The sequence below is a fragment of the Mycetocola sp. TRD_SC_2 genome (assembly GCF_055361225.1).
In genome coordinates this window covers 2,732,347-2,787,616 of sequence record NZ_CM143954.1, presented here as the reverse complement: position 1 = coordinate 2,787,616, position 55,270 = coordinate 2,732,347, and the positions used below count along the sequence as shown (strand labels likewise).

Below are 55,270 nucleotides of genomic sequence, written 5' to 3'. Positions count from 1 at the left end.
CCGGATCGCGACGACGGTTATGACATCACCGACTTCTACGGCGTCGACCCCCGGCTCGGGCATCACGGCGACCTGGTGGAGATTCTCCGCACCGCGAACGACCGCGGCATGCGGGTTATCGTCGACCTCGTCGTCAACCACACCTCCGACAAGCACCCATGGTTCAAGTCCGCGCGCTCGAGTGTCGACTCGCCCTACCGCGACTTCTACGTGTGGGTGGACGAACCTCCCGCGAACGAAGCCGAGACGGTGTTCCCCGGTGTTGAGGACAGCGTGTGGGAGCTCGACGAGAAGACCGGGCAGTACTTCCTGCACCGGTTCTATAAGCACCAGCCGGACCTGAACGTTGAGAACCCCCTCGTTCGCGACGAGATCGCCAAGGTGATGGGCTTCTGGCTCGAACTGGGGATCCATGGCTTCCGGGTGGATGCCGTCCCGTTCCTGCTTGAGCCGACGGAGGCGACGGGCGACGGGGAATACGGGGACCCGCACGACTATCTGAAGACGCTGAGGTCCTTCCTCGGTCGACGCACCGGTGACGGCATCCTTCTCGGCGAGGTCAATCTGCCGCGCGCGGAGCAAGTGGAATACTTCGGCGGCGACAACGCCGACGAACTGAGTATGCAGTTCGACTTCGTCGCGATGCAGAAGTTCTACCTGTCGCTCGCCCGTTCGGATGCTCGACCATTCGCCGATGCCCTCTCTGCACGGCCGGCTATCGCCCGGCAGTCACAGTGGGCGAACTTCGTGAGGAACCACGACGAACTGACCCTCGACAAGCTGACCGAGTCCGAACGCCAGGAAGTCTTCGACGCCTTCGCACCGGAAGAACACATGCGGGTGTTCGACCGCGGAATCGTCCGCCGCCTGCCGACCATGCTCGACGGCGATCCCCGTCGCATCCGCATGGTGTACAGCATGCTCTTCTCATCGCCAGGCACACCCGTGCTGTTTTACGGCGAGGAGATCGGGATGGGGGAGAACCTCGCCATCCCCGGTCGGCAATCGGTGCGAACGCCAATGCAGTGGACCAGCGATGTGAACGGCGGATTCTCCCGCGCACGAGCGTCGAGGCTTGCGGCACCCGTTGTGGACGACGGGTTTTCACCGGAGCATGTGAACGTTGCCGACCAGCGCCACGATCCCGATTCGTTGCTGCAGTTCATTCGCCTGCTCATTCGGACCTACCGCAATTCGGTCGAGATCGGATGGGGCGACTTCTCGGTGCTCGAGCAGCCCAACGACGCTGTGCTGGTGCACTCCGTCTCGGGTGCACAGGGGCGGATGATCGCCGTACACAACTTCAGTTCAGAGCCAGCGATCGTGACGATCGCTGTGCCCGATGCCGGCCCGACCACCCGGCTGGTCGAGTTGCTGGAAAGCGGCGAGGTGACCCTCTCCGAGAAGGGTGAGGCGGAGTTGTCCCTCGGTGCCTATGGCTACCGCTGGCTGCGCGTCGCTGATGAATCGACGCAGCGTTTGTACTGATCGTGTAACAGTCCGTGACATCCCGGCCGCCACAGGCTGAGTGCAGGAAGGCTCGGCTAGACTCCCCTTCTGTAGGGCCATCAGGGGGATGGATTGAGAACGAACATGGCACGAGGTAGAAGCGCAGGCTTGCTGACGGTTGCCGCTGCCGTGGTGCTGGGCCTCTCGGCGTGTGCCGGTGCGACAGCATCCGTCGTCGCCCTGCCGGAACAACCCACTGGTGACCTCCCTTCGGCGTCTGCTGAAGCGCTCGACGCAGCGCTCACCGAAGCGATGGCGTTGGCGGCTGCCCCCGGCGCGATCGTCGGCGTCTGGGCGCCCTGGTCAGGGCAATGGGTGTCGGCTTCGGGTGTCACTGCACCGGGCGGTAGCGAGAAGATGTCGACCGACATGCGTTTCCGGGTCGGCGACAACACCCAGCCGATGACGTGTGACGTGTTGTACGGTCTGGTCGGCGATGGCACGGTCGAGCTTGACGACGCCGTTTCTGATTACCTGCCGTCGATCCGCGGTCTCGACGGCATCACGCTCGGCCAGCTCTGTCACGGCACCGCTGGTCTCGGCGATTTCAGCAAGACGATTGGGCCGCTCTTTCCCGCCAACCCGACTCGCCAATGGTCAACCGTTGAACTCGTCTCAGACGGAATCGCGAGCAAGCGCACCGGCGAGCCGGGAGCCGCGTACGCGCCGTCTGACACAAACTATGCCGTGCTCGGTCTGGCACTGGAAGAAGCGTCGGGCAGCACTGCCAAAGAGCTTTACGGCCGGTATGTATTCGACCGGCTGGGCATGAACGACTCCCTGTTTCCCGAGGCGTCGACCCTCGAGATCGCTCAGCCCTTCGCACCAGGGTGGCATGCGCTCGAGGCCGCTGACGGCACGCTCGCGTGTGAAACACCGAAGGACCAGACGCTGCTGTCATCGTCGCTCGCGTTCACCGCGGGGGGAGTCGTTTCGACGCTCGACGATCTGAACGCGTACGCCCGCTCATTCGCGACGGGCGCATTGCTCGACGAGGATCTGAAAGACGACGCCTGGAAAACCGTCTCCCTCAGTGCGGATGCTCCCAACTGGCAGCAGTTCGGACCGGGCGGGTTGCAGATGGGGCCGCTGCGCGGCCAGGCCGGCTACATCCCCGGTCACATCTCGGCGATGCTCTCGGATCCTGCGACCGGCCTTACCGTCGTTGTCATGCTGAACAACTCGACCGCTGGGCCCGGTTTCGCACAGAATCTGGCCATGAAGCTCGCGTCGATCGCGGCGAAAGCGCCGCCCGCCAAGGGCGAGAAGCTGCCGGTCGTCGGACTGCCCTGGTCTGAGGCGCAGATGACCGAGAAGCTCGTCGCCGGAGCCGTCTGTCAGCCCGAAGACTAGGGCGAAAACGTTTCCTGCCCTAGCGTGGGGCGCATGGCAATCGAACCAGACACCAAGAACTGGACCTGGGTCCTAGACCGGCCGTGCCCGGACTGCGGTTTCGACCCCGCGACGGTGAGCGCCGCCACTCTGCCTGAGCAGTTGCGCGACAACGCGGCATCCTGGGCGGCCGTCCTCACAAGGCCGGACGTTCGCACCCGTCCGGATGACTCGACCTGGTCGCCGCTCGAGTACGCGGCCCACGTTCGCGACGTCTTTCTGGTCTTCCAGACGCGGCTCGATGTCATGCTCACGAAAACGGACCCGGAGTTCGAGAACTGGGACCAGGACGCCGCGGCCGTCGCCGCACGCTACGGAGAACAGGACCCTGCACGGGTCAGCGGGGAACTCGTCACCGCCGGTAACGCCCTCGCCGACGCATTCGAGCGGGTGCCGACGGAGGCGATCTCGCGCACCGGTCGCCGGAGCAACGGATCCCGGTTCACGGTGGAAACGCTCGGCCGGTATCTCCTGCACGATGTCGTCCACCATCGGTGGGACGTGTCGGGCTGACGTACTGTCAGCGTCGCTCGGCGGGTAGTCCGACGAGCTTCGCACTGAGATCCCAGAGTTGCGCAGCAAGCTCCGGGTCGTACGCCTTCGGATTGGCCCGCGAAATAACTCGCTTGTCGTAGTACGCGCCCGAGACCCAGTCGACCCCCGGCACAGTCGTGGCCAGCCAGACCAGGGTATCCGCGCCCTGCTCGGGGGAGATCAGCAGCACATTGAAGATCGAGCGATACACGTGGCGCATCAGGCTCGTCGATCCGGTGGCAAAAGCGGTGCGGACCACGCCGGGATGGAACGCGGCCGTCGCGATCCCGCGCTCGGCGAACCTGTTGTGCAGTTCGCTGGTGAACAGAATGTTGGCGAGCTTCGCGTTGCCGTAGGCGCGGTTCTCGGAGTACCCGTTCTCAGCGTTCACATCGTTGATGTCGAAGCGGCTGAAGCGGGAGTTGGCGACGCTCGACGTATTGATCACGCTTGCCGTGCTGTCGACCAGCCGATCCATCAACAGGTTCGTGAGCAGGAACGGAGCAAGGTGGTTCACCTGGAACGTTTTCTCGTGTCCGTCCTCCGTTATCTCGCGTGAACCGAGGATGCCACCGGCATTGTTGGCGAGAACGTCGATCCGCGGGTAGCGCTCCAGGATATCTGCGGCAAGCAGGCGGACATCCGTGAGCCGGGCGAAGTCGGAGAGCAGGTACTCCGCTCCGATTGACTCAGCGACGGAACGGGTCTTCTCCGGCGACCGACCGACGACGACCACCCGATCACCGCGCTGATGGAGCGCGCGGGCAGCCGCGGCTCCGATTCCGTCGCTTGCGCCGGTGATGAGGACTGTTCGCTGGGTCATTCGGGCCTTCCTGTCGGCTCCTGATCGTATCCGTCCCGGCTGTACAGACCTGGGGCATGAACGATCCCGAGGGCGTTGTCAAGTACTAAAAATCGCCCATTAGCAGGCATTATCGTTGCTGCTGCTGGGGGGCTGCATCGTGTTCCCCAAGGTTGGTTCTCGAATTGAGCAAGGAGCACACCATGACATCACCCGCAAACACATCAAACACCCGCGCCGGCCGCGCCCCCGTACAGCTGGCGGCGCTCGTCTTCGGAATCGTCTTTCTCCTCGTCGGCATTCTCGGATTCATTCCGGGGGTGACAACCAATTACGAAGATCTCCTGTTCGCCGGCAGTGGGTCAGGAGCACTATTGCTTGGCATCTTCCAGGTGTCGATCCTGCACAACATCGTCCACCTCCTCTTCGGTATCGCCGGTATTGCGCTCGCGCGATCCGCTTCCGGTGCACGGAACTTCCTCATCTGGGGTGGAGTGGTCTATTTCGTTCTGTGGATCTACGGCCTGTTCGTCGCCGGTATGGACACAGCAGCGAACTTCGTCCCGCTCAACAACGCGGACAACTGGCTGCACCTCGTGCTCGCGATCGCGATGGTCGCACTCGGCCTGCTGCTTGGCCGGAATACGGCCGCGACCACGCGTCGCTAAGTGGCTCGCAACACCGATTCCGGGCGGAACCTCCTCTCGGGGGTTCTGCTCGGAGTCGGCATCGCCGCCTTCGTGGATGAGGTGGTCTTTCACCAACTCCTCCACTGGCACCACTTCTACGACAGGTCGACCCCCACAGCAGGGCTTGTCTCCGACGGGATCTTCCACGCCTTCAGTTGGTTCGCGACGGTCGCCGCCCTTTTCCTCTTCGCCGACATCCGCCGCAGGCGAACCTTCGAGCCAGCCCGGTGGTGGGGTGGCATCCTGCTCGGAGCTGGTGCGTTCCAGCTTTACGACGGCACGATCCAGCACAAGTTGCTCGGCATTCACCAGATCCGTTACGACGTGGACCTGTTGCCGTACGACCTGGGCTGGAACATTTCTGCCGTCGCGCTCATCGCGGGGGGAGCGGTTCTGCTCGTCCGGTCGAAACGCCCCAGAAAAGTACCGGCCGATGCATAACCACGGCGGCGGTATCTCCGCGATGGAACTTGTGAGCTTCGCACCCCTCGCGGCCATCGCTGTGTATCTCATCGGAGCACTCCGCCCGGGGGATCGACCAGCCTGGCCGCGGCACAGGATCGCCCTGTGGATCGCCGGATGCCTCGTCACGGCGCTGAGTGTGCAGGCCACGGTCGCGGACCATGACGACTTCGCCAGGCACGCCGCGGCCCACGTTGGTCTTGGCATGCTCGCCCCACTGCTCCTCATGCTTGCCGCGCCGGTGACCCTCGCGCTTCGGTCACTCAGTGCGGTCCCGGCCAGGCGGCTGGCGCGAATGCTGCGAAGCAGGCCGATCCGTTTCCTCACCTACCCGGTCACGACAGCCGTGCTGAACCTTGGCGGCTTGTGGTTGCTCTACGCCGGTGGGCTCTACCCGAGCATCCACACCAACGGCCTTCTGTTCGTTGTCGTCCACGTGCATGTTTTCGTCTCCGGTTATCTCTTCTCAGCTTCGATCGCCGGCGTCGACCCCTCCCCGCATGGAGCAGGCTTCGTCACCCGCGCCATCGTTCTGTGCGCTGTCATGGCGGGCCACAGCATCCTGTCGAAGCAGCTGTACGGCAACCCGCCCGCCGGTGTGTCTGCCGCCGAAGCAGAAGTCGGCAGCATGATCATGTATTACGGCGGTGACGCGGTCTCGGTCGGGCTCGCCGTGCTGCTTTTCGCCGGTTGGTACCGCGAAGCCGGTCGAGCGCAGCGCCGTCTCGACGCGCGACCGCAAGAGACTCCGGTTTGAGCCTTCAGCCCCGGCGTGGGTCGCCGTCGGTGTCGCGGGGAAGTAACGCCGGGAGGTCGACTTCGAGGAGTTGCCGAAGCCGTTCCGGCCGCCTCATCTCGTACTCGGGCTCATCGGCGAATGACGACATCCGCTGGTCGAGTTGGGAGACGACGTTGTTGCCGATGTCATTCCACGCTTCGGTGCGGGCGCGATCCACGAAGTTCGCGATGTCGTCCGGGTCTTCCCGGTAGGCCTCGAGGGCGTCGGCGAGGGCCGAGTAGAGCCGCTCCCGCCGCGCGAGGGAGTCAGTGTCGATTCGGTGGTAGTCGTGCGCGTGGTCAGCGATTCCTCCGGAGCGCCCAGCTACTTCCAGGAGCCGTCGCGCGCCCGCGGCATATTCTCGCTGTTCCGCGGCCGCCAGCGACAGCTCTTCGTCGACCACTCGCGCGGCCTGCTCCTCGTCGAACGCTTCCCCTTCCCGGAGGGCACGCACGATCAAACGGTTCCGCACCGCCAGAAAGACGCCGTGTCGAGCGATGAGTAGGCCCTCCTCGAGAGCCTGCTCGAACGGGGCGAGCGGCTGAGGGTCCGGCCGATACGGGGCCGCGGCCGGGGTGTGCCGAAACAGGTGCGCGAGCCGCTTGAACAGTCGCGAAAGCCGTGACCTGCCAGGGCTTCCATTGCTCTCCACCCTGCCAGCGTATGGCATCGGCAGAGCCCCGGGTTCAGTGCGCTGTGGTGCTCTGCTCGGCGTCCGCCGTATGCTGATTCTCGTTGTGTACGACGAGCACGGGGCACTGGGCGTGAGCCACGCACGCCGAGCTCACCGAACCGACCAGCAGGCCCATGAATCCGCCGTGTCCTCGCGAGCCAAGCACGAGCATGTCGGCGCCCGCGCTGTGCCGGATGAGCGCTTTGGCAGGTACGCCTTCGAGCATCGACATTGTGAATCGTTCGGGCTGATCCGAACCGAATGCCGACTCCGCGGCATCCCGAAGCAGCCTCTCGATCTCCTTCTCCGGCGTCCAGTCGGATTCCGACTGGTAGATGTCGTACGACGAGTGAGCTCGTTGCCACACAGCGACGGCTTCGAGCGAGGTGCCGAGGGCATCAGCGAGCCGGCGGGCTTCGCGCAGAGCCTTCACCGAGGAGCGAGACCCGTCGACACCGACAACAATCCGGTTCTGGGCACCGGGCGTTGCAGGGTGAGCTGAACTGGTCTCCGTCATTCTCACAGTATCCTCGGTGCAGCCTGAGAACCCAACGGCGGCCAGGAGGTGCCGTAGAGTCAACCCCAAGGTTTCGCCCGCTACTCACTTTTCGGGGGTTCTTCTGAACGCATACGACACCGCTCCGGCCAGCCTGGACGGCTACTCCGCAGTGCTCTTCGACCTCGACGGAGTCCTCACTCCCACAGCTGATCTCCATCGTTATGCCTGGCAGTCCATGTTCACCGAGGTGTTCGCCGAGAAGGGCGTGACCCAGCCGTACACCGACGACGATTACTTCGAACATCTCGACGGCAAACGCCGGTACGACGGCGTGGCAAGCATGCTGGCATCCCGCGGCATCCTTCTGCCGCTGGGTTCTCCGGACGATCCGCCGACGGCCGACACGGTGACAGGAATCGGTAACCGCAAGAACGACTACTTCTCACGGGCTCTCGAGGAGCGTGGCATCCTGGCCTATCCGGGTTCACTGGAACTCGTGGATTTCCTCGAGAAGAGACGGATGCCGATGGGCGTCGTCTCGAGCTCGAAGAACGCGAGGTGGGTGCTCACCGCGGCAGGCCTGATCGACCGGTTCCCGGTCATCGTCGATGGTCTCGTTGCTGCGGAGCAGTCCCTCGCGAGTAAGCCTGCTCCCGACATGTTCCTCCATGCGGCCCACGCCATGAACCTCGACCCGGCGAACATCGTCGTCTTTGAAGACGCCATCTCGGGTGTCGCCGCTGCCAGTGCGGGCGACTTCGGCCTGGTGATCGGCGTCGACCGCGGGGCCGGTGCCGAGGCGCTCCTCGAAGCCGGAGCGCACACGGTCGTCGACGACCTCGCCGTATTCGTCAACCGTTGACCGAAATTTCACCAGAGGACCCGAGATGAACCGAGACCGTTTTCCTGTTGACCCGTGGCGGTTGATCGAGACACACTTCGACGCAGAGACCCTCGGCCTCACCGAGTCGCTGTTCGCAGTCGGCAATGGCTTCCTCGGGATGAGGGGGAACGCCGTCGAAGGTCGAACAGCGCATGAACACGGGACCTACGTGAACGGCCTGCACGAGACCTGGAAGATCCGGCACGCAGAGGAGGCGTACGGATTCGCCGAGGTCGGTCAGACCATGGTGAACGCGCCAGACAGCAAGGTGATGCGGCTCTACGTCGACGATGAACCGCTTCTTCTCGATGACGCCGACCTGCTCAGCTACGAACGCAGCCTCGACTTTCGGGAGGGCGTACTGACGCGTGACCTGCTCTGGCTGACACCATCCGGCAAGCGCGTTCAAGTGACAGCGACGCGCATGATCTCATTCCCGGAACGCCATCTCGCCGTGTTGACCCTCGACGTGACCGTGCTCGATGCCGACGCACCATTGACCATCTCCTGCCAGATTCTCAATCGGCAGGACGGCGAGGACGACTATGACGGCGCGGGGGACTCGGGCGAAGAGCTCAACGACCCGCGCACGGCGGGGCGGGTCTCCGAGAGGGTCTTCCTCCCTCAGGAGCACTGGCAGGACGGAGAGCGCAGCGTGCTCAGCTTCGAGGTCGCGAACTCGAAGATGACCCTCGCGGTCGCCGCGGACCACCTGATCGAAACCTCCAACGACTACTCGGTGGAACACCACATCGACGGGAACATGGCGAAAAACGTCTTCGCCATCGATGCCCGCAAGGGCGAGCCGGTGCGCGTCACCAAGGTCGTCAGCTATCACAGCTCACGTCGTGCCCCCGCCCGCGAACTCATCGACCGTTGCCGACGCACTCTCGACCGCATCCGCTCGGTGGGAGTCGCAGAGCAATACACGAAGCAACGCGACTGGCTCTCGGAATTCTGGGAACGTTCGGACGTCGAGATTCCCGGGCACGACGACGTCCAGCAGGCGGTGCGCTGGAACCTGTTCCAGCTCGCGCAGGCCTCCGCCCGGGCGGACGGTCTTGGTGTCCCGGCGAAGGGTGTCACCGGCAACGGATACAGCGGGCACTACTTCTGGGACACCGAAATCTACGTCGTCCCCTTCCTCTCGTATACGAGCCCGCTCTGGGCGAGAAACGCTTTGCGGCTCCGGGAGCAGATGCTGCCCGCTGCCCGTGACCGCGCCCGCAAGCTCAACGAAGCCGGCGCTCTCTTCCCCTGGCGGACGATCAACGGGGAGGAAGCATCCGCCCACTACGCGGCCGGTACAGCGCAGTACCACATCAACGCTGACGTGACCTATGCGCTGGCGAAGTTCATCGACGCGACGGGCGACCTGGACTTCCTCTGCAATGGCGCTGTCGACATCGCCGTCGAGACCGCCCGCATGTGGACGACGCTCGGATTCTGGCGCAGCAACGGCGACGACCGGTTCGAGATTCACGGTGTGACGGGCCCGGACGAGTACACCACCGTCGTCAACAACAACCTCTTCACCAACGTCATGGCACGCTTCAACCTTCGGTACGCGGCCCAGACGGTGCGGATGATCCAGGAAGAGCGACCAGATTCATACGCCAGGATGGCCGAGCGGCTGGGATTCAACGAGACGGAACTCCTCGACTGGGATCGGGCTGCGGATGCCATGACGATTCCCTATTCGGAATCGCTGCAGATCCACCCGCAGGACTCGGCCTTCCTCGAAAGAGAGGTGTGGGACCTGGCGGCGACGCCGGACGACCGGAAGCCGCTCATGCTGCACTTCCACCCCCTGGTGATCTACCGGTTCCAGGTACTCAAACAGGCGGATGTCGTTCTCGCGCTGTTCCTGCAGGGTGACGAGTTCACCCTCGAGCAGAAACTCGCCGATTTCGACTACTACGACCCGCTGACCACCAGCGATTCGAGCCTGTCGAAGATCGTGCAGTCGATCATCGCCGCGGAGGTCGGCTACCAGGACCTCGCGCTCAAGTACTTTCTCGATACCGTCTTTGTCGACCTGGAAGACCGGCACGGCAACACCGCGGACGGTGTGCATGTCGCAGCGTCTGGAGGGGTGTGGAACTCCGTCGTATCCGGGTTCGGTGGGATGCGTGACTACGACGGCCTCCTCACTTTCGATCCGCGACTGCCTGTTTCCTGGCCGGAGCTTCGCTACCGACTGACCTGGCGAGGAACCCGGATGCTCATCAGTCTGACGGCTCCGGCCATGAAAGTGACGATCATCGACGGCGACGGCCCGGTCAGCTTCGAGGTGCGGGGCCAGCAATTCGAGGCGCAGGCCGGCACAGAACTGGTGATTCCTCTCGACGATCAGGGGCCGGTTCGGGCAGGAGCCCCCGTGCAGAAGCGGCGGAACCGCCGTGACGACGGCAGCATCATGGAGCCGGCAGCGTCCGTATTCGCGGAGGAGTGATCCGCAACGGGCGGCTTGTCAACGCCGGGCGAGAATCGCGCTGCTCCCTTAGCGTGGAATGGTCGGCGTCGGAGCACCACCTCATGAGATTGGGACCAAAGCAATGGGAAAACTGTACGCACTGATCCTCGGAATCGTTCTTGGCGGCCATGGTCTGGTCGGCCTGTTCATCGAGGGAGATCGGTTGATGGGACTTCTCAACGTCGACACCCTCGTCGATGTGATCTATCTCGTCAGCGCCTTCCTGCTCTTCCTCGTGGCATTCACCAAGAGCTCGCCGTTGATGATCCGCGGCGTCCTGTTCTCGGTCGGTGGCGTCCTGCTTCTCCTCGGGATCCTCGGACTCCTCGACAATCAGGTCTTCGGACTGCTGCCGACGGGCCTCACTCTCGTTGACTTCTTCCTGCTGTTCGGTGCCGGCGGGCTGACGCTCATCTTCTCGGTCCTGCCGCGGACGCCGGAGCCCCTGACCACCGCTGGCGAGCCGCTCAACTAGCACTCGACAGGCCTGAGCTCCCGAAACTGTTGCTCAGCCTCTGGAGCGGAACGTTCGTGCTCGACCGGACCAAGTTCGGCCGGAACCGCAGCGGGGCGCGATCTCGTTCTCAGCGGCTTCTCTCACTGGAGCGGATGACGGGAATCGAACCCGCGCTATCAGCTTGGGAAGCTGAAGTTCTGCCATTGAACTACATCCGCACGTGTCGCCCGGAGCGACCGTCGCCATACTATCAAGCCCGGCCCTTATAAGCTGACCTCGTGCTTCTCTCCGATCGCGACATCAAAGCTGAACTGGCCTCCGGACGCATCGGCCTCGAGCCGTCGCATACCGGGATGGTCCAGCCATCGAGCGTCGACGTGCGCCTCGACCGCTACTTCCGTCTGTTCGACAATCACAAATATCCGTACATCGACCCGGCCGAAGACCAGCCTGAGCTGACGCGCCTGATCGAGGCGAAGCCGGACGAGCCGTTCATCCTCCACCCGGGCGAGTTCGTGCTGGGCTCCACGTACGAGCAGGTGACCCTACCGGACGACGTCGCTGCCCGCCTCGAAGGAAAGAGTTCGCTCGGCCGGCTTGGCCTGCTCACCCACTCCACCGCCGGGTTCATCGACCCTGGTTTCAGCGGGCACGTCACCCTCGAGCTCAGCAACGTCGCGACGCTGCCGATCAAACTGTGGCCGGGAATGAAAATCGGCCAGCTCTGCTTCTTCCAGTTGAGCTCGGCCGCCGAAAAACCGTACGGCTCAGCCGAATACAGTTCCCGCTACCAGGGTCAGCGCGGCCCGACGGCATCGCGCTCGTTCCAGAACTTCCACCGCACCGATGTCGGTGTCCTCGACGCCGGACGCGCCGGCAGTTAGCGCCACATGATCGAAATCCTGAACCCCGCCGAACTGACCCAGGCGAAGCACACGGGCAGTGTCGTCGCGCACATCCTCCAGACGATCAAGGACCGCACGAAGGTCGGGACGAACCTCCTCGACATCGACCGCTGGGCACAGGAGATGATCGCCGAGGCGGGGGCTGAGTCCTGCTACGTCGACTACGCGCCGTCGTTCGGACGCGGTCCGTTCGGCCACTACATCTGCACCGCCGTCAACGACGCCGTTCTTCACGGGCTGCCCCACGACTACTCGCTCGCTGACGGAGATCTTCTGACGCTCGACCTCGCCGTGCTCACCGGAGGAGTCGCCGCGGACTCGGCGGTCAGCTTCCTCGTCGGCGACTCGAAACCCGCCGCGAGCGTCGCGATGATCGAGGCGACCGAGCGCGCGCTGGAGGCGGGCATCGCCGCAGCCAGGCCGGGAGCGCGCATCGGTGACATCTCCCACGCCATCGGCTCGGTCCTGAGCGAGGCCGGGTACCCGATCAACATGGAGTTCGGCGGCCACGGCATCGGATCGACGATGCACCAGGACCCGCACGTCGCCAATGACGGGCGGCCAGGGCGCGGCTACAAGCTGCGCCCCGGACTTCTCCTCGCTCTCGAACCGTGGGTGATGGAAGACACGTCGGTCCTCGTGACGGATGCCGACGGCTGGACGTTGCGAAGCGCGACCGGTGCTCGCACCGCACACAGTGAGCACACGGTCGCGATCACCGACGATGGTGCAGAAATCCTCACCCTGCGACAGGGTTCCTGAGAACTACAGTTCGAATCTGAAGCTCAGGTCGTCGGGATAGTCGCCCAGGGCGGTGAGGGTGGTCGCCGCCCGCTGCAGCGCAGCGAGGGCGAGCCCCATTGTTTGCGGGCCGAAGCTGACTCGCGAGATGCCCAGCTCGGCGAGCTTCTTCAACGGAACTCCGCCACCGGCACCGATGGTCGAGAGCCGGCCGTTCACCTCGTCGAGCGCCCGCTTCACGGTGTCCTCGTTGATCAGCCCGAGGAAGAAGATGACGTCGGCCCCGGCATCCAGGTACGCGTTGGCGCGAGTGACCGCGTCTTCCCACGTGCCTCCGCCCGCGAGCGTGTCCACTCGCGCGTTGATGACGAGCGGGATGCCGGTGGCGTCGCCGGCAGCGCGGGCGGCAGCCACACGGGCGGCCGCGTCATCGATGCTGCGCTGACCACCTGTCGCTGCTTCGAGCGAGTCCTCGATGTTGATGCCGACGGCACCGGACTCCTCGATGAGGCGACGGACGTTGGCGCCGACACCGGCGGCATCCGTCGCGTAGCCTTTCTCGAAGTCCACGGACAGCGGCAGATCGGTGGCTCGGGCGATGACCGTGGCGGCGCGGATCGCTTCGTCGACACTGAGGCCCTCGTTGTCGGGCACACCGTGGGCGAATGAGATGGAGTGCGAGGCGCTCGCGAGCGCCTGGACGCCGGGCGCTTCGGAGACGATCTTGGCACTGATCGCGTCCCACACGTTGGTGACGATGAGGGGGTTCCCCGGGGCGTGGAGCCGGTTGAGGAGTTCAGCCTTCTGCAGTTGTGATGTCATCGCCCCAGTCTGGCGCGCACCCGGGCGCGCTGGCCAGACCGTGCGATGGAGAGCGATTGCTGCTACGAGCGCCGTTCACTCCGGGCGGAGCCGGAGCTCGTGCATCCCGCCATCGACGGCTATCGAGGTGCCGGTCGTTGATCCCGAGCGAGGGCTGGCGAGGTAAGCGACAGCATCCGCAACCTCATGGGGGGAGACGAGGCGGCCATGCGGTTGACGGGCGTTGAGAGCAGAACGCTCGGCCTCGGGATCCTCCGCGCTCTCGAGGAGGCGCGACACCCAGGGCGTATCGGCTGTTCCCGGATTGACGGCATTCACGCGGATGCCTTCTCGCAAGTGGTCGGCGGCCATCGCGCGGGTGAGGGAGAGCACAGCGCCTTTGGACGCGCTGTAGAGGGCACGCGCCGGGATGCCTGCTGTGGCGGCGATGGACGACGTATTGACGATCGCAGCGGACGGGGATTTGCGCAGCCAGGGAAGCGCGGCGCTCGAGACGCGGGCGATCCCGGTGACGTTGATGTTGAACACCCGGGCCCACTCGTCGTCATCGTTGTCGGAGATGGTGCCCTGTGCGCCGATGCCCGCATTGTTGACGACAATGTCGATACGGCCAAACTTTTCGGCGATGGCCCCGATCGCGGCATCGACTGACTCGCGGTCGGCGACGTTCGCTTCGAGCGCGAAATGAGCGGGGTCGGCGTCGGCGGGGTTGAGGTCGAGTACGGCAACGCGTGCTCCGCCCTCCGCCAGACGGTCGGCGATTGCGGCGCCGATCCCGGATGCGCCGCCGGTGACGACGGCGACGAGGTTGTCGAACTCTGGCATGGGTTTACTCCTTTGTCGCATTGCGGTCGTCGGGGTGCGCCGTGAAGATCTGACGCTGGCGCCCGAGTCCTTCGATCTCGATCTCGACCACGTCGCCGTCGGCCAAATACGGGAATCGGCCCGACAGCGCGACACCTTCCGGGGTTCCAGTGAGCACGAGGTCGCCGGGCTCGAGGGCGAGGTACTGGCTGAGATGCCAGATGACGTATTCGACACCGAAGATCAGATCTGCGGTCGAAGAGTCCTGTCGGGGTTCGCCGTTCACGAAGCTCGTGAGGCGAACGTCGGCGGCGTTCACCTCGTCGGGGGTGACGAGCCAGGGCCCGGTCGGGTTGAACCCGGGCGCACACTTGCCTTTCGACCACTGACCGCCAGAAACCTCGAGCTGGAACGTGCGCTCCGAGACATCGTTGGCGGTGACGAACCCGGCGATGTGGGCGGCGGCGTCATCGGGGGAGTCGAGGTAGGAGGCACGCTTTCCGATGACGACGCCAAGCTCGACCTCCCAGTCGGTCTTCGTGCTGCCCCGCGGGATCTCCACCGAATCGTTCGGGCCGACAACGGTGTTCGGCGTTTTCATGAACATGATGGGAATCTCGGGTGGGGCAGAGCCAGACTCGGCGGCGTGCGCGGCGTAGTTCATCCCGATGCAGATGACCGCGCTCGGGCGGCCGATGGGGGAGCCGATCCGCAGTTCATTTGCGCCGTCGAGGGGTGTCAGTGTGCCGGCCTCGAGCGCTGCCCGCACGCCGGCGATGCCGGACGATGACAGGAATGCGCCGTCGATGTCTGGCGTGATCGACGAGATGTCGAACCAGGTGCCGTCGAATTCGACGACGGGGGATTCGGAGCCGACCGGCCCCAGTCTGGCGAACTTCATGCGGCAATTTCCTGTCTCTGGGCGGGTGTGCTGGCATCAGCGCCACCGGGAACATCTGAACTATCGGGTCGCTGCGTCCTCCCAGTCGCGAAAAGATCGGCAGGGCCCGGCCTGATTGACATTCTATACATCGGATGTTTAGTGTGAGCTATTCCAACCTAGGAGATTTGCCCCGTGAGCATCATTCGCGCACTCGAAACCAGCGACATCCGTTTTCCGACATCGACGTCGCTCGACGGTTCTGACGCGATGAACCTTGACCCCGACTATTCGGCCGCATACGTGCGCGTCTTGACCGATGCCGACGATGGCCTCGAGGGCCATGGCTTCGTTTTCACCATCGGTCGCGGTAACGACGTGCAGGTCGCGGCGATCGAAGCGCTCTCCGCTCACCTCATCGGACGCAACGCCGAGGACCTCCTGGCGCACATGGGTGCCACATGGCGGGAGCTCGTCTGGGATTCGCAATTGCGCTGGCTGGGACCGGAGAAGGGCGTGATGCACATGGCCATCGGCGCCGTCGTCAACGCCCTCTGGGACCTCAAAGCCAAGCGAGCGGGGCTTCCGCTCTGGCAGTTGCTCAGCCGGATGAGTCCCGAGGAGATCGTCGAACTGGTGGACTTCCGCTATCTGACGGACGCCCTCACTCCCGACGAGGCGCTCGACATTCTGCGCGCCGCCGTTCCCGGCCGTGCCGAACGTGAGGCAGAGTTGCTCGCCACGGGCTACCCCGCATACACGACGACACCCGGATGGCTCGGATACAGCGACGAGAAACTTGTCCGCCTCGCGAAAGAAGCCGTGGCCGAGGGTTACGGCATGATCAAACTCAAAGTTGGCGGGAGCGTCGACGACGACATCCGGCGGATGCGACTGGCTCGCGAGGCGGTCGGACCCGACATCCGGATCGGAACAGACGCGAACCAGCGCTGGGGCGTCGACGAGGCAATCGAATGGATGTCACGACTCGCCGAATTCGACGTCGCCTGGATCGAGGAGCCCACGAGCCCGGACGACCTGCTCGCCCACGCCGCCATTGCCCGCGGTGTTGCTCCGATCCCCGTCGCGACGGGTGAGCACATGGCCAACCGGATCATGTTCAAGCAGTTCCTGCAGGCCGATGCCCTCCAGGTGCTGCAGATCGACGCCTCGCGCGTCGCCGGCGTGAACGAGAACGTCGCCATCCTTCTCCTCGCCGCGAAGTTCGGAGTTCCGGTGTGCCCGCACGCCGGTGGCGTCGGCCTGTGTGAGGCGGTGCAACACCTGTCGATGTTCGACTACGTCGCCGTCACAGCGACGCACGAAGGCCGGGTCATCGAGTTCGTCGACCACCTGCACGAGCACTTCGTCACCCCCGTCGAGATGCGGAACGGTAGCTACATCGCCCCGACCGCGCCCGGAAACGGCATGGAGATGTACGCCGCCAGCCGGGCCGAGTACGCTTTCGGCACATGAGCGAACTGACCCTCCCCAACCTTGGATACGGTGCCGCCAACGTCGGCAATCTGTTCCGCGCGCTCACCGACGATGAAGCCTGGGAGATTCTCCAGACCGCGTGGGATGTCGGGGTACGGTACTTCGACACGGCGCCGCACTACGGCCTCGGTCTGTCTGAGCGCCGGCTCGGCGCATTCCTCGCTACCAAGCCGCGCGACCAGTTCGTGGTGTCGACCAAGGTCGGACGCCTGCTCGAAGACAATCCCGAGGGGGCGAATCACCTCGACACCGAGAACGACTTCGCCGTTCCCGCCTCGCTCAAGCGGGTCTGGGACTTCTCCGCCGGCGGCATCCGGGCCAGTGTCGAGGATTCACTCGAGCGAACAGGGCTCGACCGGTTCGACGTTCTCTACCTGCACGACCCTGAGCGCAACGACCTCAGCGAGGGGCTCGACGTCGCGATCCCGGCGCTCGCCTCCTTCCGCGACCAGGGGATGACCCGGGCAATCGGTGTCGGTTCGATGGACACCGACGCGTTGCTCGCCTCGGCCAACACAGGTGCCCTCGACCTTCTCATGGTGGCTGGCCGGTACACGCTCGCGGAGCAGCCGGCGCTCGCCGAGGTCGTGCCCGCCTGCAGGGAGCACGGCGTGCGCATCGTGAACGCCTCGGTGTTCAATTCCGGGCTCCTCGCGACCGACAATCCCGGGGCCGACGCGAGGTACGAGTACGGTGGAGTTCCCGCTGAGTTGCTTGAGCGAGTGCAGGCGATCGCCGCCGTTTGCCGCGAGTTCAGCGTCTCGCTCCCCGCCGCGGCGCTCCAGTACACGCTCCGCGACGACACCGTGGCATCCATCGTCGTTGGCGGAAGCAAACCGGATCAGCTCCGGCAGAACGCCGCCCGGATCGCCGAGCCGATCCCGGCCGAACTCTGGCAGACCCTCACCGAGAAGGGCCTGATCCCGGCATGACCGCCCCGCGGCGTATTGACGCGCACCTGCACCTCTGGGACCTCGACGTCTCCGAATATGCCTGGCTCGGTCCACAATTCGGCCCGCTTTACGCCAGCTGGTCAGCCCAGCAGGCTGAGCCGGAACTCCGCAGCGCGGGGATGGACGGGGCGATCCTGGTTCAGGCCGAGGACTCCCACGTCGACACACAATTCATGCTCGACAATGCCGATGCCCACGACTGGGTGCTCGGCGTCGTCGGCTGGGTTGAGCTCGATTCGGCGGATGCCGCCCGGCGGGATCTCGACGCGTGGTCGCGGCATCCGAAATTCCGTGGCATCCGGCACCTGCTCAACGACGATCCGCGAGACGAATTCCTCGACCTGCCCGAGGTTCGCGCGTCACTCGCCGAGGTTGCGCGGCGCGGACTGGCCTTCGATGTGCACGACGCCTGGCCGAGGCACCTCGACCGCGCCACGAGGCTCGCTGCCGACCTCCCGGAACTCACCCTCGTGCTCGACCATCTCGCCAAGCCGCCGCGGGGACGCGACGACTTCGGTGCGTGGCGCGACAGCATGACGGCGTTTGCCGCGCAGCCGAACACCGTCGGCAAGCTGTCGTCGCTCCGCCGGCCGGACGCGCCCTATACCGTCGACGCTGTGCGTGAGGTTTTCGACCTGGCGCTGTCCGCCTTCGGCCCCGACCGGCTGATGTACGGCGGCGACTGGCCGATGTCCATCCCCGACGGCGGCTATGCGCCGACGTGGCACGTGCTTTCCGAGCTCGTCGGCGAACTCAGTGAACCCGAACAGGAAGCCATCCTCGGCGGCACCGCCAGCCGGGTGTACGGCATCCACTGATAACAACCAACGAGAGGAACCCGCAATGCTGCAGGGCATCAATCCACTACTCACCGGCGAACTGCTGATGCACCTCGACGAGATGGGGCACTCGGATGCCGTCATCATCGTCGACGCACACTTCCCGGCATCCCGCCTCGCTGAGCGCCTCATCACGCTGCCGGGTACGACGTCGCCCGATGTTCTCGCCGCCGTGTGCAGCGTGCTGCCGCTCGATGACAGCCCTGCCGTCGACCTGATGACGTCGGCCGATGGCGAAGTGCTCGATGTGCAAAAGGAACTGATGTCGTCTGCGGGAGTGGCCGAGGACGGTGTTCGGTTCGTCGACCGGTTCGATTTCTACGATGACGCAGAAGACGCCTACGTGATCATCCGCACCGGTGAGACCCGCAAATACGGCTGCGTCATCGTGCGGAAAGGCCTTGTCGGACACGCCTCAGCCTGAGTTTTCGCGGAAATTGGGCCCCCGAAGGCCCCTCACGCAATACTGGTACTCGGAAACTGGTCGTTTCGGTGCCGCAAAGGTGCTGGTCGGCCTCGGAAAAGAGACGGTGACCGGACATGTCAGACCCGACGAATGAGCCACAGATCACTGCCGTTGTTCGTGCCGATGGCACCGGTGAGGTCACCGTAGACGGAGAACGAACCGACGTGCACGCCGAGGACGTCGCCGGTGCGCGCGCCGCCGTGATCGCTCGCGTCGCCGAGGTTGCCGCCGCCAATGACCACCCGGTGCGAGTGACGATCACCGACCTCGACGGCCTCTACCCACTCATCGTCCACCCCAACGGTGTTGTGGATTCCGAGGGTCCTGTCTCCAACGGGACACATGCGCGCGGCGCCCTTCGAACCGAGGAGGCCCAGCAGGCCGCGGCCGCACCGGTTGTGAGCCAGCCTGAGTCCGGGGTGATTCCACCGCCACCGCTGGGGATCGAGGACCTCATCAATTTCGACGACGATGACGAGCCGGAACCCGAGAGGTCGCCCGCCAAGCGCTTTGAACCAGCTCCGACCCGGCGCTCCACCTTTCGCGCTTACGAGGATGACGAAGCAACCGTCGGCAGCGATTCCCCCGGGGAGAGCGATCCCAGTGCCGACCACACGAATGGCCCAGACAACAGCACGAACGGTGCACGCCGGGCCAGCGGAATCCCCACCGCCGATGCGGCGGGCGCGGCCGACGTGACCGCTTCGTGGCAGGCACCGGCGGCATCTGCTGTTCCCGATGAGACGATGCTCGTGCCCAACCCGGCCATCGCTCCGGCCGGCGTGCCCACGTTCTCACCACCCGCCGAGGAGGTTGCGCCGACCCTCGACGACTTCCTCCAGTCCCGCCCCGCCGCCCCCGAAGGCCCGGCGAAGCAAGGCTGGCAGGGCTTCGTACGCAAGATCACCGGCGGTCTCATTTCGCCGCAGCCCGGCAAAGCCGAGCGCGCGCATCGCGACGCGATCCGGCGTGTTCAGCGCAGCCTCAAGGGCCCGCGCACGATCGTGGTGCTGAACCCCAAGGGCGGCGCACACAAAACCACGGCAACCCTCCTGCTCGCGGCCACCTTTGGTACCCACCGCGGCGGTTCGACCCTCGCCTGGGACAACAACGAAACCCGCGGCACGCTTGGCTGGCGAGCCCAGCCAAGCCGGCACTCGAACACCGCCGTCGACCTGCTCCGTGACCTCGCCCGGTTCTCCGACGTCGAATCGGCACGGGTCGGCTACCTCGACAACTATGTCCGCGCGCAGGGCGACGCCCAGTTCGACGTGCTCGCCTCCGACGAGGATGCCGCCGCGTCGTCGACCATCGACGCCGACGCCTTCCACAGCCTGCACTCCACGCTCAGCCGGTTCTACCGCGTGCTCGTCATCGACACCGGGAACAACATGCGCGCATCGAACTGGGAGGCCGCCGTCGAAGCCGCTGACCAGCTCGTCGTCGTCACGACCGTGAACGAGGAGACGGCGGCAAGTGCGGCCTGGCTCATCGATGGTCTGCGCCAGAAGGGGCACCAGGACAAGGTCAGCCAGGCGGTGACCATCCTCTCGTCACCGGGTGATGCCGTGCAGTCCGAGCTCTCGCAGCGTCTCCACGCTCACTTCTCGGCGCTCACCCGCGTTGTGCTCGAGGTGCCATACGACCCGGGATTCCAGAGCGGCGGCCCGCTCAACGTCGACGTGCTCTCCCCGCAGACCCGCGAGGCCTGGCTGCAGGTGACGGCGGCGGTCGCCGACGGACTGTAGTCCGGCGTCGCACGCAAAACAGGAGATCGCACGATTAGCAGGAAGCAAAGCCCACAAGCCTCCTGCTAACCGTACGATCTCCGGTACCGGTGTTGCGGCCGCCCACCGTCAGTGCAGCGAGATCGTCTCCACCGCGCGCACCGAATCGCGGATGAAGCGGTTGGCGTGACCCGCGAGGTCGTCGGAGTCGTCCCACAGATTGCGCCAGATGCCGAGCATACGGCTGAGATCTTCGTTCACGACGGCGGACGAGAACGACTCGAACACGACGGGACCGTCGTAGCCCAGCCTTCCCAGACCCCGGAAGAACGACCCGAAGTCGACGGTGCCGGATCCGAGGTAGCCACGGTGGCTCTCGCCGATGTGCACGTATCCCAGCCGCTTCCCGACATCGAGCACGGGGGTGTAGAGATCCGACTCCTCGATGTTCATGTGGTACGTGTCGAGGTGCACAGAAACGTTGGGGGACCCGATCTCGTCGAGGAACGCGAGTGCCTGCCTGCCGGTGTTCATCACGTTGGTCTCGTAGCGGTTCACCACTTCGAGCGACAGATGGATGCCGAGACCCTCTGCCCGCGACGCCAGCCGGCCAAGCGCTGCTGCGCTCGACGCGCGACCCGATGCCGTCGCCGGAACCATGTACTTCTTCATGGCGCTGTAGATGGCGCCGCAGAGGTTCCGTCCGCCCATCGCGTGCACGATATCGAGGCACTCTTCGAGCAGCCGCTCACCGGCGGCGACGACGCCCGGGTCGTCGCTGGTGAGGTCCGTGCTCTCATTCAGTCCGAGCGACGCGCTCACCGCGAGGCCATTGTCCTCGAGCAGGCGAGCCGCAAGCATCCGATCAAAGTTGTACGGGTCCATCAGGGGAATTTCGATGAGGTCGAAGCCCGCCTGCCTGGTCTTCTCGATGGCCCGAGTGAGTCCCTCTTGCTCGAATGAGCCGGAGAAGACGAGAGCGTGTGCGCCTATGAGCACGTTCGTGTCCTTTCACCAGATGCAGACCGCCGATGCTGATCCGCGTTCGGGTTCCACACTATTCGGGACGTGCGAATTTAGATACATTAAGGTACAACTGATAGTCCGAGCGGTCCGATTTCACGGATTGATCGGATCTTTGGCAATTCCGTGTCACAATTCTCTAGTGAACGGGAGCCACAGGTTCCACCCTCCGACGAAGTAGGTGAAGAGTGTCGACGCAACTGTTGAAGGTCAGCGGGATCAGTAAGAGTTTCCCCGGTGTCCAGGCGCTGCAGGACGTGCAGTTCGAGTTGGATCGCGGCGAGGTTCTGACCCTTGTCGGTGAGAACGGTGCCGGCAAGTCGAGCCTGATGAAGATTCTCTCCGGGATCTACGCCAAGGATGCCGGTTCGATCGTTTTCGAGGGCACCGAAGTTGAGATCGACAGCCCGAAGACGGCGCAGGAGCTCGGTATCAGCATCATCCACCAGGAGATGAACCTGATGCCGCACCTCTCGGTTGCGCAAAACATCTACATCGGCCGCGAGCCGCGCACGGCGGGATTCGTCAACGAGCGCCGACTCAATCGTCAAACCACTGAGTTGCTCACGCGACTCGGCATCTCGCTCAATCCGCGACAGGCCGTCGGCGAGCTGACCGTCGCAAAGCAGCAGATGGTCGAGATCGCCAAGGCGTTGTCTTTCGACGCCAAGGTCCTCATCATGGATGAGCCCACATCGGCGCTCACCGACTCCGAGACCGAGACGCTGTTCGCACTCATCGCGGGGCTCAAGCAGCACGGAACAGGCATCATCTACATCTCGCACCGGATGGAGGAGCTGCGTCGCATCGCGGACCGCGTCACTGTTCTCCGCGACGGGCGCTACATCGGAAGCCTCGATAAGGGTGAGATCGACATCCCGACCGTCATCGAGATGATGGTCGGCCGCCACATCGAAGAAGGCGCACGGCCAGAGGCGCGCGAGCACGCCGACGACGACGTCGTGCTCAAGGTCGAGGGACTCGGAACGCGCTACCTGCTCCGCGACATCAACTTCGAACTCAAGCGGGGCGAGATTCTCGGCTTCGCGGGACTCATGGGCGCGGGGCGCACCGAAGTCGCCAGAGCGATCATCGGGGCAGACCCCTCCGAGGGCGGAACGATCCACGTGCAGGGCAAGAAGGTGCGGATCACCCAGCCGGCGGATGCTGTCGCTCACGGGATCGGGTACCTCTCGGAGGACCGCAAGCAGTTGGGCCTGCTGCTCGAGCGCGATGTGAACACGAACATCCTGCTCGCCTCGCTCAAGGACTACACCGGGCCGCTCGGTTTCATGCGAACGGGCAAAGGCAAGCAGAAGTCGAAGGGATACGTCGAATCCCTGCGCATCAAGACTCCCTCGATCAACTCGGTCACGAAAAACCTGTCCGGGGGAAACCAGCAGAAGGTCGTCATCGCCAAGTGGCTGGCGAGGGATTGCGACATCCTCATCTTCGATGAGCCCACCCGTGGAATCGACGTGGGCGCGAAAGAGGAGATCTACCGACTCCTCAACGAACTCGTGGCCCAGGGCAAATCGATCATCATGATTTCGTCCGAGCTGCCGGAGGTGCTGCGGCTCTCGCATCGGATCGTCGTGATGGCGGGCGGCCGGATCACCGGCATCCTCGACAACGAGGATGCGAGCCAGGCAAAAATCATGGACTACGCGACCAACGTGGCCGACGAGAAAGAGTGAACACAGCAATGAACGCAACTCCTGTCACCGAACAGTCCACACGCCCGGGGGTGACCCCGCCCGAGAAGCAGGGAACGGCGCTGTCGTTCCTTCGTGCGAAGCTCCAGCAGTCGCTCGCGTTCGGCACGCTCATCGTGCTCGTGATCTTCTTCTCGATCGCGAGCAACAACTTCTTCAGCTGGTCGAACATCTCGAGCATCCTGCTCGCGACGGCGGTCATCGGCATCCTTGCCCTCGGAACAACCTTCGTGATCATCACCGGCGGCATCGACCTGTCCATCGGAACAGGAATGACGCTCGCCGCGGTGATGACGGGAATCTTCCTCGTCAATATGCAATTGCCACTCGTCGTCGGCGTGATCGGTGGACTCGCCACGGGGGCGTTGATGGGCTTCATCAACGGATTCAACATCGCGATCCTCAAGTTGCCGCCGTTCATTGCGACGCTGGCGATGATGATGATCGCGCAGGGTCTCGCGCTCGTCATCTCCGGCGTCCGCCCGATCTACTTCTCTGGAGTCGAGGGCTTCAAGACCATCGCACTCGGCACGCTCATCCCGGGGCTGCCGAACGCGGTCCTCATTCTGTTCCTGCTCGCGATCGTTGCCTTCCTGCTGCTGAGCAAAACCATCTTCGGCCGCTACACCTTCGCAATCGGCAGCAATGAAGAAGCCACTCGACTCTCCGGCGTGAACACGCGCAAGTGGCTCATCCTCGTGTACACCGTCGCCGGGCTGTTCACCGGTTTCGCCGGCGTCGTGATCGCCGCTCGCCTGGACTCGGCCCAGCCCCAGATCGGTATGGGTTACGAACTGCAGGCGATTGCCGCTGTGATCATCGGCGGTACGTCGCTCCTTGGCGGCCGCGGGTCGATCATGGGAACCGTCATCGGTGCGCTCATCATGAGCGTGCTCATCAACGGTCTCCGCATCATGTCGATCCAGACCGAGTGGCAGAACGTCGTCGTCGGCATCGTCATTCTCATCGCCGTCTTCACCGACACCCTCCGCCAGCGGAGATCAGTCACCTAAGCCCCCACACGCGGGAAGGGCTGGCAGCACCCGAGAGGCCGGGCTGCTCTTCCCCAGCGAATCGCGAAATCGATTGCATCGGCGGAATGACGCGGGATATAACGATCTTGTATCCACATGTACTTTCGCCACTTCCGGTCACTCAAACGAAATAGCATGGCCGAACCACCCCCGGTTGGTCCGAACGAACAATGGAGTTATTCGATGAAAACAGGTAAGAAAGTCGCCGTCCTCGCGGCCGCGGCCGCTGTGGCCCTGAGCCTCGCCGGCTGTTCGAACGGTGGCGGCGGAGGAACGGCTGAAGAGTCCGGCTCTGGCGACGGCGACATCACGATTGCCCTCGTTTCGAAGGGTTTCCAGCACCAGTTCTGGCAGGCGGTCAAGCAGGGCGCTGAGCAGCGCGCTGAAGAGCTGGGTGTCACAGTGACCTTCGACGGCCCAGCCGCCGAAACTGAAATCGACGGTCAGCTGCAGATGCTGCAGGCTGCCATCGACAAGAAGCCGGATGCCATCGGCTTCGCAGCCCTCGACCCCGAGGCCTGCATCCCGCTCTATGACAACGCCGAAGCCGCAGGCATCCCGATCGTCGAATTCGACGCCGGTTGCTCGAGCGAATACGGCCAGAGCATCGCCAAGACCGACAGCATGGGCGCAGGAGCCCTTGCCGCCGACCACATGGCGGAGCTGATCGGTGGTGAGGGTGAGGTCGCGATCGTCGGCCACAGCCAGATCAACTCCACCGGTGTGGAGCGTCGCGACGGCTTCATCGAGCAGATGGAAGCCGAGTACCCGGACATCGAGATCGTCGACACCCAGTACGGTGACGGTGACCACCTCAAGTCGGCAGACATCGCCAAGACCATGATCCAGGCCCACCCGGACCTCAAGGGCATCTACGGTACCAACGAGGGATCCGCCATCGGTGTTGTGAACGCTGTCGGCGAGCTGGGCCTCGAGCCCGGTGAACTGACCGTCGTCGGCTTCGACTCCGGTAAGGCACAGATCGACGCCATCACCAACGGCATCATGGCCGGTGCAATCACTCAGAACCCGATCGGTATCGGTGAGGAGGTCGTTCAGGCGGCCTTCGACATCATCAACGGCGAGACCCCGGAAGAGGTCATCGACACCGGTTACTACTGGTTCGACAAGGACAACATGGACGACGAAGAGATCGCCGCTGTTCTCTACGAATAACACCGTGTAATCCGCAGTATCCGACCCCTTCCCCGGTATCCGGGGGAGGGGTCGTGCTGCTCCCGGGAGGATCCAACCATGACCGCAAAAGACTCGCTCGAATTCGGCCCGCTGTCTTTCGGAGGTGCTGAACTCGGTAACCTGTTCAGCGTCGTCGATGACGCGCAATCGGATGCGACGCTCGAGACCACCTGGGATCTCGGCATCCGCTATTTCGATACCTCCCCGCACTACGGGCTCGGGTTGTCCGAACACCGGATCGGAGAGTTCCTCTCCGGCAAACCGCGGGACGAGTTCGTCGTCAGCACCAAAGTCGGGCGCCTGCTCGAGCCGACGCCAGAGAAGGCGCATGAACCGGACGACACCTGGTTCCTCGTGCCACAGGCGGCCAGGAGGGTGTGGGACTACTCGGCCGATGGCATCCGGCGCAGCCTCGACGATTCACTCCAGAGGATGGGACTGGACCGGATCGACGTCCTCTACCTGCATGACCCGGAACAGTATGGAGTGACCGACGACATCCCCGGGGCTCTGGCCGCCCTCGCGGCCATGCGGGATGAAGGGCTCGTCCGTGCCGTCGGAGTGGGCACGAGCGACGTCGGGATCCTCCGTGATGCCGTCACCACCAGCGACATCGACCTCGTGATGGTTTCCAACCGTTATACCCTGCTCGACCAGTCGGCACAGCTCGCGATTTCGCGCTCGTGCAACGAGCGCGGAGTAGGGATCGTCAACGTCGGGGTCTTCAATTCGGGCATTCTCGCCACGGCCGAGCCTCGGAAGGACGCTCACTTCGAGTACGGCCCGGTGCCCGCCGACCGGCTCGAGACAGCGCGCCGGATCGCGGCGGTCTGTCGCAACCACGGCGTCGAGTTGCCGGCCGCCGCGCTGCAGTACAGCCTGCGCGACGACGCCGTGCGCACTGTCGCCGTCGGGTCGGCGAAGCCGGAGGAGATGCGCGAGAACGCGGAACGGATGTCCGTCCCCATTCCAGACGAGCTCTGGGCAGAACTCGCGACGTCGGGACTGGTCCCTCGCCTCAGCGCACCTTCCACGCCAGCCAGCGGTGGGCGTTCGTCGTGAGGATGCCGTCGAGCGCGTCGGCTCCGATCCGGTCGAGCAGCCGCGGAAGGTACCGGCGCCCGAGGTAGGCGAGGCCTGGCATCCCGCCGTACGACACGTAGCGGGTGCGCCGCGCGACATCGCCGCCGAGAATGACCGTAGCGCCGGCTGAGACCACCACGGCCGTGAGGTCAAGAAGTTCCGCGTCGGTTCGCACGCGCGATCGCGCCATGCCGTCGTAGCCGAGGATCGCGCCACGCGCCGCGAGTTCGACGTGCAGACCGGCGTCGGGATTGCGGTCGGCATGGGCGAGGACGACTCGCGACGAATCTACCCCACCCGCCTCGAGAAGATCCAGCACCTCGTGGGCGGCTGTCCCGAACTCGAGGTGCACCATCACAGGGGCGCCCGTTCGCTCGTGGGCAGCGGAGACCGCAGACAGAACCCGCCGCTCGAACGCCGAAATCCGCCAGTAGTCGACGCCCGCCTTGAGCACACCCGCGCGCACAGCGGTTCGACGGCCCTGGTCGGTGTCAGCGACCGGCATCCCTTCGGTGAGGTCGGCGACGAACTGACCGGTCAGGCCCGACTCATCGAGTCCGAGAAGCGCGTGGTCGTTCCCGTAATGCGCTTCGCGGTGGGCGCCCGTGGTCGCGACGACGTGGAGCCCGGTTGCGGTACTGATTCGGGCGACCGCTTCGGGGTTCCGGCCGAGGCCGATCGGGGTGGCATCGACCATGGAGTCGAAGCCGCTCGCGCGGAGGAGGCCGGCTTCGGCCTGCGACGCCGCCTCGTCCGTCAGTTCGTCACCGGGCAGCAACGGCGACACCTGAAACAGGTGCTCGTGATAGTTCACCCGGCCGAGATCGGTCACAGCGACATCGCCGAGGACGGTTCGGGCGAGTGGGGGAGTCATCGCATCTCTTCGGCGGCGTCGGCGAGCTCTTCGACGAGCTCATCGGTGAGATCGATGGCGAACACCTCGGCGATCACCTGCGTCCAGCCGTGGATGAAGTACCGCCAGCCGTCGACGACGACGAGATCGGATGCCGTCTGCTGGTCGCGGGCCTGCGCGAGGAACTCGAGGGTGCCCCGGTAGTTGAACTCCCACACGTAGGCGGCGCGCGGGAACACCGCGTCGTCGGGGAGGGGCGATCCCGGCCGGTCCTTGCCGAGACCGGAAGCATTGACGACGAGACTCCCGGCGCCGAGTTCTGCGAGAAGACCGAGCGTCACATCCGCATCGGATGCCAGGACGTACCGCACGAGATCGGCGGGCGTTCCCCGGCGTGCGTGGACGTCGCGGAGGTGCTCGAGCCGCTCGGTGCTCGTGTCGGTGACGATGATCGACCGGGGCTGATCCTCCCGCTCGCTGAGGTACCAGCTCAAAGCGGTGCCCGCTCCACCGGCACCGAGGATGAGCGCGTCAGCGCCGGTCGAGCCGAAGTGGTCGCTGGGGAGGAACTCGGCGACCGCGAGTCCCGCGGTGATCGGATCCTTGGCGTGGCCGAGCAGAGCGCCGTTGCGCTTCGAGATGCTCGAGACCTCACCGCACAGCGTGCTGAAGGTGTCGAGCTCGTCGAAAAGATCGGACGCGGCAGCGAACAGTGCCATTTTGTGCGTGGTGACGAGGGCGCCCAGGTGGTCCGGATCATCCCGAATCTGCTCGACGAGCGCCCGATAGTCAGCGGCCGCGGCATCGAGCGGGAGGTCGTGCCCGACCAGGGAGCGCGTGGGCAGGTCGAGGATCTCGGCCCACCGCGGGAAGATCCGCATGATCGACGAGCCTCCGGTGGTGACCCCGACGAACCCCATGTGGCCGGTCATGCGCCGACCCCGGATGCGGCGTACGCCTCGGCGCGGCGGGTGATCCCGGCCCAGTCCTCAGCGGCAAGCGCTGCGGAGGAGATGAGGTCGCTGCCGGCACCGACCGCGATCGCACCTGCCGCGAACCAGTCCCCGATGTTCTCCGGGCTCACTCCACCCGTCGGCATGAGCGGAACATCCGGGAACGGCCCACGCAGCGCCCGGAGGAAGGCCGGGCCACCGAGAGAAGCCGGGAAGATCTTCACGACGTCGGTTCCGAACTCGATGGCGGCCATCACCTCCGACGGGCTCAGTGCACCGGTCATCACGGTCAGGCCGGTGTCTTTCATCGCGCGCGTGAGGTTCTCGCGGGTTCCGGGGCTCACGAGGAATCTTGCCCCGGCATCCGCCGCCTGGGTCGCGTGCTCCGGGGACGTCACCGTGCCGGCACCGACATAGATGCTGTCGCCGTACTTCTCATCGAGGGCACGGATAACGGCTGGAGCGTCCGGGGTCGAGAAGGTGATCTCGAGCCCGGTGACTCCACCCTCAACGAGGGCGTCTGCTGCCCGGAGAGCGCTGTCGGCCGACGGGGCGCGCAGGACGGCGAGCACGCGGGTGGACTTCAGGGTTTCGAGTGACACGATCAGCCTTTCAACGGGACGGGGTTCGGGGGAGCGCTGCCGGAGAGGACGGCGAGCACATTGTCGACGGCGATCGAGCCCATGGCGTCGACCGCTTCGACGGTTTGCGCGCCGAAGTGCGGCGTCACCACTACTCTGGCGGAGAGATCGTCGGAGAGCAGCGGTGACGGCGACCCGTCCACGTCACCAGCGAGGGTGTCGGCGGCGAATCCTGCGACGCGGCCCTCGCGAAGCGCACGGGAGAGAGCCACCTCGTCGATGAGGTCGGGTCGCGCTGTATTGATCAGCACGAGGCCCTCTCGAGCGGATGCCAGCCAGCCGGCATCCACAATCGTCGTTCCGCCTGGCGCGTGGAGCGTCACGAGGTCGCAGACCGCAGCCATCTCGATAACGTCGATGGGGTCGGCTCCGGCGGCACGCACCGCTTCGTCGCCGAGCCACGGATCGTGGGCGACGACACGGGAACCAAAGCCGGAGAGTCGCCGGGCGACACCCTGGCCGATGCGGCCGAACCCGACGATTCCCACGGTGAGGGAGCCGAGTTCCCGACCGCGGTGCACCGACCAGTCCCCGGCGCGGACGCGGCGGTCGCCGAGCGTCGTGCCTCGCAGCACGGCGAGCATGAGGCCGACGGTGTGGTCAGCGACGGCGCCACTGTTCGCCCCCGGAGTGTTCGTCACGATGACGCCGCGCTCGGCGGCGGCAGCGAGATCCACCGCTTCGAAGCCCACTCCGTATCTGGCGACGACACGAAGGTTCGGCGCTGCATCGAGGTGAGCCGCTGTGATCGGGCCGGTCCCGGCGATCCAGGCGACCGCATCCGTCAGGAGGGGGCGGAGCTCGTCAAGGTCATGCGTGGGTGTCGCGAGCGCAACGTCGTGGCCAGCGGCAGCAAGTTCACCGATCAGATCGCGGGAGCCGGACGAGAAGGAGCGGCTCGAGGCAAGAACACGAGCCATTAGCGTGCGAACCTGCCGGAGTTCCACGATTCGAGGCTCGAGTAGCCGTCGAGGAACACACGGTGTCTGCCGAGATAATCGCTGTGCCTGGACGCATCGGGGGTGAACTCGGCGGTCACTTCGGAAAGCTCGCGTGCTGCCCCGAAGCCGTCGCCGAGCCCGAGCCCGACCGCGGCCGTGACAGCGGCACCGAGACTGTTTGCCTCCTCGACGATGCTGCGGCGTCGAACGGGCACACCCCAGACGTCGGCGAGAATCTGCAGCCAGACGTCGCTCGCGGCGCCTCCCCCGATCGCGTCGATGCGGTCGACGACCGCGCCGGATTCACGGAAGGCCTGGATGCACGTGAAGAGGTTGAAGGCGACCCCCTCGAGCACGGCGCGGGTCATCGCTGCACGTCCGTGGTGCCGGCCGATCCCGAGGAAAGCGCCAGAGGCATCCGGATTCCAGTGTGGGGAACGTTCGCCGAGCAGGTAGGGCAGAAAATACAGCCCGCTCGAGGCCGCGCCGGCCGTATCTGCGTCGGCGACGAGAGCGGACAACGCGGAACCTGACGGCTCAGGTGTGAGGAGTTCGGAGACCCAGGCGAGGGCAGCGCCGCCCGCCTGCATCGTGGCTGTCGGAACGTAGCTGCGCGGCACGACGTTGTCGAAGGTCATGGTGCGCATGAGCGGGTCATAAACGGGCACATCGCTCGCGAATGAGATCCACGACGACGTGCCGAGGGAGACGTATGCACCGTCTGACGGCGACACGATTCCCGCGCCGACCGCGGCGATGGGGCCATCCCCTCCACCCATCACGACGCGGGTGCCTCGGCGTAGTCCCATGGCGCTCGCCGCAGCTGCCGTCAGCTCACCCACGACATCCGTCGATTCGAGTATTTCGGGGAACAGCGAGGAGTGGAGACCGGCTGCCGCGAGCATGTCGGGTGACCACGCGCCGAGCGCCTGGTCATATGCGTTCGTGGCCGAGGCATCCGATCGGTCGGTAGCGAGGCGGCCGGTGAGCCGGTGGATGACGAAGTCCTTCGCAACGCAGAAATGGCGGACCCTGGCGAAGACGTCTGGCTCGTTGTCACGGACCCACATGATCTTCTCGAGCGAGTAGGTGGGGTTGAGCCGGTGACCGAGGAGGGAATAGGCGCGGCCCTGCCCGATGACGGACTCGAGGGTCGTCGTCTGAGCGCTCGACCTGGTGTCGGCCCAGATGATCGCGGGGCGAACCGGTCGGTAGTCGGCGTCGAGCAGAACGGCACCCATCATCTGGCCGCTGATCGTCATGCCGGTGATGGCGGCGGGATCGGCGTTCGCCCGGGCAAGGAGATCGCGTGTCGCCAGGACGACAGCGTTCCACCAGTCCTCGGGGTCCTGCTCGGCGACGCCGCCATCAGCGAAGCGTGCCGGATAGCCGACGGTCACCGCGCTGAGCAGGCGGCCATCGTCGGTGTGCAGGGAGGCCTTGTTGCCCGTCGTTCCGAGGTCGTGCGCGAGGATCATGGTTTTCAGTCCGCGTAGTAGTCGATGAACTCGACGCCGGTGTCGCCTGCGAGCACCCGTCGGCCCATGCCGTGTTCAAGTACCCACCCATAGTCATGTCCGGCGCCGCCGGGGTAGACGGCGAGGAAGGAATACGGCTCGTCACCGACGTTGATGCTGCGGTGCGCCCAGCCCGGCGGCATGTACCCGATGGTGCCCGGTGTCATGTCGACCCACTCGGTCTCGGTGCCGTTGAACATGAGGAGACCGCCGTGCCCTGAAATGCCGAGGTAGATCTCACCCTGGTGGTTCGGGTGCTGATGGCCCTTGGTCATCCACAGCTCTCCGGCGGTCGCCCCGGGCTGGATCGTGGTGATCGACTGCGGCAGTTCGCGCTCGACCTCAGGCACGCGGGAGGAGACGACGGAGTAGACGACGGGGTCGCCGTCTGCGACAGCCTTTTCCCATGCGGCGTGATCACGGAACAGGCCTTCGAGATCTGACATACGGCGGGTCAGGGTCGGCCCCTCGGGCTGGAGGGTTCCTCCGGCGGGGTCGAACCGGATGCTCATCGGCGGCACGGGAAGGTTTGAGTAGGTCGTCACGAAATCTCCTCGATCGGGCAGCGTCGATGCTGCGCTTCCACAGTACCTGTAATGACAGGTGACATGTAATTACATGTTGTTCCGCTGCCTAGTTCGATCCGGTGTGCCGCAGCGACGCCGTGCTCGCGTCGCCAGGGGTGGCGTTGAGCTGGAATTCGAATCGACTGCGGTCGCCCCGGTGGTAGGCGACGAAGAACTCCATCGGGCGGTCGTTCTCGTCGAAACCGACACTGCGGAGCACAAGGAGGGCTTGCCCGGCGCCGACGCCGAGGAGTGCCCCCTGCTCGCCGGTGGCTGATGCGGCTTCCGCCGATCGCACACCGCGAACAGCACGGATGCCGTGGGTTGCGAGAATCGCATAGAGCGACTGGTCTCGCAGGTCCTCATCGAGCACGACGTGCCCGATGTCGTGCGGCAGATAGGTCGTCGTCCATGACCACGGTTCGTCATCAACGTGCCGGAGTCGTTCGAGCACGACGACGGCTGTGCCGGGAGAGATGTCGAGGGCGGCCGCCACCTCGTCGTCGGCAGGGGCGACCTCGAGACGCCGGACGTCGCTGTGCACGTGGCCGCCGCGTGCAGCAACCTCCTGGAAAAGGCCGGTCAACGTGTGGACAAGGCTCTCGGGCGTTTTCTGGTGCGCCACGAAGGTGCCCTTGCCTTTGACTCTCTCGATCACGCCCTGGTGTTCGAGCTGCGACAGAGCCTGCCGCACGACCGTGCGCGAGACGCCGAACTGTTCGCACAGTCGGTGTTCACCCGGCAGGAGATCGCCGGGCCGCAAGCCGAGGCGGGCGATGTCCTCGATGATCCGGCGCTTGAGCTGGTGATACATCGGCGTCGGTGCCTGCCGGTCGATGTCGGTGGGCTCGACGGCCGGGGTGGGGTCGGTGGTCAGGGTCACTGGGGTCGATTCCGGAATCAGTACGCGACGCCGGCCTGGAGGATGACGTTCGCGTAAGGCGTGAACTCCCCGGACCGGACAAAGGCGCGGGCGTCGTGGGTGCGGAGTTTGAAGTCGGTGTGGGGAACGAGGGTGATCGGAACCCCGAGCGGGTCGAGCCGCTCCCGCAGTGCCCGCAGGACCTCGGGGCTGTGTTCCTCGACCTCGGCCGAGACGATCGCTCCTTCGACGACGAGCTCGGCGAGCACCGTGTCGAGAACGTCGAAGAACGCGGGGGCTCCCGGGCGGTAGGCGAGGTCGACGCGGTCGGAGCCAGGCGGAATTGGCAGGCCGGCATCGGTGACGACGATGAGGTCGGTGTGTCCGGTCTCGGAGATGATCCGGGAGAGTTGCGGGTTGATGGTGGTGTTCGTGCTTCTCATCGGATGGCCTCTGCGTGGGTGGCGGCGAGTGCGTCGACCTCGTCGCGGTGGGGCAGGCTGGGCGACGCTCCCCGGCGGGTGACGGTGAGCGCGCCGGCCGCGATGGCGCGACGGATGGCATCCGTCACGTCGTATCCGTCGGCGAGCGAGGCGCCGAGGTAGCCGGCGAACGCGTCGCCGGCGGCGGTGGTGTCGACGGCATCGACCTGGATCGAGTCGAAGTGCTCGACGGCGTCTGCGGTCACGAGAACGGCGCCTGCCGCGGCCATGGTGATGAGAGCGCTCGTCGCTCCGCGCGCCGTGAACCAGCGGCCGGCCTCGATCGCTGATGCCTCGTCGACGACCGGGATGCCGGTGAGGATCGACGCCTCGGTCTCGTTCGGCGTGACGATGTCGACGAGGGGCCAGATGGTCTCATCGAGGGCGGCGGCCGGTGCGGGGTCGAGGACCACGGTGAGCCCGGCGGCGTTGGCTTTACGAATCGCGTACTGGGTGAGCGCCCAGGGGATCTCCAGCTGGGTGAGGAGCACCCGGCAGGTGGAACCGAGTTGTTCAAAGGCGGTGTCGATCTGTTCTTCGCTCAGCGACGAGTTGGCGAGGGGCACCATGACGATGTCGTTCTCGCCAGAGTCGTCAACGCGGATGTGGGCGATCCCCGTTGGGCCGGGAACGGTGCGCACGTGGTCGATGTGCACGCCGGCGTCGCGGAGGCCACCGGTGACGAGCTCGGAGAACAGATCGGTGCCGACGCAGCCGACCATATGGGCGTTACCTCCTGCGAGGCCGGCGGCGACGGCCTGATTTGCGCCCTTGCCGCCGAGAACGAGTGTGAAGTCGTCGCCGAGGATCGTTTCTCCGCGTGCGGGTAGCCGGGAGGAGAAGGTGGTGAGGTCGGCGGTGATACTTCCGACGATCAGCACGCCGCCTGAAGCGGGTGCAGACGACTGTGTCTGGCTCATATGTGCCTTTCCGGGGGCGGGTGTGGCGGGCACCGGAGCGAGCCCGGCTCTGCCTGTCATTACATTAGCGGACAGGTGGGCCAGCTCAAGGGGTGAGCTTGGTACGCTTCCCGGACGGATTCGTTCACGACAGGAAAGTGCCGCCATGACGACCACCCCCCGTTTCTACGCTGACAGTGCCGATGTCGACGCTGTCTCCGGCTTGCTCGCGTCAGGGCTCGTTCACGGTGTGACGACCAACCCGACGATTCTGGAGCGCGCGGGGCGATCCGTTTCAGATCTGGCCGAGCTCTACGGCCGGTGGAAGTCCGAAGGTGCTCACGAAATCTTCTTCCAGTCCTGGGGGACGACCGAACAGGAGCTGGTGACGCACGCGCACGAGATCCTTGAGCTGGGGTCTCTCACCGTCGTGAAGGTGCCGGCGACGCGCGAGGGGTTCGGCGCGGCATCCGTTCTGGTCCGGCGCGGAGCGCGCGTTCTGCTCACTGCCGTGTACTCCGATGCTCAGGCGCTGGCTGCTGCGACGATCGGCGTGCGGTACATCGCTCCGTACCTCGGGCGGCTGAACGACGCCGGACGTGACGGTCTCGCCGAAATCGGCCGGATGCAGTCGCTCGTCGCCCGCAGCGGAACGGATGTTCTCGCCGCGAGTCTGCGCTCGCCGTCCAATCTGGTCGATCTGGCTCTGCTCGGCGTCCCGTATTTCACCGCGGCGCCGTCGGTGTTGCTCGCTGCGTTCCAGAACGATGTGAGCGACAGCTCGGCGGCGGAGTTCGAGGCCGCCGTCGGCCGGGGTCTCGCTGGCTCCTGACCCGGTCCCCAAATTCAGCAACTTGGGGTTCAGCTGACGGCGTCGCGGAGCCACTGCTCCACACCCGAGATGTGCACGATCGTGAGCGCCTGGGCCAGTTCCGCGTCTCCGCGTTCGAGGGCATCGACGATCGCACGGTGCTCGGCGAGGGTGCGGCCGACGGAGTTCTCCTGGGTCAGACCGCGCCAGATCCGCGCCCGCACGGTGTGACTCGACAGCGATTCGATCAGGCTCGCGAGGTACCCGTTGCCCGCGGTGTCCACGATCGCCTTGTGGAACTCGAGGTCGTGGGCGACGAGCCCCTCAACGTCGGTGCTGTGGTCGACCGACGCAATCTGGGCGCGGAGGCCGCTTACCGTGGCATCCGTCATGTGTTGCGTCGCGAGGGCGACGGCGGCGGGCTCGAGGATGCGGCGAACGGCGAACAGCTCGAGGATCGACGAGTCGTCGTGCAGGTCGACGACGAACGACATCGCCTCGAGCAACAGCCGGGGCTCAAGGCTCGTCACGTACGTGCCATCGCCTCTGCGAACATCGAGCACGCGGATGACTTCAAGAGCCTTCACGGCCTCACGCATAGAGCTGCGCGACAGACCGAGGCGCTCCGAGAGTTCTTTCTCCGGGGGGAGCCGGTCACCAGGGCCGAGTTCGCCCGTGAGAATCATCTCTTTGATCTTGAGGATTGCCTCGTCAGTGACCGCCATGCAGAGATCCTATCTTTCGCGGATGCCGCAGCGGGCTATCGGAGGCGCTCCTGCTTCGCCTGCACCGGGAGGAGCAACAGAAGTCCGATGAAAATGACGAGAATGATGCCGAGAATGCCCCAGTACTGTTCGCCACCGATGGTGATGAACAGCGCGAATGCTGTCGGTGCGAGGAATGACACCGCGCGACCGGTCGTCGCGTAGAGCCCGAAGACCTCACCCTCACGGCCGGCGGGGATCAGCCGTGCCAGGAACGACCGTGAGGCGGACTGGGCGGGTCCGACGAAGAGGCACAGTGCCAGACCGAAGATCCAGAACATGATGGCTCCGCCGTCGTGCAGGAAGAACACGGCGAGCCCGGCGAGGACGAGGCCGATGAGGGATGCCACGATCACCGGTTTCGCTCCGAGTTTGTCGTCGAGCAGGCCGACCGTGATGGTCGAGATGCCCGCGACGACGTTCGCGCCGATCGCGAAGATGATGACCTCGCCCGGGGAGAAACCGAACCAGCCGGCAGCGAGAACCCCGCCGAAAGTGAAGACGCCGGCGAGGCCGTCGCGGAACACGGCGCTGGCGAGCAGGAAGTAGACGGTCTGGCGGCTTTCGTTCCAGAGCTTCTTGATGTCGCTGAAGAGCCGGCCGTATGAGGCGATGAAGCCGACCTTCGGGCGGCGGGTGCCGACGCCCTCGTACTCGGGAACGCTGAGCAGGACGGGCAACGCGAAGAGACCGAACCAGATCGCCGAGACGAGAACCGTGACGCGGACGTCCATGGCACCCTCGCCCGTGATCCCGAAGATACCGACCTCCGGCTGGATCAGTCCGAAGTAGACGATGAGCAGCAGGACGATACCGCCGAGATACCCCAGGCCCCAACCGACGCCGGAGACCCGGCCGATCGTCTTCGGGGTGGACACCTGCGCGAGCATGGCGTTGTAGTTGACGCCGGCGAATTCGAAGAACACGTTGCCGGCGGCGACGAGCAGGAGCCCGAGCCAGAGGAAGCTGGGGTCTGGTTGCACGAAGAACATGCCGGCGGTGATCGCAACGACGATGTAGGTATTGACCGCGAGCCAGAACTTGCGGCGCCCGCCGCTGTCCGATCGCTGACCGGTGACCGGTGCGAGCAGCGCGATGAGAAGACCCGCCCCGGCGAGCGCCCACCCCAGCTGCGCGGAGACCGCGGCTTCCTCGCCGAACGTGTCCGAGGTGAGGTAGACGGTGAAAACGAACGTGGTGACGACGGCGTTGAACGCGGCGGAACCCCAGTCCCACAGGCCCCACGCAAGTACATGCCTCGAATTGATGGTGACTGGCGCCTCGGAGAGGGCGGGAGCGACAGTGGCGTTGCCATCGTTGGCGTTGGTCGTCATGAGGTCAGGCTAGTGGTTCCTGGTTTCGCAGGGGTGAACACGCGCCACGAGCGTCTCAGAGCAGTTTTCGCTCCAGTGCCCACGCCGTGAGTTCGTGCCTCGACGACAGCTGAAGTTTGCGGAGAACGCTCGAGACGTGCGTCTCAACGGTCTTCACCGAGATGAAGAGGGAGGTGGCGACCTCCTTGTAGGCGTAGCCGCGCGCGATCAGCCGCATCACCTCCTGCTCACGGGCGGAAAGCCGATCCAGTTCGTCGGATGCCTCGGCGGTCTCGCCCGAGACGGCACCGAACGCGTCGAGGACGAACCCGGCCAGCCGGGGTGAGAAGACGGCATCTCCGTCGGCGACGCGACGCGCGGCATCCGACACGTCTGCACCGGACGCGCTCTTGGTGATGTACCCCCGGGCGCCGCTCCGGATGACGGTCACAACATCGTCGGCCGCATCGGAGACACTCAACGCCAGGAACTTCGTGTCCGGTGCCTGCGGCGCAGCCCGGCGGATGACCTCAGCCCCGCCTCCGCCAGCGCCACCGGGAAGATGAACGTCGAGCAACACCACGCTCGGCCTGGTCTCGACAACGAGGTTCACGGCTTCATCGACGGTCGCCGCTTCGCCGAGAACGCGGATGCCGTCGGCCAGGTCGGCGCGAAGTCCCGATCGGAAGATGGAATGGTCGTCGACGATGACAACGGTGAGCTCACGGTTCTCAGGACTCGACATGGTGCACTCCAGCGTTCAGGGGAAGAGAGAGGCGGACTTCGGTGCCGGTTCCGCCGGGCCCCGCGACCAGCTCGGCGGTTCCGCCGATCCGGTGCATCCGACCGAGGATCGACTCGCGAACACCCATTCGGTCGGCGGGGATGTCATCGAGCACGAGACCAGGGCCGCGATCGGTCACGGTGAGTTCGACGGCGGTGGGCGATGACTCAAGGAACACCGACACCGTGCCACCCGCGTGCCGTGCCGCATTGAGCATCGCTTCGCGGGCCGCGCCAAGCAGCGCATCGGGAACGGAGGGAGGGCTCTGACCGGCAGATACGACCTCAATCTGGGCGGCGTACTCCTGCTCGATCACCGCGGCGATCCGGCGCAGCTCCGCGGCGAGGTCGACGCTCGAAGCGGGGGAGCCCGCGAACAACCAGTCCCTCAGTTCTCGTTCCTGCGCACGAGCCAAGCGCGATGCCTCGCTCGACGGGTCGGCCTTCTGCTGGATGAGAGCGAGAGTTTGCAGCACCGAATCGTGCAGGTGCGCCGCGATTTCAGCACGGTCGGCCTCACGCACCCGCGCCGCCCGCTCATCGGCGAGGTCGCGAGTCAGTCGCACGAGCCACGGCGCAACGACGATGGCGACCCCGAACAGCACGGCGATCGCGGCGGTGAACACCGTCCAGACGTTCGGTTCCTCGCCCGTGACGAAGAACAACAGGATGCCGAGGGCAACGAGCACGAGCGCGCCCAGCGCCCGCACGAGCAGGGCGGATGATGAGGAGGAGCGTTGCTGTCGCAGATCATCGAACTGGCGCCAGGCGAGTCCAGCGCCGGAGAGAACCACGATCGCGGGGATGACGAACGCCAGCGGAACGTTGGCTCCCAGCCTCGATGCGACGAGGGCCCCGGCGGCCGCGAGAAGGGCGACACCGAGAAGGATCTCGGTCACGGGAGCGGACCGGACCCGGCCGGGATCCGCTGCGGTGGCATCCGTCGGGCGGGTGAGCACACTTTTGAGTGGATCGGTGGAGCTCTCCGCGATGGGGGTCGTCGCCCACAACCACGCATACAGAAGGGCGCCGGCTCCGCCGCAGACGGTCAACAGCACCGTCACCGTGCGCACGACAGGCAGTGGCAGTCCGGTGTGCTCAGCGAACCCGGCACACACGCCGCCGACGAGCCGCACGCGCGGCCGGATCATGCGAGGGGTGTCCATGGTGCAATCCAAGCACCCCGGAGGCCGGGTCGGGGACCTCGGCGCTGATCTCAGGGTCCGGTCAGGGGGATACCCCATGGTTCAGCCAGCGGGTCCGGGCCAGACTCGAAACCATGAACGACGCACCTTTCCCCTCTGGCGCACCAGCTTCGGCCGGTCCGGCCGCGCCGCCGCCCACCAACTTCTTCGACTGGATCCGCGGCACCGGCATTGCCCGCACGGACGACCGCTGGCTCGCCGGTGTCGCCGGTGGCATCGCCGCACACACGCGCCTCGACCCGCTCATCATCCGCGGCATCATCCTCGTCGTCGCCCTTCTCGGAGGGCCCGTCCTCTTCCTCTACGCCGTCGCGTGGGCGCTGCTTCCCGACAGTTCCGGTCGTATCCACGCCGAGCGTGCGCTCAAGGGCATCTTCGATCCGGCGGCGGTCGCCATCGTCGTGCTCATCGTCCTCACCTTCCTCCCGTTCATGCGCGGGTTGTGGTGGCAGGGCACCCCGGGCTTCTGGAACATGCCGGAGTGGCTCGAATCCACCTTCCGCACGGGCTGGATCCTCGCCCTTCTCGCCGGCCTGATCTGGCTCACCGTCGTCATCGCGAAGCGCGTGACCGAGGGCGCTCCCGCGGCACCCGCGCAGGCGCCCCGCTCACACGACGACTTCTGGATGAATGCGGCAGCACCGAGCACCCCTTCAGGCACGGATGCCGGGCCCGACTCCTCCGATCCCGCCACACCCGGCTCTGCGCCAAGCGCGGGCACGGGAACAGGCACCGCCTTCCCGGCGAACAGCCCCAGCGCTGCGCCCTCCGGAGTCTGGTACGAGAGCCCCGAGGCGGCACACACCGGAGCGGGAGCAGCGCCAACCGTGATCGGTGCCGTCTGGGATCCGTCACGGAATTCGGCTGAGAAAGAAGCACAGCGCCGGATTCGTGACGCCGAGCGGGCCCGTCTCCGCCGCGAGCACGAGGAACGATACCGTCGACGCCAGCCCGGAGCGGCGTTCGTCTCCATCGCGCTCGGCCTCTCACTCCTCGCTGGAGTGTTCCTGACGATCGGACTCGGCTACACCGAGTTCTCTGACACGGCTCTCCTCATCGGCGTCGGAGGCGCGCTGGCAGTGATCGCCCTCGCGACGATCCTTTCCGGCATCCGTGGAAAAGAGAGCGGTGCGCTGGGTTTCTTTGCCGTCGTCGCCATCCTCGTACTTCTCTTTGTGGGAGTCTTCCCGCGGGGCACGTCGATCGCAGCCGTCGGAGACAAGATCTGGGAAGTGACAGACGCGGCTCCCGGATCATCTACCGGATTCTCGATGGGCGCCGGGTCGCCCACCCTCGACCTCACCGCACTCGATGACCGCGGCGCCGAAACCGGAGGGCTCGTGGAGTTCTGGCTCGGCGCAGGTACCGTCACCCTCGAACTCCCCGACGACGCGCCCGTGATCCTCGAGGTCTCCGGTGGTGTTGCAGGGATCAGCTACACCGATGACGACGGCGACCTCCGGGAACGTGGCGCTCCGCTCTACCGTGAGGTCGTCCGTTTCGGGAACACGACCGACAGTGACACGACAACCGTCCGAATCTGGCTCGGCGCCGGCAGCGTCGACATCAGCGACGCCCGAAGGAGCTCACGATGAGCGACAACAACAACAACAACAACAGCGACACGCGACCGTTCCCACCATCGACCGGTGACGCGGATGCCACGGAGGTCCTGTTCGGCACCCAGTCGACCGACACCGACACCACCCTCCAGTCAAACGTCGACAGCGACCGGCTCCGGCCACGCTTCGGCACCATCTTCTGGGGCGTGATCCTGTTGGTGTTTGCCGCCTTCATGGTGACGAACGCGATCGTCCCGTTCGTTCTCGACCCGACCACGTGGGTAATCGCGGCACTCGTCGCCGGGGGCGTCGTTCTCGTGGTGGCAGGGATCGCGGCCGCCGTTCGCCGGGCTGACTGACGGCATCCGTCACGAAAAAGAGGGCGAGTGGGCGAAAGTCCGCTCGCCCTCCTTTCATGTTCAAAAGGGCAGCGGAACTTGAGTCGAGAAGGCTCAAGATTTGCCGTGAGAAGTTGACACGAGAATGACTGCCGGTAAACTTGAGTCATCGCCGCTCAACTATGAGTGAGCGTCACGAACTTTTCTAGCGGGCCGCATCCCGGCCAACATCGAAACAGACCCTGACCGGTCCTAAAGGAGAAATAACACATGGCACGTGCAGTAGGAATTGACCTCGGAACCACCAACTCCTGTGTGGCCGTTCTCGAAGGTGGTGAACCAGTCGTCATCGCAAACGCAGAGGGACTCCGCACCACCCCATCGGTGGTCGCATACACGAAGGACGGCGAGGTGCTCGTCGGTGAGACCGCGAAGCGCCAGGCCGTCACCAACGTCGACCGCACCATCGCATCGGTCAAGCGCCACATGGGCACCGACTGGTCCTTCGCCGTCGACGAGAAGAAGTACACCCCCCAGGAGATTTCGGCACGGATCCTCGCCAAGCTCAAGCGCGACGCAGAGCAGTACCTCGGCGACACGGTGACGGATGCCGTCATCACGGTTCCCGCGTACTTCAACGACGCTGAGCGCCAGGCCACGAAGGAAGCCGGCGAGATCGCCGGACTCAACGTTCTCCGCATCATCAACGAGCCGACCGCTGCAGCTCTCGCTTACGGCCTCGACAAGGGCAAGGAAGACGAGCTCATCCTCGTCTTCGACCTCGGTGGAGGAACCTTCGACGTCTCGCTGCTCGAAGTGGGCAAGGACGACGACTTCTCGACCATTCAGGTCCGCGCGACCTCCGGCGACAACCGCCTCGGTGGAGACGACTGGGACCAGCGCGTCGTCGAGCACCTCATCAAGCGCTTCAAGGAGACCACGGGCGTCGACGTCTCGAACGACAAAATCGCCAAGCAGCGCCTCAAGGAAGCCGCTGAGCAGGCCAAGAAGGAACTGTCCTCCGGCATGTCCTCCTCGATCCAGCTGCCGTACCTCTCCCTCACGGAGAACGGCCCCGCGAACCTCGACGAGACGCTCACCCGCGCACAGTTCGAGCAGATGACGAGCGACCTCGTCGACCGCACCAAGAAGCCGTTCCAGGACGTCATCCGCGAGGCCGGCGTTTCGGTCAACGACATCGCACACGTCGTGCTCGTCGGTGGATCGACCCGTATGCCCGCCATCTATGACCTGGTCAAGCAGGAGACCGGTGGCAAGGACCCGAACAAGGGTGTCAACCCTGACGAGGTCGTCGCCGTCGGCGCCGCTCTCCAGGCCGGCGTGCTGAAGGGCGAGCGCAAGGACGTTCTGCTCATCGACGTCACCCCGCTGTCTCTCGGTATCGAGACCAAGGGCGGCATCATGACCAAGCTCATCGAGCGCAACACGGCCATCCCGACCAAGCGCAGCGAGACCTTCACCACGGCGGACGACAACCAGCCGTCCGTCGCGATCCAGGTCTTCCAGGGCGAGCGCGAGTTCACCCGCGACAACAAGAACCTCGGAACCTTCGAGCTGACCGGCATCGCCCCCGCGCCCCGTGGCATCCCGCAGGTCGAGGTCACCTTCGACATCGACGCCAACGGCATCGTGCACGTGTCCGCGAAGGACAAGGGCACCGGCAAGGAGCAGTCGATGACGATCGCCGGCGGATCCTCGCTGGCGAAGGAAGACATCGAGCGGATGGTTCGCGAAGCTGAAGAGCACGCTGCTGAGGACAAGGCCCGCCGCGAGGCAGCCGAGACCCGCAACACGGCCGAGCAGCTCGCCTACTCGATCGACAAGCTCATCAAGGAGAACGACGACAAGCTCCCCGACGACGTCAAGAGCGAAGTCCAGGGCGATGTCGACGCACTCAAGTCGGCTCTTGCCGGCGACGACGAGGCCGCGGTCAAGACCGCGTACGACAAGCTCAACGAGAGCCAGGTCAAGCTCGGCGAAGCGATCTACTCGCAGGCCCAGCAAGCCGAGTCGGCACCCGCCGACGGTGCCGAGCAGCCGGCTGACGCGGCATCCGATGAGGATGTCGTTGACGCAGAAGTTGTGGACGACGAGGAAGGCGACAAGAAGTAACAATGACTGACACGAACCCGACTCCAGAAGACGGTGACGAGGTTCAGCCAGTGAACGAGGGGTCGGAAGCGATTGCTTCCGACCCTGAGTCGCAGGTGGACTCCGAACTGCCCGAAACAACCGACGACGAACTGACCGTTCAGGACATCCTCGACGCAGCGCAGGCCGACGGCCTCGACGGCGACGTGGACGCCGAGCGCGTTGCAGACGCCGAACCCGAGCACGAGCACCTCGTTGACCTCAAGCGCGTCAGCGCTGAGTACGCGAACTACCGTAAGCGCACCGAGGCGAACCGCGAGGTCGAGCGTGAGCGCTTGACCGGCGACGTCGTGAAGGTGCTCCTGCCGGTGCTCGATGACCTGGATCGCGCTGAGAAGCATGGCGACCTCGAGGACGACACCCCGTTCTCAGCGATCGCCGCGAAGCTCCGCACAAGCATTCAGAAGCTCGGTCTCGCTCCGTTCGGGGTGAAGGGCGAACCCTTCGATCACAACCTCCACGAGGCGATCTTCCAGCAGCCGACGCCTGGCGTCGAAACCGAAACCATCCTCGACGTTGTCGAGACCGGTTACACCATCGGTTCGACACTCCTGCGTGCGGCGAAGGTTGTCGTCGCCGTTCCCGCTGAGTAGGCGCGATGGCAAGTCAGGACTGGTTCGACAAGGACTTCTACAAGGTTCTCGGCGTGACGAAGGATGTCACTGCCGCTGACCTGAAGAAGACCTACCGCAAGCTTGCCCGCAAGTATCACCCGGACTCCAACGCCGGCGACGTGCAGGCCGAAGCGAAGTTCAAGGAGCTGAGCGAGGCTTACTCGGTGCTCAGCGACCCCGAGCAGCGCAAGGAGTACGATGCTGTCCGGGCAATGGGCTCCGGCGCTCGGTTCACCGCCCCTGGTGGCGGAGGAGCGAACGGCGGCTTCGACGACGTCTTCGGCGGGATGTTCGGAGGCGGCGCACGCGGGACGAGTTCCAGTTACCAGCAGGCCGACTTCGAGGACATCCTCGGCGGAGTCTTCGGCCGGGGTGGCTTCGGCCAGCCGAGCGGCGGGTACCGTGGCTTCGGTGGGCCGACCCCGGGCCGCGACGTCACGGCATCCACCACGATCGATTTCCTCACGGCGACCAAGGGCGATCAGATCACCCTGCAGACCGCTGAGGGGCGAACGATCAAGGTCAACATCCCGGCGGGCATTTCTGACGGTCAGAAGATCAAACTGCGTGGCAAGGGTTATCCGTCCCCAGACGGCGGCCCCGCCGGCGATCTCGTGCTGACCGTCTCGGTGCGCAAGCACCCGGTATTCGAGCGTGACGGGTTGAACCTCCGGGTCAACGTTCCTGTGACGTTCGTCGAGGCGACGCTCGGTGCGACCATCGAAGTACCGACCCTCGGTGGCGAACCGGTGCGGCTGCGTGTCGCGCCGGGTACTCCATCCGGGCGCGTGCTCCGGGTGAAGGGACGCGGCGTCGCGACATCGAAGGGCACGGGCGATTTGCTCGCCGTCGTCCAGGTCGCTGTGCCGTCGCACCTCAGTGCAGAAGCTCGAGCGGCACTCGAGAAGTTCCACGAACTCGAACCGCACGAAAACCCGCGTGACGACCTGATCCTCCGGGCAAGGGGATAGCAATCATGGACGAGAATTCGCCGATCTTCGCGATCGCGATGGCGGCCGAGCTGGCCGGAATGCACCCGCAGACCCTGCGGCAGTACGACCGGCTCGGCCTCGTCTCTCCCACCCGGACCGCAGGCAAGTCCCGTCGGTATTCGATGAGGGATGTCGTCCAGTTGCGCGAGGTCGCCCGGCTCAGCGCCGAAGGCGTGAGCCTCGAGGGCATCGCTCGCATTCTGGCGCTCGAGAACGAGGTCGTCGCGCTGCGTGGTCGGGTTCGCGATCTCGAACACGCCCTGGCCGAGGAATTCGTCAAGTCGCCCGGCCGTCGCGTCTTTGCTGCAGGTGCGCAGGGCGACGTGATCCCGCTCAAGAGCGGTACCCGCGCCCAGCGGCGCACCGAGGTCGTCGTCTGGCGGCCGTTCCAGCGCTGACCCGCTCGACCGGTACTCCCGTGCCATCCCGAACGGTACCCAGGGTGGGTTACGCCCGTTCGTGCCTCTCGTTAAGCTGACCGCATGAGCGAACACGAATCGAAAGACCGCGACGACGCCGCACCGTCGACGCCCAACAGCGGGGCAGAATCCACACCGGCGCAGGCCGGTGGCCAGCCCGCCGGTCCGCCGCCGGGTTCACCTCTCGCGCCGCCCCCAGGTTCTCCGCCGCCGCCCCCGCACTCCCCTGCGGCGCCGGCACCGGGCCCGATCCAGCAGCCCGGCTATCCGCAGCAGCAGGGTTACTCACAGCAGCAGGGCTACCCGCAGCAGCCGGGATGGCAGCAGGGATATCAGCAGCCTGGTTATCCGCAGCAGGGGCAGCGCCAGGGCTATCCGCCCCAGCCCGGATACCCGGCGCAGACCGCGTATCCGCAGGCTCAGCCGCCGTACCTCGCGAGCGTTCCCGGCGGTCCCCCCGTACCGCCCCGGCCGCCGCTGGGTTCACGGCAGAGGGGCGGCGCCATGCTCGCCGGGGCTGTGTCGTTCACCCTCATGAGCATCGGCTTCACACTCGCCGTCATTCCACTCATCATTGCGGCATTCGGTGCGTTCTTCGGCACGCTGTTCTCCTATATCGCGAGGAACAACCCCGACGACTTCTCGATGAACGGTGACGTCGGTCAGGACGTGACCGACCAGTTCATTGCGGACGCGTGGTCGATGGCCCTTCCATGGCTGATCGGCTCGTTCATCCTCGGCGTGATCCTCTGGATCCTCGGTTACCTTTCCAGCGTCTGGATCCTTCGCAGCCGCCGGGTGAACCGTCCGGTCGCTGTCACGTGGAGCGGTCTCGGTATTGCTGTCGCCGCGAGCTGGCTGGTCAGCGCACTGAGTGCGCCGTTCTCGGGACTCTTCGGCATGTTCCCGTCCGGCTTCGACACCGACGAGGACTTCGGCGCACCCGACGGCATCCCGGGGCTGGAAAGCTTCGACTTCACGCCGCTGATCGGCCTCGGTGTGCTGTTCCTCCTCCTGGGCCTTCTGTTCAACGCCGCCATCGGCCTGCTGAGCTGGTGGTGGATGGCGCACGCGTTCCGTGAACGGCCCGTCACCACAGAACCGACGACTGCTCCGACGGCGACCACCTGAACCGTCAGCGCAGCACCGTTACCCTGAACAGGTGACTGACTTCGCATTCGACCGGCTCCGACGCTGGCCCGATGTCGAAAGCCCCAACCTGTTTGCCGCCGACGCCACCGATCGGCTGCTCCTCGAGACCGCCGGTTCGGACATCGCAGCGGCGGTCCCGGGCGAAATCACCGTCATCGGGGACCGGTACGGGGCGCTGACGCTCGGAGCGGCGCATGCAGGGGCCACCGGCATCCGCACTCACCAGGACGAGTTGTCCGGCGAACGGGCCCTCGCCAACAACGCCGAGATGCTCTCGCTCAGCGACAGCTTCTCGACCACGCCGCTCGAGGCATCCGTTGTCGCCGGTGCACGCGTTGTGCTTCTGCAGTTGCCGCGATCACTGGATGCTCTCGCCGAGATCACCGAACTGATCGCCCGGCATGCGGCGGCGGATGTCACGGTGTACGCGGGTGGGCGGGTCAAGCACATGACCCGCGCCATGAACGATGTGCTCGGCAGACATTTCGAGTCGGTGACGGCGCAGCTCGCGCAGCAGAAATCGCGTGTGCTCGTCGCACGCGAACCATCGCCACCGACCGGGGACCCGACCTGGCCCGCCCGCGAACTTCACCCGGACCTCGACCTCGTGGTGTGCGCCCATGGTGCCGCGTTCGCCGGAACGAAGGTCGATATCGGCACACGGTTCCTGCTCGGCTTCCTCGACCAGCTCCCGGCAGCCGAGCACGCCATCGACCTCGGTTGCGGAACCGGAGTGATCGCGACGGCGCTCGCCCGCGCCCGGCCCGACCTGCATGTGACCGCTACCGACCAGTCTGCGGCCGCCGTGGCATCCGCTCGCGAGACCGCGCAGGCCAACGGGGTCGCGAACCGGATCATCGTGGTGCGGGACGACGGGCTTTCGGGGTGGGCGGAAGGCTCAGCAGAACTCATCCTGCTGAACCCGCCGTTCCACGTGGGCGCCACGGTGTACGCGGGCATCGCCGAAAAGCTGTTCGCCGACGCGGCACGCGTGTTGAAGCCGGGCGGCGAGCTGTGGACGGTGTGGAATTCACACCTGGGCTACCGATCGGTCCTCGAGCGACTCGTCGGACCGACTCGTCAGCTGGGCCGCAACAGCAAGTTCACGGTGACCGTGTCGACGAGGCGCTGATCGTCAGGAGCCGGAGGGCCGCTGGGCCTGGGCGATGTCGATCTCGAGTTCTTCGCGGTCGCGACGCGGGCCGTACGCCGGCGTGCCGACCTGGATGCGCCAGGTCTCACTCAGCGGACCGATGTCGAGCACGTCGAAACCGACCGTATCGATGAACTCCGCGACGACGGCCTTCGCTTCGTCGTCGTCGCTCGCGACGATGAGGGCGCGACGCTCGGCGGTTCCCGCTGACTGAGCTTCGTCGGTGATGGCATCGGACTGGATGTGGTTGAACGCCTTCACCAGTCGCGCGCCGGAGAAGTGTGCCTGGACCAGCTCGGAGACGGTCGTCTCCTCGGCGTCGAGTGCGTCGATGTTGCCGTCGCGCTGCGGGTAGTAGTTGCTCGTGTCCAGAACGATCTTGCCGTCGAGCAGATCGGCCGGGATGCTGTCGACCGCTTTGAGCGGGATCGCAACGGCAACGAGGTCCGCACGTGCGGCATCCGCTGTTGTCCCCGCCGTCGCTTTCTCACCGAGCTCGAGAACGAGTTCGGTGAGCGACTCAGGGCCGCGAGAGTTCGAGACGACGACGTCATAGCCGTGAGCGACGGCGGCGCGTGCGAGCTGGGAGCCGATGTTGCCGGCTCCGATAAGTCCAAGAGTTGTCATAGGGTCTCCAAGTCATCGGGGCCCGGGGATGTTCCCGTGCGGGATGGAAATCAGGCCAGGTCGCGCAGCCTGGGTGCGATGTCTCGAGAGAAGAGATCGAGGAATCGCTTCTGGTCGTGACCGGGTCCATGGAAGACGAGGTGATTGAGACCCGCGTCGATGTACGGCTTGATCAATGAGACGGCTTCATCGGGGTCGCTCGTGACGATCCAGCGCTTCGCAACCTGTTCGATCGGAAGCGCGTCAGCGGCCGCTTCCATCTCGATCGGGTCGTCGATGGAATGCTTCTGCTCCGGAGTCAGTGACAAGGGTGCCCAGAAGCGGGTGTTCTCCAGGGCGACGTCGGGGTCGGTGTCGTACGAGATCTTGATCTCGATCATCTTGTCGATGGCGGCGACGTCACGGCCAGCCTTTCCGGCGCCCTCCGCGACAGCGGGGAGAAGCTTCTCGGTATAGAGCTCCATGCCCTTTCCCGACGTGCAGATGAAACCGTCACCAGCGCGACCGGCGTAGCGGGCGACGACCGGTCCGCCCGCGGCGACGTAGACGGGGATGCCGCCATCGGGCACGTCGTAGATCGATGCTCCCTTGGTGGAGTAGTACTCGCCGTCGAAGTCGACCCGGTCGCCGACCCACAACTGGCGCATGAGGTCGACGGATTCGCGGAGGCGGGCGAACCGCTCCTTGAATTCCGGCCACTCTCCTTTGTAGCCGGTCGCGATCTCGTTGAGTGCTTCTCCGGTACCGACACCGAGGAACACACGGTCCGGGTAGAGGCAACCCATGGTGGCGAAAGCCTGGGCGACGACCGCCGGGTTGTACCGAAACGTCGGCGTCATCACGGAGGTTCCGATCTGGATGCGCTCGGTCCGTTCACCGACGGCGGTCATCCAGGCGAGGGAGAACGGGGCATGGCCGCCGTTGTGGCGCCACGGCTGGAAGTGGTCGCTCACCGTGACACTGTCGAATCCGTGCTCCTCGGCCGAGACACCGAGCTCTACGAGATCGCGTGGCCCGAACTGCTCCGCCGACGCCTTCACACCCAACTTCAACATCCGAGCCTCCACTGTGACGCATACCGCGGCGTTGATCGCCGACCTTCCGAGACTATCGGGGCATTGCATTGGCGGGCGAGCGTGCGAAGCTGGAAGAGTGCCGCAACTTGACCACCGCCTGGACCTCTCCGAGTCCCTCACGCTCGGCACGCCCTGGAACGCCATCGTCTGGGACGACCCGGTGAACCTCATGACGTACGTGTCGTGGGTGTTCCGCAGCTACTTCGGCTTCTCACGGACCCGCGCCGAAGAGCTCATGCTGCAGGTTCACAACTCCGGCAAGGCCGTCGTCGCAACCGGAAGCCGCGAAGAGATGGAGCGGCACGTCGTCGCCCTCCATGGGTACGGGCTTCTCGCAACCCTGGCGAAGGTGCCGGAATGAGAGCGTTCGACGCGACATCCGGGGGCGATCTTCTCGCTGAATTCGAGGCGCAGGAAGTCGCGCTGTTCACCGACCTCGTGCAGCAGATCATCGGCCTGCTCGAGCGGGTCAAGGAGGGGGAGGCCGACGTCGACCCGACGGTGCTCGCGCGGCTCTTTCCGGATGCCTATTCCGACGATCCCGAGGCGGCGGACGAATTCCGTCGCTACACCCTCGACGGGCTCATCGACCGCAAGGTGGAGAACGCGAGGGGCGTTCTGACGTCGTTCGACTTCGCGCGAAAGAAGCACACGGCTGACGGAGACATGCATCTCGTTGAGCTCGATCGTGAGTACGCGATGTACTGGCTCGGGACGCTCACCGACCTGAGGCTTGTGCTCGCCACGAGCCTCGGCATCGCCACCGTCACCGAGGACGGCGAAATGGAGAACCCCGACGCGGGGTACGTCGAGAGCCTCTACGACTGGTTCGGCTTTGCGCAAGGTTCCCTGCTCGAAGCGCTCGAAGAGGTCGAAGGTATCGGGGGGTGATGGCCAGATACGCTTGAGGCACCATGCACATACTGATGTTCAGCGACCAGCACGCGGATTCTCTCGGCGGAGTGCAGGTCTCGATCAGATTGCAGAAGCGGTTCCTCGAGCAGGCCGGCCACACGGTGACGGTCTGTGCGCCCAGGATGCATCGCGAGCACCCCGGCAGCCCCGACTACATCGACACGCCGTCGATTCCCATCACGCTCGACCGCGAGTACTCGATGACGCTCGTGAGCCGCAGGATCGACCGTCGGATCGACCGGGCGCTGGCCGGTCGGCCGCCCGTCGACGTCGTACATGTGCAGGCTGATTTCTGGAGCGCGATGCTCGGATACCGATTCGCCGCGAGGCACGGCATCCGTGCTGTGCACACCTTCCACAACCACATGGAGTTCGGAATCGAACAGGTCGTTCCGTTCCCGAAAGTGGCGATCAGAGCCCTGTTGTGGTGGGAACACCGGGTGCTCAAACCGGCGCGCTCCAGCATGCCGCCCAGCGCGTGGGCGTACCTCAACGAACTGGCGCTGCGTGCGAATGCCTCGATCGCTCCGAGCGGACACTTCGCCGCGCTTCTGGAACGCAGAGGCGCTGCGTCCGACGTCGAGGTGATTCTCACCGGGGCGGATGACGCCGTGGTCGAGCAGGTGCTCCAGGAGGCTCCACCACGCTCGGCGGGCAGGCCCCTGTTCGTCTGGATGGGCCGGATGAGTTCCGAGAAACGCATTCTCGAATACCTCGAGGCGATCGTTGAGTCCGGTGTCGATGCCGAGTTCCGGCTCTACGGCGCTGGACTGCTGCTGGCCAAGGCCCAGGCCTTCGTCCGTGAGAACGGGCTTCAGGGCAATGTCGTGTTCGCGGGCAAGGTGCCGTATGCCGAAGCACTCGCCGCCATTGCGTCGGCAGATGCGCTCGTGCAGACCTCGATCGGTTTCGAAACCCAGGGCATGACGGTCTTCGAGGCGGCGGCGCTCGGTACCCCGTCGATCGTGAGCGATCCGAACATCGCGGGCGAGCTGCCCGACGGGATCTACTGGCAGCCTGAGGACGGTTCGATCGAAGCGCTCGCCGAAGTGATCCGAGTGGTGGCCGCTGACGTGGAATCCGGATCCCGGCTCGTGGTTGAGCCGCAGGCAAGCCAGGAATTCCGGCAGAGCTTCCAGACCGAGCGGATGATCGCGGTCTACGAACGGGTGCTTGCCGCGCCTGTGTGACGCCGTGTTGCGGCTCCGCTCGACCCGGCCCGGCTGGGCGCGCACCATGGAACCATGCCTCGTCACATCCGTTTCAACGCCTTCGACATGAACTGCGTCGCCCACCAGTCCCCTGGGCTGTGGCGCCACCCGGACGACCAGTCGCACAGGTACACCGACCTCAGCTACTGGACGGAACTCGCCAAGCTGCTTGAACGCGGCAAGTTCGACGGTCTCTTCATCGCCGACGTGCTCGGTACCTACGACGTCTACGGCGGCAGCAACGAAGCCGCCCTCCGCAACGGAGCCCAGGTCCCGGTGAGTGACCCGCTCCTGCTCGTCTCGGCGATGGCCGCCGTGACCGAAAATCTCGGCTTCGGCATCACCGCCGGCACGGCCTACGAGCACCCGTACCCGTTCGCGCGGCGCCTCTCGACGCTCGATCACCTCACCAAGGGCCGGGTGGGCTGGAACGTCGTCACCGGTTACCTGCCGAGCGCTGCCAGGAACATGGGGCATGACGACCAGATCGAGCACGACGAGCGCTACAACATCGCTGACGAGTACCTCGAGGTGCTCTACAAGCTGTGGGAGGGCTCGTGGGAGGACGACGCCGTCGTCCGCGACCGCGAAACAGGTGTCTTCACCGACCCGGCCAAGGTGCACGAAATCGGCCACTACGGGAAGAACTACACGGTGCCAGGCATTCACCTGTCAGAGCCGTCGCCGCAGCGCACACCGGTGATCTTCCAGGCGGGCGCATCCGGTCGCGGTGTGCAGTTCGCCGCCGAGAACGCCGAGGCGATTTTCGTCGGCTCACCCACCAAGGCGGTGCTCAAGGCGACCGTGTCGAAGATCCGGGATGCCCTCGAAGCGGCCGGTCGCGACCGGTACTCCGCGAAGATCTATCAGCTGGTGACGATCATCACCGATGAGACCCCGGAGAAGGCGAAGGCGAAGCACGAGGACTACCAGCAATACGCGAGTGCAGAGGGAGCCCTCGTCTTCATGTCTGGGTGGATGGGAGTCGACCTGTCGCAGTACGACCTCGATGCCCCGATCGGCGATGTGAAGAGCAACGCGATCCAGTCCGCCGTCGCGAACTTCCAGGCGGCATCCGAAGACGGAAGCGAATGGACGGTGCGTGACATCGCCGCGTGGGCCGGCATCGGTGGGCTCGGAACCCGCATCGTCGGCTCAGGCGCCGAGGTGGCCGACCAGTTACAGTCGTGGGTCGACGAGACAGATGTCGACGGCTTCAACCTCGCCTACGCGATCACGCCCGGCTCGTTCGAGGACATCGTCGAGTTCGTGATCCCCGAACTGCAGGCGCGGGACGCCTACCCTTCCGATTACACCGAGGGTACGTTCCGCAACAAGCTGCACGGGCGCGGTGATCGGCTCCCAGAGGAACACCGCGGTTCGCAGTACAAAGTGATTCCGGCCCTCGTCGGCTGAGGCGTCCGGAACCCCGCTCGCGGCTGTCAAGGGCCTTGCTGCCGGTTTTCTGCCGCGTAGCGTCGAGGTATGAGTGATTCACGAGACATCGAAGACCAGCTGAAGATCAACGACGCTGACGGTGAAGTCAGCCGTGCTGATCGCACGGAAGCCGGAGTGAATACCGGTTCCGAATCTGCAGACCTGGACGCCGACAACGCTGGAGCGCTCGGTGACCCCGCCCACCCGTTCGACCAAACCAACGGCATCCTTGACGATTTCGACGAGACCAAGCCAGGCAACGTGACCGGCGAGGAGTCCGCGAGCGAGTATGCGGCGTCGTCAGCCGACCCCGGTGTCGATGATTCGCAGGGGGCGGTTCCGGCCGATTCCTATCTCGATAACGACGACACGGGCATGATTCCGCCCCGTGGGCCAGTCACTGGCTGATAATCGAAAGGTTGCGGTTCTCCGCAGAACGATAATGGTCCGCCTCCCTGTGCCCCCAGGGGAGCGGGCCATTCTCGTTGCCGGAGTGCTCAGCCCTGAAGACCCGGGCGTTCCAGGTCGAACAGGCCGATCGGCAGATCGGTCCGCCCGCGTGTCGCGAGGTCGGCGACGATATCGCCGACCACCGGGACGAATTTGAAGCCATGCCCACCGAAGCCCGTTGCGACCGTCACCTGCGAGTGCTCCGGGTGAAGTCCGATCATGAAGTGGTCATCGGGCGCGCTGGGGTACAGACAGGTTTTCGCCTGCAGCAGCTGGCCGGTCAGGTGGGGAAACAGTTCGAGCGCGCGCGACTGCATCCGTGCGACTTCGAAAGGCAGCACCGTGCGGTCGACCGTATCCGGATCGGTGGGGCGCTCGTCGTGGAAGAACCCGATCTTGATCCCACCGCCCGATCCATCGGCGATCGGAAAGCCGTAGACCTGGTCGTTCCCGTCGGTGCGCTCGATGAAGACGGGTTGCCTGCCGACGGCGTAGTCCTCGAACACCGGTCGGCCGGGGGAGTACCCGGGCTGGAACCAGTACATGACCTGACGCTCGGGTGTCACTGGCGCACCGATCTCACCCAACACTTGGGCTGACCACGCTCCGGGTGCGACCACGAGCCGGTCCGCTCCGTACGTTCCATGTCGGTCACCACCTCGACTCCACCGCCGCGCGTTGCCGTCCACGACAGGACGGCCTCGCCGAAATGCAAACGGGCGCCGTGCTCGGTCGCCACGCGAATGTTGGCGGCCGTCGTCCGCTCAGGATCCACGAAACCGGCGTTCTCCTCGAACAGGCCGACGGCGTGTGCGGCCGGGCGCATCGCCGGGAACCGCTCGGTGATCTCGTCGCTCGACAGTACTTCATGCTGAAGGCTCCACTGCCGGGCAGAGGAGAGGGCACCGGTGAAGGTCTCTTCCTCAGGATCACCGATGTAGATCCCACCGGTGATCGTCACCAGTTTCGAATCGGCCTGGTCTTCAAGCCGCCGCCACCCCTCATAGGCGCGCCGCAGGAGGGGGACGTATTCGACGCCCTCGAAGTATGACTGGCGGATGATCCGGGTTCCGCCGTGCGCGGAGCCCCGGTCGTGAGACGGCCAGAATCGTTCGAAGCCCAGCACCGAGAGACCGCGCTGGGCGAGGGCATTGGCTGCAGCCCCACCCATCGAGCCGAGGCCGATCACGATGACGTCGGCGGAGGGCATGTCTGCTCGATTCTCTGGGAGTTCGCTGGCTGTATCAGCCTAGAAGATCCCGCCGCTGGCATGCGCGAAGCGGACGCGGTAAACTTGAGTCATAACGACTCAACTTTTAGAATTCCTCAAGGAGGCCGCATGCAACCGGGTCAGCAACCGCAGGGCGAGCAAAAGAGCGCCCTCGAACTGTACGGCGTCAACCTCACCGAGGTCGCCCGGTCGGGCAAGCTCGACCCGGTGATCGGTCGGGATGCCGAAATCCGTCGTGTCAGTCAGGTGCTCACCCGTCGCACCAAGAACAACCCCGTTCTCATCGGGGAGCCCGGCGTCGGCAAGACCGCCGTCGTCGAGGGGCTCGCCCAGCGGATCGTTGCCGGTGACGTCGCCGAGTCGCTCAAGAACAAGCAACTCGTGTCACTCGACCTGTCAGCGCTCGTCGCCGGTGCCAAGTACCGCGGTGAGTTCGAGGAGCGGCTCAAGGCCGTACTGCAGGAGATCAACGACGCCCAGGGCCAGATCAT

57 protein-coding genes, 1 tRNA gene and 1 pseudogene (2 of these 59 running past the window's edge) are annotated in these 55,270 nt (G+C 65.3%); 35 read left to right on the top strand and 24 right to left on the bottom strand.

The features are described 5' to 3' along the window. The 3 genes from ACWA1Q_RS13345 to ACWA1Q_RS13335 all read left to right on the top strand — a co-directional run. Nucleotides 1-1,488, top strand: partial view of an alpha-amylase family protein gene (locus tag ACWA1Q_RS13345; protein WP_463758022.1) — the 3' portion only. The gene continues 183 nt to the left of window position 1, outside the view; 1,488 of the gene's 1,671 nt are visible here — the last part of the coding sequence; the start codon falls outside the window, past its left edge; the stop codon is at nucleotides 1,486-1,488. 105 nt (nucleotides 1,489-1,593) lie between these two features. Continuing rightward, nucleotides 1,594-2,862, top strand: coding sequence for a serine hydrolase domain-containing protein (locus ACWA1Q_RS13340; protein WP_463758020.1), 1,269 nt, complete (start codon nucleotides 1,594-1,596; stop codon nucleotides 2,860-2,862). Nucleotides 2,863-2,895: 33 nt separating this feature from the next. Next, nucleotides 2,896-3,414 carry a DinB family protein gene (locus tag ACWA1Q_RS13335; protein ID WP_463758018.1) on the top strand — a complete coding sequence of 173 codons (519 nt, stop codon included), beginning with the start codon at nucleotides 2,896-2,898 and terminating at the stop codon, nucleotides 3,412-3,414. A 7-nt stretch (nucleotides 3,415-3,421) separates the two neighbouring features. Here the strand turns inward: ACWA1Q_RS13335 and ACWA1Q_RS13330 are convergent, their stop codons facing one another. Further along, nucleotides 3,422-4,258, bottom strand: a complete 837-nt coding sequence (locus tag ACWA1Q_RS13330) for an SDR family NAD(P)-dependent oxidoreductase (RefSeq protein ID WP_463758017.1) — start codon at nucleotides 4,256-4,258, stop codon at nucleotides 3,422-3,424. Between the two features lie 182 nt (nucleotides 4,259-4,440). On the opposite strand from ACWA1Q_RS13330, the gene ACWA1Q_RS13325 reads away from it, so the two are divergent. The 3 genes from ACWA1Q_RS13325 to ACWA1Q_RS13315 are packed head-to-tail and all read left to right on the top strand — an operon-like array spanning nucleotide 4,441 to nucleotide 6,145. Further along, nucleotides 4,441-4,905 carry a DUF4383 domain-containing protein gene (locus ACWA1Q_RS13325; RefSeq protein WP_463758016.1) on the top strand — a complete coding sequence of 155 codons (465 nt, stop codon included), beginning with the start codon at nucleotides 4,441-4,443 and terminating at the stop codon, nucleotides 4,903-4,905. Then, a complete protein-coding gene (locus tag ACWA1Q_RS13320) occupies nucleotides 4,906-5,367 on the top strand; it encodes a DUF2243 domain-containing protein (protein ID WP_463758014.1) in 462 nt (153 codons plus the stop codon). Continuing rightward, the gene (locus ACWA1Q_RS13315; RefSeq protein WP_463758013.1) at nucleotides 5,360-6,145 is read left to right on the top strand and encodes a cytochrome c oxidase assembly protein; all 786 of its coding nucleotides are present in this window, start codon (nucleotides 5,360-5,362) and stop codon (nucleotides 6,143-6,145) included. Before ACWA1Q_RS13320 ends, ACWA1Q_RS13315 begins: the two co-directional genes overlap by 8 nt. A gap of 4 nt (nucleotides 6,146-6,149) precedes the next feature. Here ACWA1Q_RS13315 and ACWA1Q_RS13310 read toward each other — a convergent pair whose 3' ends face one another. Both ACWA1Q_RS13310 and ACWA1Q_RS13305 read right to left on the bottom strand, forming a co-directional pair. Further along, a complete protein-coding gene (locus ACWA1Q_RS13310) occupies nucleotides 6,150-6,818 on the bottom strand; it encodes a hypothetical protein (protein WP_463758011.1) in 669 nt (222 codons plus the stop codon). Nucleotides 6,819-6,852: 34 nt separating this feature from the next. Next, nucleotides 6,853-7,356 (bottom strand): universal stress protein, encoded by a 504-nt coding sequence (locus ACWA1Q_RS13305; RefSeq protein ID WP_463758010.1) that lies wholly within the window; start codon nucleotides 7,354-7,356, stop codon nucleotides 6,853-6,855. A gap of 151 nt (nucleotides 7,357-7,507) precedes the next feature. Between ACWA1Q_RS13305 and ACWA1Q_RS13300 the strand changes: the two genes are divergently transcribed. From ACWA1Q_RS13300 to ACWA1Q_RS13290, 3 genes are all read left to right on the top strand, one after another. After that, a complete protein-coding gene (locus ACWA1Q_RS13300; protein ID WP_463758008.1) occupies nucleotides 7,508-8,200 on the top strand; it encodes an HAD family hydrolase in 693 nt (230 codons plus the stop codon). A 25-nt stretch (nucleotides 8,201-8,225) separates the two neighbouring features. Beyond that, nucleotides 8,226-10,676, top strand: a complete 2,451-nt coding sequence (locus ACWA1Q_RS13295) for a glycoside hydrolase family 65 protein (protein WP_463758007.1) — start codon at nucleotides 8,226-8,228, stop codon at nucleotides 10,674-10,676. Nucleotides 10,677-10,779: 103 nt separating this feature from the next. Then, on the top strand, nucleotides 10,780-11,172 hold the full coding sequence (locus tag ACWA1Q_RS13290) for a hypothetical protein (RefSeq protein WP_463758005.1): 393 nt from the start codon (nucleotides 10,780-10,782) through the stop codon (nucleotides 11,170-11,172). A 126-nt stretch (nucleotides 11,173-11,298) separates the two neighbouring features. Here the strand turns inward: ACWA1Q_RS13290 and ACWA1Q_RS13285 are convergent. Continuing rightward, nucleotides 11,299-11,372, bottom strand: a tRNA-Gly gene (locus tag ACWA1Q_RS13285). A gap of 60 nt (nucleotides 11,373-11,432) precedes the next feature. On the opposite strand from ACWA1Q_RS13285, the gene dcd reads away from it, so the two are divergent. Further along, a complete protein-coding gene (dcd, locus tag ACWA1Q_RS13280; protein WP_463758003.1) occupies nucleotides 11,433-12,038 on the top strand; it encodes a dCTP deaminase in 606 nt (201 codons plus the stop codon). A 6-nt stretch (nucleotides 12,039-12,044) separates the two neighbouring features. Further along, on the top strand, nucleotides 12,045-12,821 hold the full coding sequence (gene map / locus ACWA1Q_RS13275; RefSeq protein ID WP_463758001.1) for a type I methionyl aminopeptidase: 777 nt from the start codon (nucleotides 12,045-12,047) through the stop codon (nucleotides 12,819-12,821). 3 nt (nucleotides 12,822-12,824) lie between these two features. On the opposite strand, the gene ACWA1Q_RS13270 is transcribed toward map, so the two are convergent. The 3 genes from ACWA1Q_RS13270 to ACWA1Q_RS13260 all read right to left on the bottom strand — a co-directional run bounded on the left by ACWA1Q_RS13270 (nucleotide 12,825) and on the right by ACWA1Q_RS13260 (nucleotide 15,327). Continuing rightward, nucleotides 12,825-13,622 (bottom strand): isocitrate lyase/PEP mutase family protein, encoded by a 798-nt coding sequence (locus tag ACWA1Q_RS13270; protein WP_463757999.1) that lies wholly within the window; start codon nucleotides 13,620-13,622, stop codon nucleotides 12,825-12,827. A gap of 75 nt (nucleotides 13,623-13,697) precedes the next feature. After that, complete coding sequence (locus ACWA1Q_RS13265; RefSeq protein ID WP_463757998.1) at nucleotides 13,698-14,447, bottom strand: SDR family NAD(P)-dependent oxidoreductase; 750 nt, start codon at nucleotides 14,445-14,447, stop codon at nucleotides 13,698-13,700. 4 nt (nucleotides 14,448-14,451) lie between these two features. Further along, on the bottom strand, nucleotides 14,452-15,327 hold the full coding sequence (locus ACWA1Q_RS13260; RefSeq protein ID WP_463757995.1) for a fumarylacetoacetate hydrolase family protein: 876 nt from the start codon (nucleotides 15,325-15,327) through the stop codon (nucleotides 14,452-14,454). A 174-nt stretch (nucleotides 15,328-15,501) separates the two neighbouring features. Here ACWA1Q_RS13260 and ACWA1Q_RS13255 point away from each other — a divergent pair, with 174 nt between their 5' ends. The 5 genes from ACWA1Q_RS13255 (at nucleotide 15,502) to ACWA1Q_RS13235 (ending at nucleotide 20,809) form a co-directional block, all read left to right on the top strand. Beyond that, on the top strand, nucleotides 15,502-16,782 hold the full coding sequence (locus ACWA1Q_RS13255) for an L-fuconate dehydratase (RefSeq protein WP_463757993.1): 1,281 nt from the start codon (nucleotides 15,502-15,504) through the stop codon (nucleotides 16,780-16,782). Continuing rightward, a complete protein-coding gene (locus tag ACWA1Q_RS13250; protein WP_463757991.1) occupies nucleotides 16,779-17,735 on the top strand; it encodes an aldo/keto reductase in 957 nt (318 codons plus the stop codon). Before ACWA1Q_RS13255 ends, ACWA1Q_RS13250 begins: the two co-directional genes overlap by 4 nt. Continuing rightward, nucleotides 17,732-18,574 carry an amidohydrolase family protein gene (locus tag ACWA1Q_RS13245; protein ID WP_463757989.1) on the top strand — a complete coding sequence of 281 codons (843 nt, stop codon included), beginning with the start codon at nucleotides 17,732-17,734 and terminating at the stop codon, nucleotides 18,572-18,574. Before ACWA1Q_RS13250 ends, ACWA1Q_RS13245 begins: the two co-directional genes overlap by 4 nt. A 25-nt stretch (nucleotides 18,575-18,599) precedes the next feature. Continuing rightward, a complete protein-coding gene (locus ACWA1Q_RS13240) occupies nucleotides 18,600-19,019 on the top strand; it encodes an RbsD/FucU family protein (protein WP_463757988.1) in 420 nt (139 codons plus the stop codon). Between the two features lie 116 nt (nucleotides 19,020-19,135). Further along, nucleotides 19,136-20,809, top strand: a complete 1,674-nt coding sequence (locus ACWA1Q_RS13235; protein ID WP_463757986.1) for a MinD/ParA family ATP-binding protein — start codon at nucleotides 19,136-19,138, stop codon at nucleotides 20,807-20,809. Nucleotides 20,810-20,917: 108 nt separating this feature from the next. Here the strand turns inward: ACWA1Q_RS13235 and ACWA1Q_RS13230 are convergent, their stop codons facing one another. Further along, nucleotides 20,918-21,787: a sugar phosphate isomerase/epimerase family protein gene (locus ACWA1Q_RS13230; RefSeq protein WP_463757984.1), complete on the bottom strand. Its 870-nt coding sequence runs from the start codon at nucleotides 21,785-21,787 to the stop codon at nucleotides 20,918-20,920. 212 nt (nucleotides 21,788-21,999) lie between these two features. Between ACWA1Q_RS13230 and ACWA1Q_RS13225 the strand changes: the two genes are divergently transcribed. From ACWA1Q_RS13225 to ACWA1Q_RS13210, 4 genes are all read left to right on the top strand, one after another. Next, nucleotides 22,000-23,508: a sugar ABC transporter ATP-binding protein gene (locus ACWA1Q_RS13225; RefSeq protein ID WP_463757983.1), complete on the top strand. Its 1,509-nt coding sequence runs from the start codon at nucleotides 22,000-22,002 to the stop codon at nucleotides 23,506-23,508. An 8-nt stretch (nucleotides 23,509-23,516) separates the two neighbouring features. Continuing rightward, nucleotides 23,517-24,539 (top strand): ABC transporter permease, encoded by a 1,023-nt coding sequence (locus tag ACWA1Q_RS13220; RefSeq protein ID WP_463757981.1) that lies wholly within the window; start codon nucleotides 23,517-23,519, stop codon nucleotides 24,537-24,539. A 204-nt stretch (nucleotides 24,540-24,743) separates the two neighbouring features. Next, complete coding sequence (locus ACWA1Q_RS13215; protein WP_463757980.1) at nucleotides 24,744-25,736, top strand: substrate-binding domain-containing protein; 993 nt, start codon at nucleotides 24,744-24,746, stop codon at nucleotides 25,734-25,736. 78 nt (nucleotides 25,737-25,814) lie between these two features. Beyond that, complete coding sequence (locus ACWA1Q_RS13210) at nucleotides 25,815-26,819, top strand: aldo/keto reductase (RefSeq protein ID WP_463757979.1); 1,005 nt, start codon at nucleotides 25,815-25,817, stop codon at nucleotides 26,817-26,819. On the opposite strand, the gene ACWA1Q_RS13205 is transcribed toward ACWA1Q_RS13210, so the two are convergent. From ACWA1Q_RS13205 to ACWA1Q_RS13165, 9 genes are all read right to left on the bottom strand, one after another. Continuing rightward, entirely contained in the window at nucleotides 26,776-27,714 is a 939-nt protein-coding gene (locus ACWA1Q_RS13205; protein WP_463757978.1) for a phosphotriesterase family protein, read from the bottom strand. The genes ACWA1Q_RS13210 and ACWA1Q_RS13205 overlap by 44 nt on opposite strands. Beyond that, a complete protein-coding gene (locus ACWA1Q_RS13200) occupies nucleotides 27,711-28,625 on the bottom strand; it encodes a shikimate dehydrogenase family protein (RefSeq protein ID WP_463757977.1) in 915 nt (304 codons plus the stop codon). The genes ACWA1Q_RS13205 and ACWA1Q_RS13200 overlap by 4 nt, the downstream gene beginning before the upstream one ends. After that, nucleotides 28,622-29,248: a bifunctional 4-hydroxy-2-oxoglutarate aldolase/2-dehydro-3-deoxy-phosphogluconate aldolase gene (locus tag ACWA1Q_RS13195; protein WP_463757976.1), complete on the bottom strand. Its 627-nt coding sequence runs from the start codon at nucleotides 29,246-29,248 to the stop codon at nucleotides 28,622-28,624. Before ACWA1Q_RS13195 ends, ACWA1Q_RS13200 begins: the two co-directional genes overlap by 4 nt. A gap of 2 nt (nucleotides 29,249-29,250) precedes the next feature. Then, nucleotides 29,251-30,207, bottom strand: a complete 957-nt coding sequence (locus ACWA1Q_RS13190; protein WP_463757973.1) for a 2-hydroxyacid dehydrogenase — start codon at nucleotides 30,205-30,207, stop codon at nucleotides 29,251-29,253. Further along, the gene (xylB, locus tag ACWA1Q_RS13185) at nucleotides 30,207-31,706 is read right to left on the bottom strand and encodes a xylulokinase (protein ID WP_463757971.1); all 1,500 of its coding nucleotides are present in this window, start codon (nucleotides 31,704-31,706) and stop codon (nucleotides 30,207-30,209) included. Before xylB ends, ACWA1Q_RS13190 begins: the two co-directional genes overlap by 1 nt. 5 nt (nucleotides 31,707-31,711) lie before the next feature. Continuing rightward, the gene (locus tag ACWA1Q_RS13180; protein WP_463757969.1) at nucleotides 31,712-32,290 is read right to left on the bottom strand and encodes a glucose-6-phosphate isomerase family protein; all 579 of its coding nucleotides are present in this window, start codon (nucleotides 32,288-32,290) and stop codon (nucleotides 31,712-31,714) included. An 88-nt stretch (nucleotides 32,291-32,378) separates the two neighbouring features. After that, nucleotides 32,379-33,194 carry a GntR family transcriptional regulator gene (locus ACWA1Q_RS13175; protein ID WP_463757968.1) on the bottom strand — a complete coding sequence of 272 codons (816 nt, stop codon included), beginning with the start codon at nucleotides 33,192-33,194 and terminating at the stop codon, nucleotides 32,379-32,381. Nucleotides 33,195-33,211: 17 nt separating this feature from the next. Continuing rightward, nucleotides 33,212-33,616, bottom strand: coding sequence for a D-ribose pyranase (gene rbsD / locus ACWA1Q_RS13170; protein WP_463757966.1), 405 nt, complete (start codon nucleotides 33,614-33,616; stop codon nucleotides 33,212-33,214). Then, nucleotides 33,613-34,575, bottom strand: a complete 963-nt coding sequence (locus ACWA1Q_RS13165) for a ribokinase (protein ID WP_463757965.1) — start codon at nucleotides 34,573-34,575, stop codon at nucleotides 33,613-33,615. Before ACWA1Q_RS13165 ends, rbsD begins: the two co-directional genes overlap by 4 nt. A gap of 145 nt (nucleotides 34,576-34,720) precedes the next feature. Between ACWA1Q_RS13165 and ACWA1Q_RS13160 the strand changes: the two genes are divergently transcribed. Further along, nucleotides 34,721-35,386, top strand: a complete 666-nt coding sequence (locus tag ACWA1Q_RS13160) for a transaldolase family protein (protein ID WP_463757963.1) — start codon at nucleotides 34,721-34,723, stop codon at nucleotides 35,384-35,386. 29 nt (nucleotides 35,387-35,415) lie between these two features. On the opposite strand, the gene ACWA1Q_RS13155 is transcribed toward ACWA1Q_RS13160, so the two are convergent. From ACWA1Q_RS13155 to ACWA1Q_RS13140, 4 genes are read right to left on the bottom strand one after another with little or no spacing between them, the layout of a single operon-like run. After that, nucleotides 35,416-36,090, bottom strand: coding sequence for a FadR/GntR family transcriptional regulator (locus ACWA1Q_RS13155; RefSeq protein ID WP_463757961.1), 675 nt, complete (start codon nucleotides 36,088-36,090; stop codon nucleotides 35,416-35,418). A gap of 35 nt (nucleotides 36,091-36,125) precedes the next feature. Further along, entirely contained in the window at nucleotides 36,126-37,463 is a 1,338-nt protein-coding gene (locus tag ACWA1Q_RS13150; protein ID WP_463757960.1) for an MFS transporter, read from the bottom strand. A gap of 55 nt (nucleotides 37,464-37,518) precedes the next feature. Next, on the bottom strand, nucleotides 37,519-38,187 hold the full coding sequence (locus ACWA1Q_RS13145) for a LuxR C-terminal-related transcriptional regulator (RefSeq protein ID WP_463757958.1): 669 nt from the start codon (nucleotides 38,185-38,187) through the stop codon (nucleotides 37,519-37,521). Further along, nucleotides 38,174-39,391 (bottom strand): ATP-binding protein, encoded by a 1,218-nt coding sequence (locus ACWA1Q_RS13140; protein ID WP_463757957.1) that lies wholly within the window; start codon nucleotides 39,389-39,391, stop codon nucleotides 38,174-38,176. The genes ACWA1Q_RS13145 and ACWA1Q_RS13140 overlap by 14 nt, the downstream gene beginning before the upstream one ends. Nucleotides 39,392-39,504: 113 nt before the next feature. Between ACWA1Q_RS13140 and ACWA1Q_RS13135 the strand changes: the two genes are divergently transcribed. The 8 genes from ACWA1Q_RS13135 (at nucleotide 39,505) to ACWA1Q_RS13100 (ending at nucleotide 47,811) form a co-directional block, all read left to right on the top strand. Further along, the gene (locus tag ACWA1Q_RS13135) at nucleotides 39,505-41,025 is read left to right on the top strand and encodes a PspC domain-containing protein (RefSeq protein ID WP_463757955.1); all 1,521 of its coding nucleotides are present in this window, start codon (nucleotides 39,505-39,507) and stop codon (nucleotides 41,023-41,025) included. Further along, the gene (locus ACWA1Q_RS13130; RefSeq protein ID WP_463757953.1) at nucleotides 41,022-41,351 is read left to right on the top strand and encodes a hypothetical protein; all 330 of its coding nucleotides are present in this window, start codon (nucleotides 41,022-41,024) and stop codon (nucleotides 41,349-41,351) included. Before ACWA1Q_RS13135 ends, ACWA1Q_RS13130 begins: the two co-directional genes overlap by 4 nt. Nucleotides 41,352-41,600: 249 nt before the next feature. Then, nucleotides 41,601-43,463: a molecular chaperone DnaK gene (gene dnaK / locus ACWA1Q_RS13125; RefSeq protein ID WP_463757951.1), complete on the top strand. Its 1,863-nt coding sequence runs from the start codon at nucleotides 41,601-41,603 to the stop codon at nucleotides 43,461-43,463. A 2-nt stretch (nucleotides 43,464-43,465) separates the two neighbouring features. Continuing rightward, a complete protein-coding gene (locus ACWA1Q_RS13120; RefSeq protein ID WP_463757950.1) occupies nucleotides 43,466-44,095 on the top strand; it encodes a nucleotide exchange factor GrpE in 630 nt (209 codons plus the stop codon). A 5-nt stretch (nucleotides 44,096-44,100) separates the two neighbouring features. Next, a complete protein-coding gene (locus ACWA1Q_RS13115; RefSeq protein ID WP_463757948.1) occupies nucleotides 44,101-45,087 on the top strand; it encodes a DnaJ C-terminal domain-containing protein in 987 nt (328 codons plus the stop codon). A 5-nt stretch (nucleotides 45,088-45,092) separates the two neighbouring features. Beyond that, the gene (locus tag ACWA1Q_RS13110; RefSeq protein ID WP_463757946.1) at nucleotides 45,093-45,506 is read left to right on the top strand and encodes a heat shock protein transcriptional repressor HspR; all 414 of its coding nucleotides are present in this window, start codon (nucleotides 45,093-45,095) and stop codon (nucleotides 45,504-45,506) included. 84 nt (nucleotides 45,507-45,590) lie between these two features. Continuing rightward, nucleotides 45,591-46,658: a DUF2062 domain-containing protein gene (locus tag ACWA1Q_RS13105; protein ID WP_463757944.1), complete on the top strand. Its 1,068-nt coding sequence runs from the start codon at nucleotides 45,591-45,593 to the stop codon at nucleotides 46,656-46,658. A gap of 31 nt (nucleotides 46,659-46,689) precedes the next feature. Beyond that, nucleotides 46,690-47,811, top strand: a complete 1,122-nt coding sequence (locus tag ACWA1Q_RS13100; RefSeq protein WP_463757942.1) for a class I SAM-dependent methyltransferase — start codon at nucleotides 46,690-46,692, stop codon at nucleotides 47,809-47,811. Nucleotides 47,812-47,814: 3 nt separating this feature from the next. Here ACWA1Q_RS13100 and ACWA1Q_RS13095 read toward each other — a convergent pair whose 3' ends face one another. Together ACWA1Q_RS13095 and fgd are read right to left on the bottom strand one after the other, a co-directional pair. Beyond that, nucleotides 47,815-48,459, bottom strand: a complete 645-nt coding sequence (locus ACWA1Q_RS13095; RefSeq protein ID WP_463757941.1) for an NADPH-dependent F420 reductase — start codon at nucleotides 48,457-48,459, stop codon at nucleotides 47,815-47,817. Nucleotides 48,460-48,509: 50 nt separating this feature from the next. Further along, the gene (gene fgd / locus ACWA1Q_RS13090) at nucleotides 48,510-49,514 is read right to left on the bottom strand and encodes a glucose-6-phosphate dehydrogenase (coenzyme-F420) (protein WP_463757939.1); all 1,005 of its coding nucleotides are present in this window, start codon (nucleotides 49,512-49,514) and stop codon (nucleotides 48,510-48,512) included. A gap of 97 nt (nucleotides 49,515-49,611) precedes the next feature. On the opposite strand from fgd, the gene clpS reads away from it, so the two are divergent. The 5 genes from clpS (at nucleotide 49,612) to ACWA1Q_RS13065 (ending at nucleotide 53,506) form a co-directional block, all read left to right on the top strand. Beyond that, nucleotides 49,612-49,896: an ATP-dependent Clp protease adapter ClpS gene (gene clpS / locus ACWA1Q_RS13085; protein WP_463757938.1), complete on the top strand. Its 285-nt coding sequence runs from the start codon at nucleotides 49,612-49,614 to the stop codon at nucleotides 49,894-49,896. Continuing rightward, complete coding sequence (locus ACWA1Q_RS13080) at nucleotides 49,893-50,426, top strand: DUF2017 family protein (RefSeq protein WP_463757937.1); 534 nt, start codon at nucleotides 49,893-49,895, stop codon at nucleotides 50,424-50,426. Before clpS ends, ACWA1Q_RS13080 begins: the two co-directional genes overlap by 4 nt. 23 nt (nucleotides 50,427-50,449) lie before the next feature. After that, the gene (locus ACWA1Q_RS13075; protein ID WP_463757934.1) at nucleotides 50,450-51,640 is read left to right on the top strand and encodes a glycosyltransferase; all 1,191 of its coding nucleotides are present in this window, start codon (nucleotides 50,450-50,452) and stop codon (nucleotides 51,638-51,640) included. A gap of 54 nt (nucleotides 51,641-51,694) precedes the next feature. Further along, on the top strand, nucleotides 51,695-53,077 hold the full coding sequence (locus tag ACWA1Q_RS13070; RefSeq protein WP_463757932.1) for an LLM class flavin-dependent oxidoreductase: 1,383 nt from the start codon (nucleotides 51,695-51,697) through the stop codon (nucleotides 53,075-53,077). 69 nt (nucleotides 53,078-53,146) lie between these two features. Further along, on the top strand, nucleotides 53,147-53,506 hold the full coding sequence (locus tag ACWA1Q_RS13065) for a hypothetical protein (RefSeq protein ID WP_463757930.1): 360 nt from the start codon (nucleotides 53,147-53,149) through the stop codon (nucleotides 53,504-53,506). A gap of 89 nt (nucleotides 53,507-53,595) precedes the next feature. Here ACWA1Q_RS13065 and solA read toward each other — a convergent pair. Then, nucleotides 53,596-54,719 (bottom strand): annotated as a pseudogene (gene solA / locus ACWA1Q_RS13060) (N-methyl-L-tryptophan oxidase). Nucleotides 54,720-54,887: 168 nt separating this feature from the next. Here solA and ACWA1Q_RS13055 point away from each other — a divergent pair. After that, on the top strand, nucleotides 54,888-55,270 hold the beginning of the coding sequence (locus ACWA1Q_RS13055; RefSeq protein ID WP_463757929.1) for an ATP-dependent Clp protease ATP-binding subunit. It continues 1,768 nt past the right edge of the window; the window shows 383 of its 2,151 coding nt (coding positions 1-383); the start codon lies at nucleotides 54,888-54,890; its stop codon lies beyond the right edge, outside the window.

Coding starts and splice junctions, on each gene's coding strand:
- ACWA1Q_RS13295 (WP_463758007.1), top strand. CDS start 8,226: ATGAACCGAGACCGTTTTCCTGTTGACCCGTGGCGGTTGATCGAGACA.
- ACWA1Q_RS13190 (WP_463757973.1), bottom strand. CDS start 30,207: ATGGCTCGTGTTCTTGCCTCGAGCCGCTCCTTCTCGTCCGGCTCCCGC.
- ACWA1Q_RS13200 (WP_463757977.1), bottom strand. CDS start 28,625: ATGACCGGCCACATGGGGTTCGTCGGGGTCACCACCGGAGGCTCGTCG.
- ACWA1Q_RS13160 (WP_463757963.1), top strand. CDS start 34,721: ATGACGACCACCCCCCGTTTCTACGCTGACAGTGCCGATGTCGACGCT.
- ACWA1Q_RS13145 (WP_463757958.1), bottom strand. CDS start 38,187: ATGTCGAGTCCTGAGAACCGTGAGCTCACCGTTGTCATCGTCGACGAC.
- ACWA1Q_RS13265 (WP_463757998.1), bottom strand. CDS start 14,447: ATGCCAGAGTTCGACAACCTCGTCGCCGTCGTCACCGGCGGCGCATCC.
- ACWA1Q_RS13165 (WP_463757965.1), bottom strand. CDS start 34,575: ATGAGCCAGACACAGTCGTCTGCACCCGCTTCAGGCGGCGTGCTGATC.
- ACWA1Q_RS13235 (WP_463757986.1), top strand. CDS start 19,136: ATGTCAGACCCGACGAATGAGCCACAGATCACTGCCGTTGTTCGTGCC.
- ACWA1Q_RS13340 (WP_463758020.1), top strand. CDS start 1,594: ATGGCACGAGGTAGAAGCGCAGGCTTGCTGACGGTTGCCGCTGCCGTG.
- ACWA1Q_RS13220 (WP_463757981.1), top strand. CDS start 23,517: ATGAACGCAACTCCTGTCACCGAACAGTCCACACGCCCGGGGGTGACC.
- map (WP_463758001.1), top strand. CDS start 12,045: ATGATCGAAATCCTGAACCCCGCCGAACTGACCCAGGCGAAGCACACG.
- ACWA1Q_RS13110 (WP_463757946.1), top strand. CDS start 45,093: ATGGACGAGAATTCGCCGATCTTCGCGATCGCGATGGCGGCCGAGCTG.
- ACWA1Q_RS13080 (WP_463757937.1), top strand. CDS start 49,893: ATGAGAGCGTTCGACGCGACATCCGGGGGCGATCTTCTCGCTGAATTC.
- dnaK (WP_463757951.1), top strand. CDS start 41,601: ATGGCACGTGCAGTAGGAATTGACCTCGGAACCACCAACTCCTGTGTG.
- ACWA1Q_RS13330 (WP_463758017.1), bottom strand. CDS start 4,258: ATGACCCAGCGAACAGTCCTCATCACCGGCGCAAGCGACGGAATCGGA.
- ACWA1Q_RS13120 (WP_463757950.1), top strand. CDS start 43,466: ATGACTGACACGAACCCGACTCCAGAAGACGGTGACGAGGTTCAGCCA.
- xylB (WP_463757971.1), bottom strand. CDS start 31,706: ATGATCCTCGCGCACGACCTCGGAACGACGGGCAACAAGGCCTCCCTG.
- ACWA1Q_RS13070 (WP_463757932.1), top strand. CDS start 51,695: ATGCCTCGTCACATCCGTTTCAACGCCTTCGACATGAACTGCGTCGCC.
- ACWA1Q_RS13215 (WP_463757980.1), top strand. CDS start 24,744: ATGAAAACAGGTAAGAAAGTCGCCGTCCTCGCGGCCGCGGCCGCTGTG.
- ACWA1Q_RS13205 (WP_463757978.1), bottom strand. CDS start 27,714: ATGACTCCCCCACTCGCCCGAACCGTCCTCGGCGATGTCGCTGTGACC.
- ACWA1Q_RS13325 (WP_463758016.1), top strand. CDS start 4,441: ATGACATCACCCGCAAACACATCAAACACCCGCGCCGGCCGCGCCCCC.
- ACWA1Q_RS13245 (WP_463757989.1), top strand. CDS start 17,732: ATGACCGCCCCGCGGCGTATTGACGCGCACCTGCACCTCTGGGACCTC.
- ACWA1Q_RS13210 (WP_463757979.1), top strand. CDS start 25,815: ATGACCGCAAAAGACTCGCTCGAATTCGGCCCGCTGTCTTTCGGAGGT.
- ACWA1Q_RS13315 (WP_463758013.1), top strand. CDS start 5,360: ATGCATAACCACGGCGGCGGTATCTCCGCGATGGAACTTGTGAGCTTC.
- ACWA1Q_RS13095 (WP_463757941.1), bottom strand. CDS start 48,459: ATGACAACTCTTGGACTTATCGGAGCCGGCAACATCGGCTCCCAGCTC.
- ACWA1Q_RS13135 (WP_463757955.1), top strand. CDS start 39,505: ATGAACGACGCACCTTTCCCCTCTGGCGCACCAGCTTCGGCCGGTCCG.
- ACWA1Q_RS13075 (WP_463757934.1), top strand. CDS start 50,450: ATGCACATACTGATGTTCAGCGACCAGCACGCGGATTCTCTCGGCGGA.
- ACWA1Q_RS13270 (WP_463757999.1), bottom strand. CDS start 13,622: ATGACATCACAACTGCAGAAGGCTGAACTCCTCAACCGGCTCCACGCC.
- rbsD (WP_463757966.1), bottom strand. CDS start 33,616: ATGAGAAGCACGAACACCACCATCAACCCGCAACTCTCCCGGATCATC.
- ACWA1Q_RS13290 (WP_463758005.1), top strand. CDS start 10,780: ATGGGAAAACTGTACGCACTGATCCTCGGAATCGTTCTTGGCGGCCAT.
- ACWA1Q_RS13065 (WP_463757930.1), top strand. CDS start 53,147: ATGAGTGATTCACGAGACATCGAAGACCAGCTGAAGATCAACGACGCT.
- ACWA1Q_RS13150 (WP_463757960.1), bottom strand. CDS start 37,463: ATGACGACCAACGCCAACGATGGCAACGCCACTGTCGCTCCCGCCCTC.
- ACWA1Q_RS13140 (WP_463757957.1), bottom strand. CDS start 39,391: ATGGACACCCCTCGCATGATCCGGCCGCGCGTGCGGCTCGTCGGCGGC.
- ACWA1Q_RS13105 (WP_463757944.1), top strand. CDS start 45,591: ATGAGCGAACACGAATCGAAAGACCGCGACGACGCCGCACCGTCGACG.
- ACWA1Q_RS13335 (WP_463758018.1), top strand. CDS start 2,896: ATGGCAATCGAACCAGACACCAAGAACTGGACCTGGGTCCTAGACCGG.
- ACWA1Q_RS13130 (WP_463757953.1), top strand. CDS start 41,022: ATGAGCGACAACAACAACAACAACAACAGCGACACGCGACCGTTCCCA.
- ACWA1Q_RS13305 (WP_463758010.1), bottom strand. CDS start 7,356: ATGACGGAGACCAGTTCAGCTCACCCTGCAACGCCCGGTGCCCAGAAC.
- ACWA1Q_RS13240 (WP_463757988.1), top strand. CDS start 18,600: ATGCTGCAGGGCATCAATCCACTACTCACCGGCGAACTGCTGATGCAC.
- ACWA1Q_RS13155 (WP_463757961.1), bottom strand. CDS start 36,090: ATGGCGGTCACTGACGAGGCAATCCTCAAGATCAAAGAGATGATTCTC.
- ACWA1Q_RS13115 (WP_463757948.1), top strand. CDS start 44,101: ATGGCAAGTCAGGACTGGTTCGACAAGGACTTCTACAAGGTTCTCGGC.
- ACWA1Q_RS13250 (WP_463757991.1), top strand. CDS start 16,779: ATGAGCGAACTGACCCTCCCCAACCTTGGATACGGTGCCGCCAACGTC.
- fgd (WP_463757939.1), bottom strand. CDS start 49,514: ATGTTGAAGTTGGGTGTGAAGGCGTCGGCGGAGCAGTTCGGGCCACGC.
- ACWA1Q_RS13260 (WP_463757995.1), bottom strand. CDS start 15,327: ATGAAGTTCGCCAGACTGGGGCCGGTCGGCTCCGAATCCCCCGTCGTC.